Annotated in this window: 62 protein-coding genes, 1 pseudogene and 2 riboswitches (2 of these 65 only partly in view); of the genes and pseudogenes, 21 read left to right on the top strand and 42 right to left on the bottom strand. The window is 43.7% G+C overall.

From position 1 onward, the window contains the following. From LF822_RS09900 to LF822_RS09890, 3 genes are all read right to left on the bottom strand, one after another. A protein-coding gene (locus tag LF822_RS09900; protein ID WP_253923867.1) for a hypothetical protein crosses the window boundary here: on the bottom strand, positions 1-644 show its 5' portion. Its footprint begins 391 nt before the window's first position; 644 of the gene's 1035 nt are visible here — the first part of the coding sequence; the start codon lies at positions 642-644; its stop codon lies beyond the left edge, outside the window. A 110-nt stretch (positions 645-754) separates the two neighbouring features. Further along, complete coding sequence (locus LF822_RS09895; protein ID WP_253923866.1) at positions 755-1864, bottom strand: 5-methyltetrahydropteroyltriglutamate--homocysteine S-methyltransferase; 1110 nt, start codon at positions 1862-1864, stop codon at positions 755-757. Positions 1865-2154: 290 nt separating this feature from the next. Continuing rightward, the gene (locus LF822_RS09890) at positions 2155-3321 is read right to left on the bottom strand and encodes an alpha-hydroxy-acid oxidizing protein (RefSeq protein WP_253923865.1); all 1167 of its coding nucleotides are present in this window, start codon (positions 3319-3321) and stop codon (positions 2155-2157) included. Positions 3322-3510: 189 nt separating this feature from the next. Between LF822_RS09890 and desA the strand changes: the two genes are divergently transcribed. From desA to LF822_RS09875, 3 genes are all read left to right on the top strand, one after another. Beyond that, positions 3511-4518, top strand: coding sequence for a Delta(5) desaturase DesA (desA, locus tag LF822_RS09885; RefSeq protein ID WP_253923864.1), 1008 nt, complete (start codon positions 3511-3513; stop codon positions 4516-4518). Positions 4519-4648: 130 nt separating this feature from the next. Then, positions 4649-5785, top strand: a complete 1137-nt coding sequence (locus LF822_RS09880) for a sensor histidine kinase (RefSeq protein WP_253923863.1) — start codon at positions 4649-4651, stop codon at positions 5783-5785. Then, complete coding sequence (locus LF822_RS09875) at positions 5782-6381, top strand: response regulator transcription factor (RefSeq protein WP_253923862.1); 600 nt, start codon at positions 5782-5784, stop codon at positions 6379-6381. The genes LF822_RS09880 and LF822_RS09875 overlap by 4 nt, the downstream gene beginning before the upstream one ends. 48 nt (positions 6382-6429) lie before the next feature. Here LF822_RS09875 and LF822_RS09870 read toward each other — a convergent pair whose 3' ends face one another. The 7 genes from LF822_RS09870 to LF822_RS09840 form a co-directional block, all read right to left on the bottom strand. Beyond that, positions 6430-7692 carry a M48 family metallopeptidase gene (locus tag LF822_RS09870; RefSeq protein ID WP_253923861.1) on the bottom strand — a complete coding sequence of 421 codons (1263 nt, stop codon included), beginning with the start codon at positions 7690-7692 and terminating at the stop codon, positions 6430-6432. A 210-nt stretch (positions 7693-7902) separates the two neighbouring features. Then, positions 7903-8451, bottom strand: a complete 549-nt coding sequence (locus tag LF822_RS09865) for a P-loop nucleotide/nucleoside kinase family protein (RefSeq protein WP_253923860.1) — start codon at positions 8449-8451, stop codon at positions 7903-7905. A 262-nt stretch (positions 8452-8713) separates the two neighbouring features. Continuing rightward, the gene (locus LF822_RS09860) at positions 8714-9550 is read right to left on the bottom strand and encodes a YihY/virulence factor BrkB family protein (protein ID WP_253923859.1); all 837 of its coding nucleotides are present in this window, start codon (positions 9548-9550) and stop codon (positions 8714-8716) included. A 106-nt stretch (positions 9551-9656) separates the two neighbouring features. Beyond that, a complete protein-coding gene (locus LF822_RS09855) occupies positions 9657-9920 on the bottom strand; it encodes a DUF3006 family protein (RefSeq protein WP_253923858.1) in 264 nt (87 codons plus the stop codon). Between the two features lie 4 nt (positions 9921-9924). Continuing rightward, positions 9925-11304, bottom strand: coding sequence for an MBL fold metallo-hydrolase (locus tag LF822_RS09850; protein ID WP_253923857.1), 1380 nt, complete (start codon positions 11302-11304; stop codon positions 9925-9927). A gap of 206 nt (positions 11305-11510) precedes the next feature. Next, positions 11511-11690, bottom strand: coding sequence for a hypothetical protein (locus LF822_RS09845; protein ID WP_253923856.1), 180 nt, complete (start codon positions 11688-11690; stop codon positions 11511-11513). 140 nt (positions 11691-11830) lie between these two features. After that, positions 11831-12880 carry a homocysteine S-methyltransferase family protein gene (locus tag LF822_RS09840; RefSeq protein ID WP_253923855.1) on the bottom strand — a complete coding sequence of 350 codons (1050 nt, stop codon included), beginning with the start codon at positions 12878-12880 and terminating at the stop codon, positions 11831-11833. Positions 12881-12965: 85 nt separating this feature from the next. After that, positions 12966-13077, bottom strand: a riboswitch (SAM riboswitch). A 115-nt stretch (positions 13078-13192) separates the two neighbouring features. Between LF822_RS09840 and LF822_RS09835 the strand changes: the two genes are divergently transcribed. Then, complete coding sequence (locus LF822_RS09835; RefSeq protein ID WP_253923854.1) at positions 13193-13564, top strand: DoxX family protein; 372 nt, start codon at positions 13193-13195, stop codon at positions 13562-13564. A gap of 31 nt (positions 13565-13595) precedes the next feature. Here the strand turns inward: LF822_RS09835 and LF822_RS09830 are convergent, their stop codons facing one another. Beyond that, positions 13596-14768 carry a TraB/GumN family protein gene (locus LF822_RS09830; protein WP_253923853.1) on the bottom strand — a complete coding sequence of 391 codons (1173 nt, stop codon included), beginning with the start codon at positions 14766-14768 and terminating at the stop codon, positions 13596-13598. Between the two features lie 251 nt (positions 14769-15019). On the opposite strand from LF822_RS09830, the gene LF822_RS09825 reads away from it, so the two are divergent. Further along, positions 15020-15295, top strand: a complete 276-nt coding sequence (locus LF822_RS09825) for a hypothetical protein (RefSeq protein WP_253923852.1) — start codon at positions 15020-15022, stop codon at positions 15293-15295. A gap of 48 nt (positions 15296-15343) precedes the next feature. Here LF822_RS09825 and LF822_RS09820 read toward each other — a convergent pair whose 3' ends face one another. Genes LF822_RS09820 through qoxA form a run of 5 tightly spaced genes read right to left on the bottom strand, consistent with a single transcriptional unit; the run spans position 15344 to position 19558 of the window. Continuing rightward, positions 15344-15568 (bottom strand): hypothetical protein, encoded by a 225-nt coding sequence (locus LF822_RS09820; protein ID WP_253923851.1) that lies wholly within the window; start codon positions 15566-15568, stop codon positions 15344-15346. Positions 15569-15621: 53 nt separating this feature from the next. Further along, on the bottom strand, positions 15622-16014 hold the full coding sequence (gene qoxD, locus LF822_RS09815) for a cytochrome aa3 quinol oxidase subunit IV (RefSeq protein WP_253923850.1): 393 nt from the start codon (positions 16012-16014) through the stop codon (positions 15622-15624). Between the two features lies 1 nt (position 16015). Beyond that, positions 16016-16621 (bottom strand): cytochrome aa3 quinol oxidase subunit III, encoded by a 606-nt coding sequence (gene qoxC / locus LF822_RS09810; RefSeq protein ID WP_253923849.1) that lies wholly within the window; start codon positions 16619-16621, stop codon positions 16016-16018. A 1-nt stretch (position 16622) separates the two neighbouring features. Next, the gene (gene qoxB / locus LF822_RS09805; RefSeq protein ID WP_253923848.1) at positions 16623-18560 is read right to left on the bottom strand and encodes a cytochrome aa3 quinol oxidase subunit I; all 1938 of its coding nucleotides are present in this window, start codon (positions 18558-18560) and stop codon (positions 16623-16625) included. A gap of 20 nt (positions 18561-18580) precedes the next feature. Then, entirely contained in the window at positions 18581-19558 is a 978-nt protein-coding gene (gene qoxA / locus LF822_RS09800) for a cytochrome aa3 quinol oxidase subunit II (protein ID WP_253924255.1), read from the bottom strand. A 414-nt stretch (positions 19559-19972) separates the two neighbouring features. Then, positions 19973-20150: riboswitch (Lysine riboswitch) on the top strand. A gap of 129 nt (positions 20151-20279) precedes the next feature. On the opposite strand from qoxA, the gene dapA reads away from it, so the two are divergent. The 6 genes from dapA to LF822_RS09770 all read left to right on the top strand — a co-directional run bounded on the left by dapA (position 20280) and on the right by LF822_RS09770 (position 28369). Then, complete coding sequence (gene dapA, locus LF822_RS09795) at positions 20280-21167, top strand: 4-hydroxy-tetrahydrodipicolinate synthase (protein ID WP_253923847.1); 888 nt, start codon at positions 20280-20282, stop codon at positions 21165-21167. Positions 21168-21702: 535 nt separating this feature from the next. Beyond that, entirely contained in the window at positions 21703-22890 is a 1188-nt protein-coding gene (locus LF822_RS09790; RefSeq protein ID WP_253923846.1) for a M20 metallopeptidase family protein, read from the top strand. A 13-nt stretch (positions 22891-22903) separates the two neighbouring features. Continuing rightward, positions 22904-24211: an amidohydrolase gene (locus tag LF822_RS09785; RefSeq protein ID WP_253923845.1), complete on the top strand. Its 1308-nt coding sequence runs from the start codon at positions 22904-22906 to the stop codon at positions 24209-24211. After that, positions 24204-25457 (top strand): M20 family metallo-hydrolase, encoded by a 1254-nt coding sequence (locus LF822_RS09780; RefSeq protein ID WP_253923844.1) that lies wholly within the window; start codon positions 24204-24206, stop codon positions 25455-25457. The genes LF822_RS09785 and LF822_RS09780 overlap by 8 nt, the downstream gene beginning before the upstream one ends. Continuing rightward, a complete protein-coding gene (locus LF822_RS09775; protein WP_253923843.1) occupies positions 25454-26758 on the top strand; it encodes a helix-turn-helix domain-containing protein in 1305 nt (434 codons plus the stop codon). Before LF822_RS09780 ends, LF822_RS09775 begins: the two co-directional genes overlap by 4 nt. An 87-nt stretch (positions 26759-26845) precedes the next feature. After that, on the top strand, positions 26846-28369 hold the full coding sequence (locus LF822_RS09770) for an AbgT family transporter (RefSeq protein ID WP_253923842.1): 1524 nt from the start codon (positions 26846-26848) through the stop codon (positions 28367-28369). A gap of 115 nt (positions 28370-28484) precedes the next feature. On the opposite strand, the gene LF822_RS09765 is transcribed toward LF822_RS09770, so the two are convergent. Beyond that, entirely contained in the window at positions 28485-28769 is a 285-nt protein-coding gene (locus LF822_RS09765; protein ID WP_253923841.1) for a hypothetical protein, read from the bottom strand. Positions 28770-28902: 133 nt separating this feature from the next. Between LF822_RS09765 and LF822_RS09760 the strand changes: the two genes are divergently transcribed. Further along, the gene (locus LF822_RS09760) at positions 28903-29373 is read left to right on the top strand and encodes a divergent PAP2 family protein (RefSeq protein ID WP_253923840.1); all 471 of its coding nucleotides are present in this window, start codon (positions 28903-28905) and stop codon (positions 29371-29373) included. A 190-nt stretch (positions 29374-29563) separates the two neighbouring features. Here the strand turns inward: LF822_RS09760 and LF822_RS09755 are convergent, their stop codons facing one another. From LF822_RS09755 to LF822_RS09685, 15 genes and pseudogenes are all read right to left on the bottom strand, one after another. After that, entirely contained in the window at positions 29564-29869 is a 306-nt protein-coding gene (locus tag LF822_RS09755) for a hypothetical protein (RefSeq protein ID WP_253923839.1), read from the bottom strand. Positions 29870-29942: 73 nt separating this feature from the next. Continuing rightward, positions 29943-30076: pseudogene (locus LF822_RS23065) on the bottom strand (IS1595 family transposase); the annotation flags it as partial. 237 nt (positions 30077-30313) lie between these two features. Next, positions 30314-31387, bottom strand: coding sequence for a branched-chain amino acid aminotransferase (locus tag LF822_RS09745; protein ID WP_253923838.1), 1074 nt, complete (start codon positions 31385-31387; stop codon positions 30314-30316). 308 nt (positions 31388-31695) lie between these two features. Next, positions 31696-32979 carry a GntP family permease gene (locus LF822_RS09740; RefSeq protein WP_253924254.1) on the bottom strand — a complete coding sequence of 428 codons (1284 nt, stop codon included), beginning with the start codon at positions 32977-32979 and terminating at the stop codon, positions 31696-31698. A gap of 27 nt (positions 32980-33006) precedes the next feature. Beyond that, positions 33007-34179, bottom strand: coding sequence for an acetyl-CoA C-acetyltransferase (locus tag LF822_RS09735; RefSeq protein WP_253923837.1), 1173 nt, complete (start codon positions 34177-34179; stop codon positions 33007-33009). A 12-nt stretch (positions 34180-34191) separates the two neighbouring features. Then, the gene (locus tag LF822_RS09730; RefSeq protein WP_253923836.1) at positions 34192-34962 is read right to left on the bottom strand and encodes a 3-hydroxybutyrate dehydrogenase; all 771 of its coding nucleotides are present in this window, start codon (positions 34960-34962) and stop codon (positions 34192-34194) included. Between the two features lie 21 nt (positions 34963-34983). Then, a complete protein-coding gene (locus LF822_RS09725) occupies positions 34984-35658 on the bottom strand; it encodes a 3-oxoacid CoA-transferase subunit B (protein ID WP_253923835.1) in 675 nt (224 codons plus the stop codon). 24 nt (positions 35659-35682) lie between these two features. Further along, on the bottom strand, positions 35683-36372 hold the full coding sequence (locus LF822_RS09720; protein WP_253924253.1) for a CoA transferase subunit A: 690 nt from the start codon (positions 36370-36372) through the stop codon (positions 35683-35685). A gap of 227 nt (positions 36373-36599) precedes the next feature. Continuing rightward, positions 36600-37964, bottom strand: coding sequence for a sigma-54 interaction domain-containing protein (locus LF822_RS09715; RefSeq protein WP_253923834.1), 1365 nt, complete (start codon positions 37962-37964; stop codon positions 36600-36602). A gap of 268 nt (positions 37965-38232) precedes the next feature. Continuing rightward, positions 38233-39165, bottom strand: a complete 933-nt coding sequence (rbsB, locus tag LF822_RS09710) for a ribose ABC transporter substrate-binding protein RbsB (protein WP_253923833.1) — start codon at positions 39163-39165, stop codon at positions 38233-38235. Between the two features lie 29 nt (positions 39166-39194). After that, a complete protein-coding gene (locus tag LF822_RS09705; protein WP_253923832.1) occupies positions 39195-40130 on the bottom strand; it encodes an ABC transporter permease subunit in 936 nt (311 codons plus the stop codon). Positions 40131-40133: 3 nt separating this feature from the next. Next, positions 40134-41633, bottom strand: coding sequence for a sugar ABC transporter ATP-binding protein (locus LF822_RS09700; RefSeq protein WP_253923831.1), 1500 nt, complete (start codon positions 41631-41633; stop codon positions 40134-40136). Between the two features lie 18 nt (positions 41634-41651). Continuing rightward, positions 41652-42047 carry a D-ribose pyranase gene (rbsD, locus tag LF822_RS09695; RefSeq protein ID WP_253923830.1) on the bottom strand — a complete coding sequence of 132 codons (396 nt, stop codon included), beginning with the start codon at positions 42045-42047 and terminating at the stop codon, positions 41652-41654. Then, the gene (gene rbsK / locus LF822_RS09690; protein WP_253924252.1) at positions 42044-42940 is read right to left on the bottom strand and encodes a ribokinase; all 897 of its coding nucleotides are present in this window, start codon (positions 42938-42940) and stop codon (positions 42044-42046) included. The genes rbsD and rbsK overlap by 4 nt, the downstream gene beginning before the upstream one ends. Continuing rightward, entirely contained in the window at positions 42940-43935 is a 996-nt protein-coding gene (locus tag LF822_RS09685; RefSeq protein ID WP_253923829.1) for a LacI family DNA-binding transcriptional regulator, read from the bottom strand. Before LF822_RS09685 ends, rbsK begins: the two co-directional genes overlap by 1 nt. Before the next feature lie 217 nt (positions 43936-44152). On the opposite strand from LF822_RS09685, the gene LF822_RS09680 reads away from it, so the two are divergent. Continuing rightward, the gene (locus LF822_RS09680; protein ID WP_253923828.1) at positions 44153-44359 is read left to right on the top strand and encodes a hypothetical protein; all 207 of its coding nucleotides are present in this window, start codon (positions 44153-44155) and stop codon (positions 44357-44359) included. A 115-nt stretch (positions 44360-44474) separates the two neighbouring features. Here LF822_RS09680 and LF822_RS09675 read toward each other — a convergent pair whose 3' ends face one another. Continuing rightward, the gene (locus tag LF822_RS09675; RefSeq protein WP_253923827.1) at positions 44475-44729 is read right to left on the bottom strand and encodes a biotin/lipoyl attachment domain-containing protein; all 255 of its coding nucleotides are present in this window, start codon (positions 44727-44729) and stop codon (positions 44475-44477) included. 339 nt (positions 44730-45068) lie between these two features. Between LF822_RS09675 and LF822_RS09670 the strand changes: the two genes are divergently transcribed. Further along, positions 45069-46628, top strand: coding sequence for a tetratricopeptide repeat protein (locus LF822_RS09670; protein ID WP_253923826.1), 1560 nt, complete (start codon positions 45069-45071; stop codon positions 46626-46628). A gap of 10 nt (positions 46629-46638) precedes the next feature. Beyond that, positions 46639-47445 (top strand): hypothetical protein, encoded by an 807-nt coding sequence (locus tag LF822_RS09665; RefSeq protein WP_253923825.1) that lies wholly within the window; start codon positions 46639-46641, stop codon positions 47443-47445. Between the two features lie 11 nt (positions 47446-47456). On the opposite strand, the gene LF822_RS09660 is transcribed toward LF822_RS09665, so the two are convergent. Further along, positions 47457-47951 (bottom strand): cupin domain-containing protein, encoded by a 495-nt coding sequence (locus LF822_RS09660; RefSeq protein WP_253923824.1) that lies wholly within the window; start codon positions 47949-47951, stop codon positions 47457-47459. A 221-nt stretch (positions 47952-48172) separates the two neighbouring features. On the opposite strand from LF822_RS09660, the gene LF822_RS09655 reads away from it, so the two are divergent. Continuing rightward, the gene (locus LF822_RS09655; protein WP_253923823.1) at positions 48173-48484 is read left to right on the top strand and encodes a hypothetical protein; all 312 of its coding nucleotides are present in this window, start codon (positions 48173-48175) and stop codon (positions 48482-48484) included. A gap of 46 nt (positions 48485-48530) precedes the next feature. Here LF822_RS09655 and LF822_RS09650 read toward each other — a convergent pair whose 3' ends face one another. The 3 genes from LF822_RS09650 to LF822_RS09640 all read right to left on the bottom strand — a co-directional run bounded on the left by LF822_RS09650 (position 48531) and on the right by LF822_RS09640 (position 50285). Beyond that, the gene (locus tag LF822_RS09650; protein ID WP_253923822.1) at positions 48531-48947 is read right to left on the bottom strand and encodes a VOC family protein; all 417 of its coding nucleotides are present in this window, start codon (positions 48945-48947) and stop codon (positions 48531-48533) included. A gap of 51 nt (positions 48948-48998) precedes the next feature. Beyond that, positions 48999-49622, bottom strand: coding sequence for a class I SAM-dependent methyltransferase (locus tag LF822_RS09645; protein WP_253923821.1), 624 nt, complete (start codon positions 49620-49622; stop codon positions 48999-49001). Positions 49623-50156: 534 nt separating this feature from the next. Then, positions 50157-50285 carry a Spo0E family sporulation regulatory protein-aspartic acid phosphatase gene (locus LF822_RS09640; RefSeq protein ID WP_371925871.1) on the bottom strand — a complete coding sequence of 43 codons (129 nt, stop codon included), beginning with the start codon at positions 50283-50285 and terminating at the stop codon, positions 50157-50159. Between the two features lie 548 nt (positions 50286-50833). Between LF822_RS09640 and LF822_RS09635 the strand changes: the two genes are divergently transcribed. Continuing rightward, the gene (locus tag LF822_RS09635; protein WP_305881979.1) at positions 50834-51112 is read left to right on the top strand and encodes a methyl-accepting chemotaxis protein; all 279 of its coding nucleotides are present in this window, start codon (positions 50834-50836) and stop codon (positions 51110-51112) included. A 29-nt stretch (positions 51113-51141) separates the two neighbouring features. Here LF822_RS09635 and crcB read toward each other — a convergent pair whose 3' ends face one another. From crcB to LF822_RS09615, 4 genes are read right to left on the bottom strand one after another with little or no spacing between them, the layout of a single operon-like run. Beyond that, positions 51142-51507: a fluoride efflux transporter CrcB gene (gene crcB, locus LF822_RS09630; protein WP_253923820.1), complete on the bottom strand. Its 366-nt coding sequence runs from the start codon at positions 51505-51507 to the stop codon at positions 51142-51144. Further along, positions 51504-51881 carry a fluoride efflux transporter FluC gene (locus tag LF822_RS09625; protein WP_253923819.1) on the bottom strand — a complete coding sequence of 126 codons (378 nt, stop codon included), beginning with the start codon at positions 51879-51881 and terminating at the stop codon, positions 51504-51506. The genes crcB and LF822_RS09625 overlap by 4 nt, the downstream gene beginning before the upstream one ends. A 27-nt stretch (positions 51882-51908) precedes the next feature. Further along, on the bottom strand, positions 51909-52589 hold the full coding sequence (locus LF822_RS09620) for an LrgB family protein (RefSeq protein WP_253923818.1): 681 nt from the start codon (positions 52587-52589) through the stop codon (positions 51909-51911). Between the two features lies 1 nt (position 52590). Further along, entirely contained in the window at positions 52591-52956 is a 366-nt protein-coding gene (locus tag LF822_RS09615; protein WP_253923817.1) for a CidA/LrgA family protein, read from the bottom strand. Between the two features lie 345 nt (positions 52957-53301). On the opposite strand from LF822_RS09615, the gene LF822_RS09610 reads away from it, so the two are divergent. The 4 genes from LF822_RS09610 (at position 53302) to LF822_RS09595 (ending at position 55876) form a co-directional block, all read left to right on the top strand. After that, positions 53302-53493, top strand: a complete 192-nt coding sequence (locus tag LF822_RS09610) for a hypothetical protein (RefSeq protein ID WP_253923816.1) — start codon at positions 53302-53304, stop codon at positions 53491-53493. Positions 53494-53562: 69 nt separating this feature from the next. After that, on the top strand, positions 53563-54315 hold the full coding sequence (locus LF822_RS09605) for a DUF4397 domain-containing protein (RefSeq protein WP_253923815.1): 753 nt from the start codon (positions 53563-53565) through the stop codon (positions 54313-54315). A 117-nt stretch (positions 54316-54432) separates the two neighbouring features. Then, positions 54433-55233 carry a LysM peptidoglycan-binding domain-containing protein gene (locus LF822_RS09600; protein ID WP_253923814.1) on the top strand — a complete coding sequence of 267 codons (801 nt, stop codon included), beginning with the start codon at positions 54433-54435 and terminating at the stop codon, positions 55231-55233. Positions 55234-55273: 40 nt separating this feature from the next. Beyond that, complete coding sequence (locus LF822_RS09595; protein ID WP_253923813.1) at positions 55274-55876, top strand: cupin domain-containing protein; 603 nt, start codon at positions 55274-55276, stop codon at positions 55874-55876. Positions 55877-55921: 45 nt separating this feature from the next. Here the strand turns inward: LF822_RS09595 and LF822_RS09590 are convergent, their stop codons facing one another. Then, a protein-coding gene (locus tag LF822_RS09590) for an aldo/keto reductase (RefSeq protein ID WP_253923812.1) crosses the window boundary here: on the bottom strand, positions 55922-56277 show its 3' end. The gene runs 487 nt beyond the window's last position; only the last 356 of its 843 coding nucleotides appear in the window; the start codon falls outside the window, past its right edge — the gene reads right to left on this strand; the stop codon is at positions 55922-55924.

Here is a 56277-nt window from a genome sequence, read left to right as displayed (position 1 = left end):
TCGAGTAATAAATCATTATTACTCGTAAGCAGCTCCGCAAGCATAGGAACATACCGATCTTCTCTAAAATAACGAAAAGCATATACATGGAATAACCCATTTACATTCATGTCAGGGGCATTTACACTTTCTTTCACTTTCTCAAATGACTCTTCAGCCGTCAGCCATTCTTTCTCAACGAGACGGTCCACTACCCGTTTTCCTTTGGCAAGCAAACTTGGCGAAGGGTTGTCCGCCATTTCATTAAGAAGGTCAGTATAGACCGTATTAAGTTCATCTCTATGATCCGCATTCCTTATCCGCTCAAGGAACGCCCAATCTTCTTCATGAATATAAGGCTCAAGCTGCTGCCGGTATTCAAACAGCTTCTCTAATTTAATTTGTTCAATGAAGCGATTATAATGATTGGAAACCTGAAGGCATTTCAAAAGCTCTCGAATAGATTCATCACCAAGTGTCACTTTCTCTGTATTAGCTAAAACTGACGTCTGCCGTGCGTCTGATTTCCTGCTCTGCCTCAGCAGCTCAGCCATCATTTTGTCCGGAACATGAGGATAATCACTGATCGAATATAAAATGACTCGAAACACCGTCTCATCTTCAGTATTTATCTGCTCTTTTATTCGATGCAAAAATGAATTCATAATTTTCCCTCCGTTTTATACACGCTTTTCTTGATCATAACATTTTTACTTATAATTTTTCCCAAGAAAAAATCCAGAGAAAGGCATTTCCTTTCTCTGGATCAATATTTTTATTGCGTTTCCCATACTTCTTCTTCAATTTCTACAACGTGGCGTATTTTTGCCCACTGCTCGTCCTCGGTTAAGATATTGCCTTCTTCCGTAGAAGCAAATCCGCACTGAGGGCTTAAACAGAGCTGATCTTTAGAAACATATGACGCTGCCTCTTCTATCCGTTCTTTTACCCGTTCTTTATCCTCAAGCTCCGGATATTTAGAAGTAATTAAACCGAGCACAACCTTCAAGTCTTTGCGTTTTACGTGCTTTAGAGGCTCTAGTCCGCCGGAACGATCGTCATCATATTCCAGGAAAAGACCGTCTACTTCTAATTCATCAAACAACGTTCTGGAGATAGCATCGTAGCCACCCTCCGCCGAATACGTAGAGCGGAAGTTCCCTCGGCAGATGTGCATCGTAATGACCATATCTTCTGGACGATCGGCAATCGATTCATTAATTGCCTGTACAAATAAAGACCGAAGCTTCTCCGGCTCCTGTCCACGTTCTTCAATTTGCTTTAATCCTTTCTCCGAGAAGAAAACAGCCCACGAGGTGTCATCCAGCTGCAAATAGCGGCAGCCTTTATCATAAAACGCTTGAATGGCCTTCTTATATGCTTTAGTTAAATCCTCCAGCAGGACTTCTTCATTGGAATACACTTCACGATCAATGTTTCCTCTAAAGAAAAGCATGTTTGGACTGGGAATCGTAAATTTAGGCACGTGTTCCTCTCCTACAATGGAATGAAGAAACTCATAGTCTTCCAGCATCGGATGGCTGTCAAAATCAACACGGTCAAAAACTCGTACAGAATGAGCTTTCGTTTTCACCCCGCTGAATTGGATTCCCTCTTCCGGCTCATACCCTTCAACACCGACTAACCCTTCTAAAAAGTCAAAGTGCCACCATGAGCGGCGCAAGTCTCCATCTGTGATCGATGTTAAACCCGCCTGCTTTTGTTTTTCGACTAGTTTAATAATCTCTTCATCCTCAATATTTCGAAGCTCTACGCCTGAAATTTTCCCTTTCTCCTTTTGAATACGTGCTTCTTTAATACGTTCAGGGCGGAGAAAACTGCCTACATGATCTGCTGTGAATGGGGCTTTTTTCGTTAGTGCCAATTATATCTCTCCTTTAATAAGTAAAAAGCCTCTTCTGTAAATAAGAAGAGACTAGTGTATTTCATACCTCGTCTTCTTATCTTTCAAGCTTTCCGGCCTGCAGGGTGGAGCAGCTTGTCCTTCACAGGCTGCTCAGGGACCAAACTCTCCACCTCACTTGATAAGAAATTTTATTTTTTATCGTAACAATTTTCCAACAAAAAGAAAAGAGTTACCTATGGCTTGCAGTTGAAAACACCTTCCTATGCTTCTAATTTCAACTAAAGAAAAGACTGACTTGCTCACCTGTTTTAATTAGCCCCTTTCAAAATAGAACGATTCAGAGCACGAACCGATGTCTCACCCGCTAACGCCATCGTTAAATCAACATCAGCCAGCAGGTTTTGCAAAACTTCCCGCACACCTGTTTCACCGGCTGCTGCGAGTCCATACATACATGGCCGACCTATTAATACAGCATCTGCTCCTAAAGAGAGAGCTTTAATTACGTCAGCTCCCCGCCTGATCCCCCCATCGAATAGAACAGGAATTTGATGGTGAAGCACTTCGCATATATCAACTAATGCATCAAGTGCCCCAATGGCTCCGTCCACCTGCCGGCCGCCATGGTTGGACACGATAATTCCATCCATTCCCTGCTCCACAGCCATTTGTGCGTCATCTGGATGGAGAACGCCTTTCAATACTATAGGAAGGCTCGTCTGCTCTTTAATGAAGCTTAGATCCGACCATGTTAAACTAGGGTTACCGAATGTTTTAGTCCAATGCATAATCGTAGCGGCAGGATCCTCTTTCGGTGAATGAGTCAATTTAGAGCAAAAGGCAGGATCGGATAAATAATTGCCTACCCCCTCCCCCGCAAGAAAAGGCAGGTATACATTTTTCAAATCAAATTCACGCCAGGCCATCATCGGAGTATCAAGCGTGACTACGACAGCTGAGTAGCCTGCCTTTTCAGCACGCTTAAGAAAGCTGGCCGTTACTTCCGGGTCACGATTCCAATATAACTGAAACCATTTGGGGGCATCTCCCATTACCTTTGCGATCTCTTCCATAGGCGCCGTAGAAGCAGAGCTCGCAATATAAGGAACACCCATAGCAGCCGCTGCTTTTGCTGAAGCAATCTCTCCGTCAGGATGGATAATAGACTGTACACCTATAGGAGCATGCATCAACGGAGACTCATATGTTTCACCGAAAAGCATAACGGTTAAATCCCTATTCTCCACATTACGCAGCATACGTGGTACTATTTTCCATTGATTGAAGGCTTCACGATTGGCCTCCATTGTTTGTTCTCCGCCAGCCCCGCCGGCTACATAATAATAAGGCCCGTCCTCCAGCACTTGACGAGCACGTTCCTTCCATTCCTCATAGATGACCGGAAGCCTGTCAGGATCTGGGTCTGACATGTTTTGATAGACTTTAAACTGGACCTCGTTACCGATATTAGCCATACTATCTCTCCTTATTTCATTGCTGTTTATTTCCATCTTATCACAAATAAAGAAACCGCTTACATATAAAGCAGCCCTTTATACATGACAAATGTCATGCTCTCCACGTGACGTTTATGTCTTACACCTTTCGCTCCAATCTTCTATGCTTAGAAAAGTGATCAAATGAACGTATAAGGAGTCCTTATTATGAGTCAGCATAAACAACGAGAGTTAAAAAAGAATGTTGCATCTTTCGCGAAACCTAATAATTCAGTTGGAATACGCCAATTAATTAATACGCTGGTTCCCTTTTTCCTGCTTTGGTTTGCCGCATACCAAAGTCTGGCAGTATCTGTGTGGCTTGCTGTTCCATTAGCAATGCTCGCCGGCGGGTTTGTGATCCGCATTTTTATCATTTTCCATGACTGCACGCACATGTCCTTTTTTAAAAATCAAAAAGCCAACCGAATCGTCGGAACGATTACCGGTATTATTACGCTGTTCCCTTTTGAAAAGTGGAAACGTGATCACTCGATTCACCATGCCACGAGCAGCAATCTGGATAAACGAGGGACAGGAGACGTCTGGGTTATGACGGTTGAAGAGTATATTGAAGCTTCTGTGTGGAAGCGGTTAGCTTACCGTCTTTACCGTAACCCTCTGGTAATGTTTGGGTTGGGTCCTCTGTATTTATTTTGTATATCCAACCGTTTTAACCGAAAAGGCGTAAAGCGTAAAGAACGCTGGAACACTCATGTAACGAATGTGTCCATTGCCGCAATTTATGCCCTGTTGATTTGGGCGATCGGCTGGCAGGCCTTCCTCATCATCCAGCTGCCGATTCTATATGTATCCGGTGTGCTCGGTATTTGGTTGTTTTACGTCCAACACCAGTTTGAAGATTCCTATTTTGAAGATGAATCCGAGTGGGACTTTGTGAAAGCCGCTGTTGATGGAAGTTCTTATTATAAGCTGCCGAAAATTCTTCAATGGGTTTCAGGCAGTATCGGTTACCACCACGTCCATCATTTAAGCCCGAGAGTACCGAACTATAAATTGGAGGAAGCTCATGAGTCAACGCCTCCTCTGCAGAAAGCAACAACGATTACACTGCTATCAAGCTTAAAATCAATCCGGTTCCGACTGTATGACACGGCAAACAAGACGTTTGTCAGTTTTAAAGAAGTTAAGCCGCGCCTTCAGAAATCAATCTAAGGTTGAATGAGTAAGGACGAGCTGTAAGGATAAATAGTTAAACCTTAAGAAACCCTATTTATACGGAATAGGGTTTCTTTTGGTAGAATATAACCAATGAAGTTAAAAAGACGGCGTAAAGGAGAAACTTATGCAGAACTGGTATCAAATCATTCCTAAAAATACGGGGTTAAGCTCTTACATATGGATCATTTTTTGTTTACTGCCCTTCTTCTTTATATTTCGTTCTTCCTCGGTAACTGAAATTATTTTCGGATTCTTTATGATCATTCTTTTTTTCCTTTCTTACCGTCTTTCATTTATTTCAAACAGCAGGATGGTCTATGTGTGGGTCAGTATTGAAATGGCTATCAGTATTACAATGACGCTGTTGTTCGGCTATATTTATTTTGCTTTGTTTCTGGCTTTTTTCATAGGTAATATCCAGCGGCTGAGCGGGTTCCTTACTTTATATATCGTCCATCTCGTAACGACTGCCGGAACCATTGCTCTCGTCTTCTTCATGCAGAATGAAGCCCTGTTTCCCCAGCTTCCTTTTGTCATTATCTGTCTGATAGGAGTCATTCTGCTGCCGTTTACCATGTACTACAGAATTAAACGCGAAAAGCTTGAAGGTGAACTGGAAGATGCCAATGAGAAAATTTCACAGCTCAAAGTAATTGAGGAAAGAGAAAGAATCGCCCGCGACTTACATGATACACTTGGCCAGAAACTTTCCTTGATCGGATTGAAGAGTGATCTGGCCGGGAAATTAATTCATAAGAATCCCACTGCCGCACAGAATGAAATTCACGACATTCGACAAACGGCTAGAACTGCTTTAAAAGAAGTGCGGGAAATGGTCTCTAACATGAGAGGTGCCAGACTCGAGGATGAATTGCTGCGAGTGCAGCAGATCCTGCAGGCTGCGGAAATAAAACTGCATACGGAAGGCAGTCCCGAATTCGGCCAGACGCCTCTTCTTGTTGAGAATGTGCTCAGCATGTGCTTAAAAGAAGCTGTTACAAATGTTGTGAAGCACAGTCAAGCTTCCAACTGCCGCATCATCATCGATCAGCCGCCGGATGAAGTCGTGCTGCGAATCAGTGATGACGGTACCGGCCTATCCGAGCGGAATATTTCACTGAGTGGTCACGGGCTTCAAGGCATGCGTGAGCGGCTGGAGTTCGTGAACGGCAGCCTGGAATTGACATCCAATCACGGGACGACTCTGACGATCCGTGTACCCAAGGTCATTCAACAGTCAAAACAGGAGGAATTGAAATGATACGTGTAGTCATTGCAGAAGACCAGCGTATGCTCTTAGGGGCTCTTGGTTCCCTGCTTGATTTAGAAGAAGATATGGAAGTAGCAGGAACAGCAAAGAACGGCGAAGAAGCATGTGACCTCGTGCTGCAGCTGAATCCTGATATTTGTATTATGGACATTGAAATGCCTGTAAAGAGCGGCCTCGATGCTGCTGAAGAATTAAAGGACCACCCATGCAAAATCATTATTTTAACGACGTTTGCCCGTGCAGGATATTTTGAACGCGCGCAGAAAGCAGGGGTAAGCGGCTACTTATTAAAAGACAGTCCGAGTGAAGACCTTGCCAATTCCATTCGTACGATTATGAATGGAAAGAGAATTTTTGCACCGGAATTAGTGGATATGGCGTTCGGTAATGAAAATCCGTTAACAGAGCGGGAGAAACAGGTAGTAGAGCTGATCGCAGATGGAAAAAACACGAAGGAAATTGCCAGACAGCTCTACATTACAACCGGAACGGTCCGCAACTATATCTCGGTTATTTTAGATAAGCTTGAAGTAAGCAACCGAATTGAAGCTGTCTCACGTGTGAAGGAAAAAGGATGGTTTAAATAACGCGGCAGAAAAAGCAGCCTTAGGGATCTCTCCCCCGGCTGCTTTTTCTTATTCTTCACTTTCATGTTCTTCAAGCATAACGATCCGCTCCATCATTGTCGGATGCCCGTATCGGAAGAACTTCACAAGGGCCGGCGGGTTTACTTCACTGCGCCCATTAATCGTCAGTTCTTGAAAGGAGCCGATCGCTGCTTCCCGGTCCGGCATCATCTCGATTGCATATTTATCTGCTGCCCGCTCTGCCTGACGGGAAACAGCTGACTCTGCCGGCGCCGAAACTATTGACAGCAAGGATAACAATAAGAAAAGAACAGGAAGGGAGGTAATCTCAGAAACACTCTTAATCCCAAACTCCCGACCCCACTTATTAATAACTACATGTAGTAGACGGTAGGTTATATACAGGCCAACTAGACTCGATAAAATCACTCCGGCCAGATTCATATACAAATGGTTCATCACATAATGGCCGATTTCATGAGCCATAATAAACAATGTTTCATTTTCATCAAGCTCATTAAGAGTCGTGTCCCACAATACAATGCGCAAATTAGAACCAATGCCGTTGACATAGGCATTCATAGCATTGGTTTTCTCCGACATGTCCACTTCAAAGACACGATCGGCAGGAATGTCTGCTTCATGGGCCAGGGCCAGAATTTTTTCTTCCAGTTCCGGGTTCTTTAATTCGGTAAACTCGTTGTATAACGGATCAATCAGTACGGGCTGGATATACATCATAAATGTAAAAAAAGGAATGAGCAGCAGCCAGGCATACAGCCACCACCGTTTCTGTGCTTTTTTGATCAAAAGGTAAAGAACGGTAATTAATAGTGCCATAATAAAAAAACCGATCCAGAAGCTCATTAACTCATCTCTCATCCAGCTGGAAAAACTCTGCGTTGATATTCCATATTGAGAGGACAAACGATAACCAATGAAATCAAGCGGAAAGCTGATAACCCATACAACGGTGGAGAGCAGTAATACAAAGATCGGAATGTTAATGAAAGAAAATCGGGAAACTCGTTCACCAAAGCTTTTAAAAATAGGAGACCAGCCAAATACGAGGACAGCTATGTAAATAAGAATTTCAAATGGCAGCCCAATAAAGTAGAGAAGATTACGATACCTGGAATATTCCTGGCTGAGGGCGATTTCCTGGGCCGACATAAAAGTAACTGGATCAGCTGCCGTGCCTCTGTACGCTTCAGGAACCCCCGCACTCGTCCAGTGGAACAAGTACAAATAAACTAAAAGCACGTAAATCGGAAACAATATTATCGTCGTGAGGACTAAGCGCTTCTTCATTTTATTTCCCCCGCCTGTTTTTATACTTTCTATTACTTGTACGAGCTCTTTCCTTATTTATACCACTTTTTATAAAGAAAAATGAGTCCTTCTTGTAAAAAAGGAAGAACTGGCGATGTAAGTAGTTCATTTATATAATACCCCAAAATGCTCAGAGCATTTTTTGAGCTTTTTCATTAAAGGTCCCGTTTATTTAACTTTTGGCTCACATCATATAGTGAGTAAAAATGATTTCTCTTCAATTACAGATTTTATTGTTGAAACACATCGTTCGATTGATTGATGTGTTGTATCAATAATATTGGATTCATAGCTGCCTAATTTGTTAAATTGATTCCACATTTTTTCTACCAATTCGATATTGCCATCTTCGTCCAATTGGGCACGATTCACTGCGCGTTTCATAGTTTCTTCTTTTGTCGCTCTTAAAATAATGTAATGGACTTCATAATTATCTTGTACGACTTTTAACAACTGCTTTAAGTACCAAGGACCCACTATTCCATCTATAATCACATCGTACCCACCACGTGCAAAACGTTTTGCAGCTTCCAAAAAAGCTTCGATAACAATTAAGTTTTGTTCTTGTGATTCCGGTAAAATTGGAAGGATTGCCCCTTTTTGAATATAGTTATAAAAATCATCCGTGTGCATATGTACTGATTTTGGTAAATTAGACTCTTTAGCAAGAATAGAGGCCGTTGCACTTTTACCAGTCCCTGGCGAACCAGTAATGATAATAATCCTGCCTTGTTTCATTTCTGTTATTCCTCCTTTCTCCTTCATTTCGGAATGATGCCTCAATAGGTCATGTTTAAATGGCTGTTTTGTGGATTAATTTTCAAAACAATCTTATTTCAGAATACTGCTTTTTCATGGAATCCTCTCAACCCCTCAGTGGTTCATCCCTGTATAAAAAAACGGGTTGAATCTTTAAGATTCAATACCCGATTTTTTATGTTGATTCGGTTATTTCTCACGATACTGAGCTGGTTTACTCCAGACACGCACCTGCTATTAACTACGCTACTTCCTGCGCCCGCCGCTTCTTCCTCCGGTGACGGACCACATTAATCTCTGCTCCAATCATTAAGATCATGCCCGTAGCGAAGAACCAAAGCATTAGGATAATGATCCCCCCAAGGCTTCCATACGTCGCCGAATAATTCGCAAAGTTACTTACGTAAAAGGAGAAAAGCAGGGAAAATAACTGCCATAGCACTGCTGTAATCAGAGCTCCCGGAAGAATTTCTTTAAAAGGTAATGTCTTATCGGGTGCGAAACGATACAGGGCCATTAACGTCCCTGCCATAACTACAATACTTACTACCCAGCGCAGGATTTGAAAGAGGATCACTGTCTGTTCTGGCAGATTTAATAAATCTCTTAACATTGTTATAATGACATCCCCAAAAATAGGGAGAGCCAGGGCTACTGCGATCGCAACAATCATTCCAACAGTAAGTAGAATGGACAAGAGACGTACTTTAATAAAGGAACGAGTCTCTTCCACATTATAGGCAATGTTGGAGGCTTGAATGAATGCGTTCACCCCGCTTGAAGCAGACCATAACGTACCAAGAATACCGATCGTTAACAAGCCGCCGTTCGGCTGTTCGACCAGCTCGACGATATTTTCCTGAAAAATATCCGTGGCTTCCCCCGGTACAACGTTCTGAACGAAGCTCATGGCTTCTTCAGCACTTATGTTTAAATACGGTAATAATGATAATAGCAAAATGACTAATGGAAAGATCGCTAATAAATAATAGTAAGCCTGTGCAGCGCCAAGCAGCGGCACATTATCTTTCTGAAATTCTGAGAAGACTTCCTTCCCATAGTTGATAATCTTCTTCATAACAAGGGACCTCCTAAACCTGTGGTATAGGACTATCCCCTCTCAGCTGCTTTTTCTAACCTATGTTCGAAAAATAAACGAGATCAATCAGCCGCGTTAAAGATATTCATTTACGCTTAAACCGGCTCCCCCTGCTGTTTCTCTTCAAGTTCCTTCTTTTACTTTTCACCTTTTCCAGCTGGGCAGCAGCTGCTTCAGGATCACGAGTAATGGAGATAATTTTATCCCCCTGTAGAGTGACCTCGAACCAGTCATGCACCTTACTTCCTTCAGGCAGCCTCTCTTTGTCAACGATATACTCTCTGTTCGTCTCTTCCACCAGCAGGACTGCATGACGGTCTTCTTCCAAACGATCATATACAGCTTTCATCGTTTTATCCTCCTGTACAAGCTATTCCCTGCGCTTTTATTTCATCAATACGGGCAGGGCCAATGCCGTCGATTTTGGTTAAGTCGTCAACAGAATCATAAGGTCGTAACTCAACTAAATCCTCAGCACGTGCCGGCCCGATTTGAGTGATTTCCTGTACCTCTTCCACAGAAGCACTGTTAATATCTACACAATCACCTGCTGGTTCGGTATCTTCCCGCTCCTCTTCTTCCTCTTCGGAAGCATCCGGTTCACCTTCTGAAGGACCGCTTTGAGGTGATGCGGTTCCATCTTCGTTCGTGGCCACATCATAGCTTTCTCCATCTGTTGTTACTTCAATCGTGCCGTGTACATCTGTTCCGTAGAGGTCAATGCCAGCCTCCTGAACCCGCTCGACGACTTCCGTGCTGGGGTGGCCATACTGATTGTCTTCCCCGGCACTGTATATCGCCGTTTCCGGCCCTACTTCATCTAAAAAAGTTTGACTGGTGGAAGTAGAGGATCCATGATGACCTAATTGCAGTATTTCGGCATCTACACTTGAAGCTCCCTGCATCATCTGCGCTTCGTCCTCAGCCTCAGCATCCCCGGTGAAAACGAAGTCAACCTCACCGTAGCTCATTTTAAATGAGATGGACTCTCTATTTGTATCTCCTGTAAGTGTCTCCGGGTAAAGCAGATCAATCGTTAACGGACCAATATTATAAGTTTCTCCTGCTCTTGGTTCAACATAATCCGTGCCATTACTCTCAATCGATTCGAGAACTCTATCATAAGTTTCTGAGGTGCTTTCATTACCAGACATCCAAACTTCACCCACATTAAACTGGTCCACCACGCGATCCAGCTGGCCGATATGATCGGCGTCCGGGTGTGTTCCGATAGCAATGTCGATTTGATCAATATTTTCACTATGTAAGTAATTAATTACCCGATCATCATTCCAGTTCCCTGCATCTATTAAGATATTAATAGGCTGACCTTGATCTTCAAACTCAACCAGCGCAGCGTCCGCCTGACCCACATCAATATAGTGCGCCGTCAAATCAGAAGACAACGACTCTTTCTCAATATCTTTTTCCTTTTCTTTCTTAACCTCTGATTCCTCTACTGTTTCCCCATCAGATTCTACATTATTGTCTTTGGAACCTGAAGACTCGTCTGCCTCTTCCCTCTGCTCTTCAGACTCATTCTCTTTTTCGTCTGCACTATCTCCCTCATCTTCTTCAGCATCACCTTTCTTCTCTGACTTCTGTTCTTCTTGAGATTCCTCGGTCTCCTTATTGTCTTGATCATCAGCTGTGTCCATCGAGCTTTCTCCACAGCCGGCCATGAATACAATCAAGAGTGCGCTGAAAAAAACTAAAATTGAATTTTTGAACATACCGAACCTCCTATTCCTATCATTTTATCATAGAAAAAACCTTATTTTGCCCAGTAAAAAGAGTCAATTTTTGCAAATCGTATAGTGATATATACAAACCAGTCTCTTCTTTGGTGAATAGAATACTAGAGAAAGGGGGGCTTACTATGTTCTGGGAGCATGACTTCAAACGTCGTCACCACCACGATGACAGATTAGATTTTTTTTCAAGAAAATGTTGTGAAAAAAAAGAAAAACCAAAATGCAAATGTCAATGTAAATGCTATTGCTGTTTTAAATTCGAACAAAAATTCGAAAAACATCACGATTCCTGTGGATGCGGCAGACACTTCGACAAATTTTAGTAAACCCAAAGCACCTGGTTCAATACCTGGTGCTTCTTTCATGCAATCGGGGCACCTCGACGCCTCCTGCACCTGGTGATGCTTTTTATGGGCGAATAAAAATTTTTATGGGTTTTTACATGAATTTACGGGCGATTCCATTAAAAAACCGCCTCCCTGTCGTAAGGAGACGGCTGCAATAATTATGCTTTCGTACGGTAAGAAGTCATGTGATCCTGCAGCGTATTATCAGATCCAAACAAGAAGTGCTTTTTCATGTCTGGTGAATACGTGGAGTTTACAGCCTTGCGTCCGACCGTTTCTGCTACCTCACGCAGCATGCTCGGCGAGGCTCCACAGCATAGTCCGAAGTAGTTAACACCGCTGCTTTGAGCATCCTTCGCCCATTGGGCCAGCTCATAGCGGTTGCAATACAGCGGATCCAGGGAAGTCGGGAATGTTGTTTCCGTTGGTAAACTGCACGAACATCCACCGTCCGGAAGGTTAAAGAATGTAGGATGTTCCTCAGATGTACGATACGGAATCGGCAGTGCACCTACGTAGCCGTTTACGTTCTGGGTAATTTTTTCAATATAAGGCTGCATAGTTGCCGGTCCTCTAAAGCAGTTCATGCCTACTACCAGTGCGCCTGCCTCTTCAAGCAGACGACATCCTTCCTCCACGCTATACCCATCGCGGAGGACGTTTTCGCCCATCAATCCAAACGTAATAACTGCAGGCAGACCCTGCTTTTGAATTTCCTCAAGAGCGATTTGTGCTTCCTCGTAATAATAGAATGTTTCCCCATTTACGAAATCAACATCTTCTTCTTTACACCACTTCACCATTTCAGCAAACATTTCACGTACTGTTTGCTTTGAATCTGCATCATCGGGATTAAATAAGTTCGTATTTGAAATGTTCCCAGCGACAAGTGCTTCCTCTTCCGGGTGCTCCTGCGCTACTTCTCTAGCTAAACGAATAGCCTGACGGTTTAACGGTTCAAGCAAATCCTCTTTGCCGATAATACGCATCTTCTCACGATGGGCATTATACGTAAATGCCAGCACTACATCTGACCCTGACAGCATATAATCACGGTACGTCTGCTTTAAGGCCTCTGGATTATCAAGGGCTACTTCAGGAACAAACGATCCCGCCTGCAAATAACCTCTTCTTTCAAGCTCAAATAAATATCCTTCCCCACAAATCACTGGTCCGTCCTTCAACCGCTGCTCTAAACTACGCTTCATTCTGCTCATCCTTCCATGATTTATTAAAATTACATAAAAAAATCCCTCTTAATAAGAAGAGGGATTTTGTGTGTGCGTCCGACTCCTCTTATCTTTCAGACCATTTCAATCTGTAGGAATTGGCACCTTTTTCAAGTGTTGCTTGAAAGGTTGCCGGGCATCATAGGGCCTAGTCCCTCTGCCACTCTAAATAAGAGATTTATATGTAATTATTCCCGTATTATAAACACTCGACCCACTTCTCGTCAACCGTTTTTTGAATATTTCCTGCACTTGTCCTCATACATTAAATAAAAAAGGAGGACAAACCCAATGGATCGTTCGTTTCAAATCCTAAAATTTTTGAAATTCACGGTAGCTTTTGTATTTATTACTTCTGGTTTAATGAAGGTTGTCAACAGTGAACTGGCTGATTATTTCACAAGCCTGCCTCTTCCCTATCCTGTGGAAACAATGTATACCGTAGCCTGGGTCGAAATTGGAGGAGGTCTTTTACTACTTTTTAATAAATACTTAAAACCGGCATTGCTGGCCCTTATAGTGGTTATGGCCGGCGCACTTCTATTAACCAAAGTACCCGCGCTTCACGGAGGCTTTGTTCATGCATTGTTTAGTGCAAGACTCGACATTGTTATGCTCGTACTGCTGATTGTCCTTTACCGCAATCGAGTGTTGACGACATAAGAAAACCGCCCCTGAAAGAAGGCGGCATAGCTTATAAATTTTCCAAAAATACCCGAAGCACATCCGCCCCCCCAATCAACGTACCAAGGGAGCTTCCGACATTTGAGAGGACAATAATCAAAAGTATACGGGTGACCCGGTTATCCCAGAAACCTTTTAAAGACGAGGCATCATCAGATAAATTCTCAAAATCCTTCACATTAGGACGTCTGAAATAAGCTTGAACAATTCCAGCAAACCAGCCAGCTGCAATGAGCGGGTTTAATGAAGTAATTGGAGCTGCAACAAAAGCCGTCAATACAGCCAGCGGGTGGCCGAGTGCGGCTGCCGCCCCAATAGCAGAGAACGATCCATTCCACAGGATCCAGCTGATCGTCTGCTGAGTTCCTGCGGCCGGGTTGGTCATAAAGGTATAGACAATAATCCCAATAATAATAAGAGGGATGGTCCAGCCAATTATTTTTGGTGCTTTGGATTTAGGCGGCCGCTTTGTTAATTTATCTAAGTTATGCTCATTATGAATTTCCTTTTTCACCCCGGGAATGTGGGCAGCGCCGAGAACGGCAACTATTTTTTCACCGGGTGCTTCTTTAATTTTCTGGGCTAAATATTGATCCCGCTCATCAATTAACGGCTTCTTCAAACGAGGGAAATGTCTCGTTAAATCTTGAAGCATGGAATCCAGCATATCCTTTGATTTTAATTTTTCGAGTTCATCTTCAGAAATAGTTTCACTGCTGAATATGCTCATTACAATCTGCATGAGGAGCTTAGCCTTACCCCACGCCCCTAAATTACCCCAGATTCGGGCAAATGTGATTTGAATATTACGGTCTGCAAGCACAAGTGTGGCGCCAGCTTCGTCAGCCGACTCGATGCCCTGAATCATCTCCTGACCCGGCTTGATGCCCATTTGTTTAGCCATGCGCTTCTGAAACGAAGAAATAACCATGTTCATGAGAAGCAAGGTCGCTTTCTTTTGCTTAATCACACTAAAAATATCGGTATCCTGCCACCTGCTCCCTTCTTTAATGGATTGATACCGCTGTTGGTCGAGCTCTACACATACAGAATCAGGCTTTTCATGTTCAATCACTTCTTTTACCTGATCTGCACTCTTCCTGGACACGTGAGCTGTACCGATTAGAATCAATTCTTTATTATCTAAGAAAATTCTCGTTATATTTTCATCATTTATAGACATGTGGACCTTCCTTTTGTGTAATCTATCCATTTCTTTAATGTTAACTGCTACTTACCATCTTAAACCACATCGAGTCAAAAGAGAATATTTCTGCCAATTAAAAGGTTATTCCCCCTCTATTATGGGTAAATTAAAAATAATCCAGTAAAACTTGTGAACATTATGTGTCATTTACGAGAACTTTTTGTTACAATAATAGTAAGTTAAAAGAATGCGCTTACATCTAAATCCTTAAAAGGAGTTGTGTTTACATGGATGTTGTAATGATTTTCCTTATGCTTTCCACGCTCACACCTTTCTTGTTTATTAAATTGAAGAAAATGCCTCTGGCCATTGTTCAGTCTGTTCTGTTAGTAGGAATGTGGATGTACTACTTCCAGGCTGTCTTTAATACAGCACCGGCGACTTTTTCACCGCTGTGGATCATTTTCTACGCAGGCTTGTTTGTCTCACAAATCGCATGGATTATGTTTATCATTTACGTAGTAAGCACGCAGGAAGCCAAACTGAAGAAGAGCTATCAATAAAAGAAAAAATCCCGCTGCCTACTGGAGGAAGCGGGATTTTTTATGCATTTATTGCTCTGCTGAACGTTTCTGTTCATGCACTAATTGAATCATCGCCTGCGAAAAGGCTGCAGCCGCCAGAACGTATAATAAAAGCTTAGGCGTATAGGCTGAATATAAAGCTCCCCATAGGGACAAAGCCGTCAACAATATGCAAAACATATATCCAATCACATGCTTTTGAGAAAACGCTGATGCCGTATGACTTTCCTGGTTGTAGAGTTTCTCATTCATTTGCAATTTCATCACCACCATAACTTGTTATATACGCTCAGACCACCGGCAGATTAATGTCCTTCGTGCTCTCCCTCATCATGCTGTTCCTGACCATCATCTTCCTGCTGCTCGTGCTGTTGATGATCGTCTCCATCATGATCATGAGTAAATCCAAAGGACATAACAAATAGTGAACCGGCAACAATAATAGCTGCTAAGACGGCGCCGTGGAACATCATATTCCATGGTACATGGCCGTTCTGACTTTTAAATTCTACGACGTGCATAAACATAAACAGCTGGATGCCCGCCTGGATTACAGCAAGAATCATTATTCCTGAAATAATCCACGTTGTAGACAGGTTAGATCCCAGCGCTGCCCACGTAGCTAAAAGGGTCAAGGCAATTGACAAAACAAAACCGACGACGTGCTGCATAGGAATTCGTTTATTATGCTCTGCCATATTAAACCACCATCCCTATTAAATAAACACTAGTGAAAATAAAGATCCACACGACGTCCAGGAAGTGCCAGTATAACCCGATTACAAAGAATTTCCGGCTGGTTCTCGGGGTTAACCCGCGCTTCGCTACTTGAATAAGCAGCAGGATCGCCCAGCCGATCCCCAGCGTGACGTGCAACCCATGAGTTCCTGCCAGAGTAAAGAAGGCTGACCAGAAAGCACTTGACTGCATGGTCGCTCCTTCATGGGTGTAGTGAATAAATTCATATATTTCAAATCCAAGGAAGCCGAGACCTAGAAGTAACGTAATCATCATCCAAATAAGAAGTCCTTTTACCGATCCTCTTCTCATTTCATGGATCGCAAGTCCACATGTGAAACTACTCGTTAATAAAAGGAACGTCATGATCAGTACGATACCCGGCTCGAACAACTCGCCTGGAGGTGTAGAATCAGCGGTTCTTCCAAACAATACAGCATACGTGGCAAAGAGAGTCGAGAACAACACGATTTCTGCCGCTAAGAAGATCCAGAATCCCATAATTGTCATTTGACCTTCCTGGGTTCTATATTCCAAAGGGCCTGTTTTCAGTTCATGAGAACTCATATTATAACCCCCTTGTCGAGCGTTCAGTACGCTTGATTTCATCAATTTCTACATGGAAGCCTTCATCATAATCGAAGGAACGGATCACCATCATGACAACTCCGGCAATTAATCCGGCAATAGCCATCCACATCCATTCGAAAACAACTCCGAAGCTTGCTACAAACAGGAAGGCCATCATGATAAACGGCTGACCTGTGTTACTAGGCATGTGAATCGGTTCCAGTTTATCTTCATCAAATGTTGTTTTTCCTTCTTCTTTCAACTTTACATAAGCATCCATGCTGTTGATATGCGGAACTGTTGCAAAGTTGTAGAAAGGAACCGGTGTAGGCGTAGCCCATTCAAGCGTACGTCCGTCGTCCCAGCTGTCTCCTGTTTTCTCGCGCTCGCTGTATCGGTAGCTGTAAACAACCGTGAATACGAAGATCGCAAAACCGATCCCCATGCCAAAGGCGCCGACACTGGAGATAATGTTAAGCGGCATCCATTCTGGAATAATCGTAAACACACGACGCGGCATCCCGTCCAGCCCTGCAAAGTACTGCGGGAAGAAACAAACGTGGAAACCAATAACAAAGAACCAGAAGCTCCATTTCCCAAGTCGTTCATTAAGCTTGTGGCCAAACATTTTCGGATACCAGAATACAAGTCCTGAGAAACAGGCAAATACAGTACCAGCAATCAGCACGTAGTGGAAGTGAGCCACTAAGAAGTATGAGTTGTGGAACTGGTAGTCAGCAGAGGCCATTCCGAGCATCACACCCGTGACCCCGCCGATAACGAAACTAGGGATAAAGGCGAGAGACCACATCATCGCGACGGTATTATTAATCCGCGATTTATACAGCGTCCCGAGCCAGTTAAATATTTTCACACCTGTCGGCACAGCAATCAACATCGTTGAAATGGAGAAAACTGAGTTAACAAATGCGCCGGCACCCATTGTGAAGAAATGGTGCACCCATACTAAGAAGCTGAGTCCGGCGATTAGAATAATCGCCCATACCATAGCTTTATAACCAAATAACTGTTTACGGGCAAAAGTTGCGATAACTTCCGAGAATATACCGAATGCAGGTAAAATTACGATGTATACCTCTGGGTGACCCCACATCCAGAACAGGTTTGCCCACATCATCGGCATACCTTCACCTGTTAAAGTAAAGAACTGAGCACCGAAGACTCGGTCAAGCGTCATGAGAGCTAAAGCCACAGTCAGAATAGGAAACGCAAAAACGATAATAAATGAAGTAATCAGAGTAGACCATGTAAAGATCGGCATCTGGAACATCTTCATTCCCGGCGCTCTCATTTTCAAAATCGTTACCATAAAGTTAATACCTGTTGCAAGGGTACCTATACCGGACAGCTGCAGACCCATAAGGTAGAAGTTCTGCCCTGGTCCGGGACTCATAGCTGCACCGGCAAGCGGCGTATAGCTCGTCCAGCCAGCATCAGGCGATCCGCCGATAACAAATGAAATGTTAAACAGCATCGCACCAAATAAAAACGACCAGAAGCTCAGAGCATTTAAATATGGAAATGCTACGTCACGCGCACCAATCTGCAGCGGTACGACAACGTTCATTAAACCAATGAGAAACGGCATCGCCATGAAAATAATCATAACCGTTCCGTGAGTTGTAAATATTTCATCATAGTGCTGAGCATTCAGGAAATTCATGTTCGGGAAGGCAAGCTGAGTACGCATCATAAGCGCATCGGCCCCGCCACGGAACAACATAGCTAAAGCACTGAGAATATACATAACACCTATCTTTTTATGATCAACGGTTGTTAACCACTCACGCCACAACCAACCCCATTTTTTAAAATACGTTAATATAAATAGGATCGCGGCAGACACGAGGGCGATGGAGACCATCCCCGCGTATATGAGCGGTTCACCCGTAACGAAAAATTCATCAAGTTGCATAGTTGCTCACCTGCTTTCTTTTAATGACTTTCATGATCCTCTTCATTCTCTTCGTCCATGAAATCTTCGGCCTCATGATCACTGTACAAGTGCATCAGCTCGCCGTATAAGTCATAGTGACGGTTCACCGCATAATCACGTCCGTCATTAGTGCCGTGATCGACCCATTCTAAGTGAGTGGAGGAATATTCAGCTTCTGTTGTTAAACCAGGCTCGAGTAGTTCATCATACTCTTCCTGAGACAGCTCAGGAGCTTCATTCTGAGTTTCCTCAACCCAGGCATCATAATCTTCTTCACTCTCGGCGTAGACTTCAAAAGTATGTTTTGTAAAGCCTTCACCATTAAAGTTAGAGTTTCTTCCATCGTAAACTCCTTCTTCATCTGCCTGCAGATAAAGGGTGTTCTCCATTCCGGCCATGTTATACTTCTGTCCGCCTAATTGAGGGATCCACATTGCTGCCATCGAGTCGGCAGATGATAATTTAAATTCAATCGGCCGGTCAGTCGGAATGTGTAAGTAGTTTACGGTTTCTATGTCTTCTTCCGGATAACTGAAGAACCATTTCCAGTCTGCCGCTGTGGCATGAACGACAAGCGGTTCTTCCTCTGTATCCTCTGTTGCAGAATCAGTAGACTCAGGAGGCTTCTCTAACTCAAATAACGTGTTCACCGTAGGAATACTTAATGCAACGACAATGACGAATGGGATGATCGTCCAAACGATCTCGATCATCGTATTTCCATGCATATGTGGCTCATAGTCGCTTTCCTTACGGTTCGGGTTTGTGTCACGATATTTGTAGACAAAGTATCCGAACGGCACAAACACGACGACAACTATAAATAACATGAGGATAATAGAATAGATAATCAAATCGCTCTGAGTTTGAGCTACAGGACCCTTCGGATCAAACACAGCCATCTGACTGCACCCGCTCAAAAACAATACAAGGCTGAGCGGAAGTAAGATCAGTCCTCTTTTGAAGAATTGCTTCATGCTTTTCACTCGGTTCACTCCTTTTTCAATTTATTTAAAGGCTCTGCCGCATAATAAATTAATGGATTGCACTTTAACTGAAAGTAGTATAGCAAAAATATGACGAATTGAAATAATGTTAATGAAATTGTCATTGATCGCTCACATATTTTTATACTTTTGACGAAAATTTGTCACTTTTTTGGAAAAAATTAAGAAGAATAGCGGGGATCAGCAATCTTAAGAAAGAATTATGCGCCAATTAGTCATTATATCTGTAAGTAACCTTATCTATTCATTACAAAACCTAGAAGAAAAAATCCTAAATATATTTTCTTCTCTAACAGGAAAAAGAAACTAATATCCCCCTTGCTATAATGAGGAAATTCTGTTATAGTTCAGGCAACTAAATACTTTCTTCCTTCAATTCATTGAAGAGAGGATAGAGGTGCAAAGACCATTAGTACACAATGTGAGAACTATGAGATTCATCGACCATTGTGAAAAGGGGGATTTGCCGAAGCGGAAAGAACTCATATTCTGGATGCTGGTTCTGCTGTTGAATAAACACGGGACTGTCATATAGGAGACTATATGGAGGGCTATCTTTGCAGGAAACGATGCGACAATTAATCGATTTCTTCAGCAACAGCGATTCCCTTCGTTGTTGCTTTTTTGTGCTTATACTTAAAAGCCCATTCCATCTCTGTATGTATAATTTTTAAGAAAAGGGTGTGAAGAGATGAACTTTGGCCAGGTATTAACGGCAATGGTCACCCCATTTGACCAAAAGGGCGAGATTGACTTTAATGCAACAAGGACATTGGTTAATCATTTACTTGCGAACGGCACGGATGGATTAGTCATTGGAGGAACAACTGGTGAATCACCAACGTTAACTTCTGAGGAGAAAATGGAGTTCTATCAGTATGTAGTGAAGATTGTAAATGGACGGGTCCCTGTCATAGCAGGAACAGGCTCCAACAATACTCAAGCTTCTATTCAATTAACACGAAAAGTTGAGGAGACGGGCGTAGACGCCGTGATGCTTGTTGCTCCATATTACAACAAGCCCTCCCAGGAAGGATTATTTCAGCACTTCAAATCAATCGCTGAATCAACCAGCCTCCCCGTTATGTTGTATAACATTCCAGGAAGAAGCGCTGTCAACATGGAGCCGGACACGATCGTTCGCTTGTCCGAACTAAATAATATTGTTTCCGTTAAAGAATCAAGTGGAGACTTGGATGCTGTTACGGATATCATCAGTCGTACATCCAATAAATTTTCGGTTTACAGCGGTGACGATGGTATGACTCTGCCCATCCTTGCTATTGGCGGAACTGGAGTTGTATCAGTCGCCTCTCACATTATCGGAAATGAAATGCAGCAAATGGTTCACAGCTATAACGACGGTGACGTTCAATATGCGAGTGCAATGCACCGCAAATTACTCCCTGTAATGAAGGCGTTATTTACCGCTCCAAGCCCGTCGCCGGTTAAAGCAGCACTGAACATGAAAGGAATATATACAGGCGGCGTCCGCCTGCCAATGGTTCCATTAACAGCTGAAGAGAAAAACGAACTGCAAAAGATGCTTCCTGATCATAATATTGAAGCTGTCGGCTAAGGAAACAGCCCCCAGAGATAACAACCTGGGGGCTGTTTTTATTTTGTTGAGAAACCATCGTTTTCTCTTTCATCTAGAAAGTGTTTACACATTACTTGCAGAATACGTAGGAAAGGGTTCTAGGAAACGACTCCCTTTCCATGACCCTACATGATTATCAGCGGTTTTCTATTTATATCCGCGATTCAACGCACCGACCATGCTTTCTCAACCTCCTGCAAACAGCCCCATAAATAAACCAGGGGGCTGTTTTACTTTTAAACTTCCTATTGATTATACTCCCGGCTCTCTTCTAAATTACACTTAATCATACATAAATCTTCTATATTACGCAGGGAGCTCATCTTTTATAGGTCGTCACCACTTTCCAACTCCAAACAGTCGACTCCAGCCGGATATAACCTGCAAAACAATGCATAATTTTAATTTTTCTGAAAAATTCGTCGAATAGGGGTGCAATTTAATTTCTATCTGTTATAATACATTAATAACGGAACATTAAAGGACAATGTCCTTAAATAAAGGAGGTTCTTTTTTGGACACCATCAAAGAATTAATCACACCTATAGAAACGGAAATTAAAGAAATTCGCAGAGCCTTGCACAAAAATCCAGAACTAAGCAATGAAGAACATAAGACTTCTTCATTAGTGAAAGACAAATTAACGGAATACGGGATTCAATGGCAGTCCGGGTTCGCAAAAACCGGGGTCCTCGGAATTATTAAAGGGGCAAAGCCAGGCGGTACAGTCGCTTTGCGTGCTGATATGGATGCTCTCCCTATACAGGAAGCAAATGACCATGAGTTTGCATCTGCAAATAAAGGAAAAATGCATGCCTGCGGCCACGATGCGCATATCGCCATGCTGTTAGGTGCAGGAGCCGCTTTACAGAAAATACAACAAGACATCCACGGTACTGTCCTGCTCGTCTTCCAGCCGGCAGAGGAAACATCACCTTACGGAGGTTCGCAGCCTATGATGGAGGATGGAGTCTTTGATGAATATATTCCTGACGTTATTTTCGGCCAGCATGTGTGGCCGGGCCTTCCTGTTGGTCAGGTAGGGATTCGTGACAATGAAATGATGGGCGCTTCGGATCGTTTCAAAGTGACGGTTAAAGGAAAAGGCGGACATGCGAGCATGCCTCATGATGGAAATGATGCATTGATTATTACGAACCAAATTATTTCAAGTCTGCAGACGATCGTCAGCCGTAATGTCAACCCGCTTGACTCAGCAGTCGTAACCATTGGAAGAATTGAAGGCGGATACAGCTACAATGTGATTCCTGACGAAATCACTTTTGAAGGAACAATCCGCACGTTCAAAACGGAAGTAAAAGAAAAAGTGAAGCAAAGATTTCACACGATTATAGAACAAACGTGTGAAGCGTTCGAGGGATCCTCTGACATTCAATACTTTGACGGTTATCCCGCTACGATAAATACACCTGAATGGGCAGAACAGGCCCGGATCTCTGCTAAAAGCATCCTGGGAGAGGCGTCCGTTCCTGAAGTAGACCCGGCTCTGGCTGGAGAGGATTTTTCAAGATTTTTATTAAAGTATCCCGGCGCTTTTATATGGCTTGGCACTCAAATTGAGGATGCGGAGAACCAGAAGCCTCTTCACGACCCAGGATTTCTGCTAAACGAAAAAGCATTACCGATCGGTAGTGAATTTCTAGCAAAGGTAGCTCTCGATACACTTAACACTCTTAAATAAGGAGCGAGGTACAATGGCTGTTCAGCCTAGTGGATTTGTAAAACAAATAGAGCCTTACCTGAATAAATGGCGGCGGCATCTGCACCAATATCCTGAATTAGGGTTTACGGAATATTACACCACTTCCCTGCTCGGAGAAGAGCTTAAAAAGCTTGGATTCACAGTTTATTCAGGCAGGGAGGCTCTGGAGACCGAAGCCCGTTACGGTGTGCCAAAGGCCAGCGAGATCAAAGCAAATGAAAAAAGGGCTATTGAGAACGGCGTCAGTGAAGAATGGATGGATAAGATGCGTGACGGTCATACAGGCATAGTGGCTGTTTATGACACGGAAAAAAGCGGCTCCCACCTTGCCTTTCGCTTTGACATTGATGCCCTGCCGATTGAAGAAGCCGAGCAGGCAGAGCATATCCCTCATAAAGAAGGGTTCGGTTCCAGGTACAAAGGGATTATGCACGCTTGCGGGCATGACGGCCATACGACAATCGGACTTGGACTTGCCCGTTTTATCGCAGAAAATCACGAGCATTTAAAAGGAAGGTTCACCCTCCTCTTCCAGCCGGCTGAGGAAGGTGGCCGCGGAGCCAGAGCGATGACGGAAAAAGGCTGGCTTCAGGGAGTGGATGAATTTTACTCCGGGCACATCGGTATAAATTCGCTCCCTGTCGGTACAATTGCTGCTACAACGAGAGGGTTCTTAGCTTCATCAAAGCTGAATGTTTACTTTAAAGGTCAATCCTCCCATTCAGGCATGAAGCCCGAAGCCGGACGAAACGCATTACTTGCAGCAGCAACTGCAGCTACTCAGCTGCACGGTATTTCCCGCCACAGTGACGGCATCAGCAGAGTGAATGTAGGGAAGCTCATTGCAGGGAATGGACGGAACATCATATCCGACCGCGGTTACCTCGAATTAGAAACCAGAGGAGAAAACCAGGATATTAATCAATACATGCAAACCGAAGCACGACGAATAATTGAAGCCTCCGCCTTGATGTATCAAGTCGAAGCTGAAGTCGAATTTGTTGGAGAAACTGAAGAAGTAAAGTGTGATGAATCGCTGATCCCGTCAATTACGAAGGCATGTGAATCCAGTGAATTCATTACAAGGGTGGATCCTTATGCAATGGTTTCGGGTTCCGAGGATGCGAGCTTTATGATGAATGCAGTACAGGCGAATGGCGGTAAAGCAACGTACATGCTGTTTGGTACTTATCTGCCGGATAACCATCACTCACCGAACTTTGATTTTGAAGAAGAGGTCCTGCCTGTTGCAGTGGATGCCTACATTCAGATTGTGAAAGGAGTGAGCGAAATTGGCTGACTTGCACGCCTGGCTTGAGACCCATTTATTAAAGCTTAATTTAGTCAATGAAATGGACTATGAGCAAGGGTTCTCCCGACTCAGCTATACAAAAGAAGAGAAACAATCCCATCAAGCTTTTCAAATGATCGCACAATCACTTGGTTTGACGACAACAACAGATCAAGCCGGCAATCAATGGGCCACATGGACAGTTAAGGAAGATGCCCCCACTGCTGCCGTCGGTTCACACGTAGATACCGTTAAAAATGGCGGAGGCTACGACGGTGTGGCTGGCGTTCTCACAGCACTGGCAGCCATAAAAATACTAAAGGACCATGAATTTCAACCAAAGAAAAATATCAGCATTATCTGTTTTGCCTCTGAAGAATCGGCCCGTTTCGGGGTCTCCACAATTGGAAGTAAATCCATATCCGGATTACTGGATAAAGACGACATCGCACCTGTTAAAGATGCAGAAGGAATAACGATTAAAGAAGCAGTAGAAGACTTTGGACTCCCGTGGGAGAAGGTGGGTGAAGCTGAACTTTCAGAACAAGATTTGGAAAGCTTTCTTGAACTCCACATTGAACAAGGTACTCAAATCGAAGACAACCAAGCCGATTTAGGAATAGTACGGGGAGTGGCCTGCCCGATCCGTCTGCAAGTCAAAGCTGTAGGCATGGCGAACCATACAGGTACAACCCCGATGAACCGCCGATTCGATGCATTTGCTGCCATTGCTCCCCTGGTTGCTTTTGTCGAGGAACAGGCCAGCCTGCTCAATCGCGAACAGGACATTCCGCTTGTAGCGACTGTAAGCACAGTACAGCTTGAGCCTAATGTGATGAACGTCATTCCTGGTGAAGTGACACTGGGAATCGACATACGAAGTGTCAACGACTCCTTGAAGAGAGAGTTGGCGGATCGAATAGCGGCCTACTGTAAAAAAATCGAAGAAAAGCGCAGCGTCCAAATCAAAATCAACACTCTGGTCGACAACCCATCCGTCTTTTTAAACCCTCAAGTACATGAGAGGCTTACTCATGTCACTGAGAAAATGGGCTTAAAGCCTTTTACAATGGATAGTGGAGCTGGTCATGACGTGATGAACATGGCTCATAAATGGCCTTCCGGGCTGCTGTTCATCCCTTGCGAACAAGGAATCAGCCATCACCCTAAAGAATTTGCTTCAATTAAAGACTTAGCTAAAGGTTCTCAAGTGATAGCTGAGTATTTAAAAGAAGAAACGGGTGAGGGTCATTGAAGACTAAAATCGGTGTCATTGCCCCTCACGATTCTTTACAGAGAATCATGTATGTGGCCAAAGAATTCGAGGACATTTCCTTTGTCCCTTACCCTTATGAACAACTGGAAGAAGTATCTGCAATCTTAAAGCAGTACCGAAATGATGTGGATCAGTGGTTTTTCTCAGGGGTGTTGAATTATACGTACGCTATGGACCACAATTTGATTACCACTGAGGAAGGAGCCTTCCCCCCTCTTCACGGGGCCAGCTTTTTCGGAATACTTCTGGAAGCCCAGCTTAACTCAAACCAAGTTTTCAGACATGTAAGCATCGATACTATTACCAGCAAAGAGTTCGATAAAATTCTTTCCTATTACCAACTGGAGGAATTAACCTATTACACCCACCCCTTTGAAAGCAACAAAAGCACTAACGAACTCGTAGAATTTCACACTGAATTATATGACCAGGGTAGGGCGGAAGTTGTTATTACTTCCATTCAGGATGTTTATCTCCAGCTTAGGGAAAAGAACATCCCGGTCTACCGTGTAACGCCCTCCTATTTATCTATTAAAATGATCATACAGTTTTTAGAAGAACGTGCACAGTCTAATCTCTACCGTAACTCGCAGGTAGCAGTTATCGGCTGCCGAATCGAAATGGAACCGGATAATCTCGAAGAACTTTATTATTCGTTTAAAACTAAATACCAGGAATTAGATGTCAGACGGCAGCTTTTCGAAATTGCAGAAAAAACAAACGGCTCCGTGATGCAGATGGGAGACGGTTTGTTTTTCATTTTCACTACCAGAGGAGAGCTGAGTATAGAGACAGAGGGGGACTTATTTTCCTTAATTGATGAGATTCATTTACAAACCAATCTGCAGGTGAAAGTGTCCATTGGATTTGGCGAAACCGTCCTTCAGGCCGAACAGCACGTACGGTTAGGCTTCCGTCACATTAAAGACTATGAGAAGCCTACCCTGCTGGTGGTAGATGATGATCAATCGATTACTGCCAAGCAGCAGGAAGATGAGATTAACTACCGCACCACAGAAATCGGCCAATCCTGGAAGGAAAAAATGAAGGATGTCAATCTTAGTCCGGGGGTGGTATCAAAGATAACAGCTTATGCGAACCATTATCGGCGGGAGCAGTTTACCTCTCAGGATTTAGCCCGCTGGATGAAAAGTACAGAGAGAAACGGCAGGCGGATCCTTGCAGAGATGGAACGGGTCGGAATCGTTGAACAGTCCGGTGAAGCACAATCCGGCGAAAGAGGAAGACCTAGAAAAGTTTATCAGTTTACAGGGAATTAATAGAGAATAAACAATACGACGACATCAGTTTTAATAAACAGATAAAATTAAAGAAAAACTTCCTAAATCGAAGAAAGGGTGAAAGACATGAGTAAGACGACTGAAGAGAAACAAAACAAAGGAATGACCAGATTCCTTAATGGAATAGAAAGAATGGGTAACAAACTGCCCGAACCGTTCATGTTGTTTGTTTATTTAGCCGGTTTCATCATCTTATTTTCCTGGGTTATATCTCTATTCGGCGTTTCTGTAGAAGAACCAGGGACAGGAGAAGAGATTGCAATTAAAAGTCTTGTCTCCGGGGAAGGCTTAGAATATATTTTAACTTCCATGCTCGATAATTTTACCGGGTTTGCACCGCTCGGCCTGGTCCTCGCTATGATGCTCGGGATTGGACTTGCGGATAAAGTAGGATTGCTGGAAACGGCTATTAAAAGCACCATTCTAAAAGCACCGAAATCTTTAATCACGTATGCAGTAATCTTTGTCGGAATTATGGGTAACATTGCATCCGATGCAGCTTTTGTTATTATTCCACCTCTGGCTGCGATGGTTTTCTACACGATTGGGCGTCACCCTCTAGCTGGTTTAGCAGCAGGCTTCGCTGGTGTAGGTTCTGGTTTTACAGCGAACTTTATGATTACTGGTACAGATGCATTACTTGCCGGGATTTCAACCGAAGTTATGGAAAGCTTAGATTCTAATATTACCGTCACACCTGTTGATAACTGGTACTTTATGATTGCCTCAGTCATTGTGCTGTCGATTACAGGTGCACTAATCACCGAAAAAATCGTAGAGCCGCGCCTCGGTAAATATGAAGGTGAAGGCGGCAACGAACTGGAAGAGAGCTCCGCACTTGAGATGAGAGGGTTCCGAAATGCTGTTATTACAGGTATCGGCTTTATTATCGTACTTGTCATTGCCATTGCCTGGCCCGGTTCAGCGTTACGCAGTGAAGAAGGCGGACTGGTCCCATCTCCATTCTTAGACGGGATTGTTCCGATCATCCTCTTCTTCTTTATTGCGATTGGGTTAGCTTACGGGATTACAGTTAAAAAGATTAAATCGTCACGTGATATTTCCGGGTTTATGGGAGAAGCGATGAAGGATATGTCCGGCTTTATCGTCCTCATCTTTGCAGCTGCGCAGTTCATCGCTTACTTTGATTGGTCTAATATCGGTACGTGGGTAGCTGTAAGTGGTGCCAATGCCCTCCAGGCGCTGGATATGACAGGGCTTCCTATTGTGGTTGGTTTCTCAATCCTCACTGCATTTATGAACCTGTTAATCTTCAGTGGGTCTGCCCAGTGGGCTCTGGAAGCACCGATCTTTCTGCAAATGTTCTACTATTTAGACTATCACCCAGCCTTTATTCAAGCGGCCTACCGTATTGCCGACTCTTCCACAAACATCATTACACCGATGAACCCTTACATCATCGTTGTGCTGGCGTTTATGAGAGAGTACAATAAAAAAGCCGGCCTGGGAACGTTAATTTCATTAATGCTTCCTTACAGTATTATTTTCTTTACTGTATGGGTCATCCTATTACTCGTATTTGCAATTTTCGGTATTCCATTTGGACCGGGGATTGGAGTAAATCTATAATTTTTTTAAGAAGCCGCGGAGCTGCTCCGCGGCTTTTTTCAGCTTGTTTAGAAACCCCTGTCATAGATGATGGCAGGCTGTCAGGAAACGACTTCCGTGTAATACAGTCTTTTTATTAAACCGCTTTAACAACTCTCTTTTTTTGACCACATCGTTCACATTGATAGACAGCAGCCGAGGGTGTTGATGCATCCCAGCCCGTCTGTTTATTTTTATGAAGACCGATCCTGCACAAAAAGCTTCGCCCCCTCCTTGTTATTCCTCTTGCTAAACTAACTAAAATAATGCCGGCTCCTGATATCAGCAAAGGGAGCAGCACGCCGGATGAATCCACAGAAACCCAGAGCAGGAACCCTATTACTATAAACAAAACCCCTGCTGCCTGTAACCTGTGCAGCATTATATCGTCCTCCTCTCCTTATATCACTTCCCTTATACCTCTAACTCTAAAAATTTGTAAAAACCTGAATAAAACATGTCATGAGGGGTATGAATCATAGATAGGCAATTTCGCAATTAATGGAGGGGTCGGAATGAACAGAGGCATAATTACTTCACTTTCTGCGATTATCATCGCACAAGGGTTAAAAATAGCAACCCATAAAAAAATCAGCGGGAATTGGGACTGGAAGCCAATTCTTCAAACGGGCGGCATGCCGAGCTCCCACTCTGCAGGCGTCGCTTCACTAGCTACCTACGTAGCAGCTAACCGTGGAACGAGGCATATCGAAACAGCACTCGCTGTTGTATTCGGTACTATTGTTATGTATGACGCTCAAGGTATACGGCGGCATACAGGCGAAATAGCGCGTTTAGTTAATGATCTTGAGGATAACATTGAGGCAATATCAACGGATTATCCAAGTTTAGAATTTGTGAAGCAGGAAAAAGAATTGAAGGAGCTTCTCGGACACCAGCCGGCTGAAGTGGCGGTAGGTGCTCTGTTTGGATTCTTATATGGGTTAGCTTCTGCTAAGCTCGAAGACCGTAAGCATGGTGAATAATTATGATGAAAGAAGCCTGAACCAGTCGATGGATAGGCTTCTTTGTCTGTTGGCTGTGTTAACGGCAAAACTTCTACAAATCAGGTAGTTTTTTTATTGTTATTGGCTTGTTAAACCAAAGCCCCTTTAATTTAAGTACTTCATTTCACATTTTATTCCACAATTGCACCCGATTACGGAAGACAGGAGTTTATGAATGACTTTCTCCTCTTTTACTATAAATTTCATATGCAACATACCCAAATAGTAAGCCTGTTCCAGCTCCTAAGGCAATCGTAGACAGTAAAGAGATTGGGAAAAATATGCTGAGGAGTACACTAAAAACACAACCAGTCATCATTCCCAGTGGTATTAAACTATCTAATAAATTTTGAGCTCCCTTTGATTTTTTCTTGCCCAAGGTATTCTTCTTATATTTATGTTTCATTCTCATAACTACAAATACTGCAATTCCACCGACTAATACAACAGGAAGTAAAATACGAACAATTTCCATATTACCCCTCCTTTCTTCCGCTTTTATAATAATTCATTTATACATAATCCGTTAATTGAATAAGAAACTGTGTTTATATCGTGAATTTAGATAACCTAAGCGTATCATACGTTCCTATGTTTTGTATTAATTTCCATTTAATAATCAAGTCTACAGGGTTCATTGATGCCGAATGGATTCTAATACTTGGAACCAACCACAATAGTTGAGTATTTCTCCTGCCTAACAATACACTCAGGACAATGATAACCACCCTTATTTCTGCGTTCAGCTATCAGTTCCAGTCGAGGAAGATGCAGTAAGAGCCTCAATTTAATAAACACGTAAACGATGTTTTTCTGTCGGGTTTAGTTTTTGATTTATCACCAACCTCCCCCCTGCTTAGAATAATTCATTAGGCATAAAAAAAGTGCCTGACTCAACCTAATGGCCAGGCACCTTAAATTATTTAACTTCGATCACCCATTTGTAATGGTCTTCAATGTTACCTCTCTGAATACCGGTAATCGTGTCATAAAGCTTTTGAGATAATTCTCCAATTTCGTGATTGTTGATCGTCATTTTCTTTCCGTCCCAGTTCAGCTCTCCTACCGGCGAAATAACTGCTGCCGTCCCTGTTCCGAACGCTTCTTCTACTTCACCACGCTCGTATGCTTCATGCAGTTCATCAATCGAGATTCTTCGTTCAACTACAGGCACGTCCCACTCTCGTAACAGCTCAAGAATCGACATACGGGTAATCCCTTTAAGGATGCTTCCACTTAGAGCCGGAGTGACGACTTCTCCGTTTATTTTGAAAAAGATGTTCATGCTGCCGACTTCCTCTATGTAGCGCTTTTCTACGCCATCCAGCCACAGCACATCAGCACTTCCTTCTTTATAAGCACTCGCCTGGGCCTGATACCCGGAAGAGTAGTTTCCTGCTGTCTTCGCCATACCGGTACCGCCTTTTACAGCACGGGTAAATTCGTTTTCTACTTTAATTTTCACCGGATGAATCCCGCCTGAGAAATAAGAACCGACCGGAGAAAGAATGATCATGAACTTGTACGTTTTGGATGGAGCTACCGCCAAATTAGGATCCGTCGCAATAATAAATGGACGAATGTAAAGCGATGTCCCATCCGTAGACGGAACCCAGTCCTTTTCGATGCGGACTAATTCCTCTAGATAGCTCATTACCTCATCCTCATCAATGGGTGGAATGCTGAGGCGGTCACTTGAGCGGTTAAGACGCTCGAGATTTTTTTCGGGTCTGAATAATAGAATACGGTCTCCGTCTGCGCGGTAAGCTTTCAACCCTTCAAATACCGTCTGCCCGTAGTGAAAAATCATTGCAGCTGGATCAAGCGTCACTGGCTCATAAGGAACGATGCGGGGCTCGTGCCACCCTTTCCCTTCTGCATAATCCATAACAAACATATGGTCTGTAAAGGTCTGGCCAAAGGAAATTTGGTCTTTTTCAGGTTTTGGTTTTAAGTTTGTACTTTTGGCAATAGTCAGTTCATTAGCGCTCATCAGCATAGCTCCTTTTGTCATTATTATAGGAAGTCCGCTTATTTAAGAAAACGGACGTTAATATTAGTATCCATTGTACGCTGTACCGCTCCGTTTTTAAAGTCTGCGGCCCTGTAATTCTTTAATGTAATGGAGAACAAGGGATTATGGGCGAAAGGGGTGTATTTGTGGGCGCTCAGCTGCCGTTTGCGGGCGAAAATCATATTTTATGGGCGGGTATTAGTCACTTTTGGGTCAATCCATCCCACTTATGGGCAAAAATACTCCTGCTAAAAATCACCTCTATCCACAGACAGAGGTGATAATTTTTACAAAATTCCTATAGATGATAATAAGATAACAACGGCCACCGAAATAACCGGAATGAGTACGGCGACGACGAAGATATCTTTATAGCTGTCTTTATGCGTCATCCCTGTGATCGTCAGCAGCGTAAGGACGGCACCGTTGTGCGGCAGGGCATCAAGACCACCCGAAGACAGGGAAGCAATTCGGTGAAAGGCTTCCGGACTTATCCCTGTATCCATCGCAATTTCATAGTATCTCGATCCAAGCGCTTCCAATGCAATTCCCATACCGCCCGAAGCAGAACCGGTCGCCCCGGCAAGGACGTTAACGGCGACAGCCTCTGAGATAAGCGGGTTGCCGCGGACGCCCATTAATACTTGTGTTAATTGCTCGAATCCGGGAACGGCACGGACAACTGAACCAAATCCGACGGCTGCACTCGTATTAATAATGGCAATAACAGAGCCGCCAGCTCCCGCGTTAATAGATTTAACGAACTTCTTGAATTTAGCAAAATTTAAAACCATAATAAGCAAAATACCTAAAATCAAAGCAACAACGATATCCCAGTTAAATAGGTTTAACGTGACGAGGACAGTAATCAGCGGCAGGACTGATAGAACAAAATGAGGAATTTTTTCATCATCTGCTACTAGATTGTTATCCTTCGGCTCTGTAAAGAATTCTCCCTTATCCGTCAGCTTCTTCTCCCGCCAGCGCAGGTAAAAGTAACCGCCGACGGCCATAATCAACGCTGCAATAATCCCCATAATCGGAGCAGCCGAAGCATTCGTCTGAAAATACTCCATCGGGATTAAGTTCTGAATCTGCGGTGTTCCCGGGATCGCTGTCATCGTAAAGGTAAAAGCGCCTAAAGCGACAGTTGCCGGAATTAAACGCCGGCTGATATTGGCTTCCCGGAATAAAGAGATGGCCAGTGGATATACGGCAAATACAACGACAAACAGACTTACTCCTCCATAGGTTAATACAGCCGCTGACGCCAGCACCCCGAGAATGGCACGTTTAGTTCCAATTAATTTTGTTAAAGCAACAGCAACTGACCGTGCCATCCCTGTATCTTCCATCAATTTCCCAAATACAGCTCCCAGCATAAAGACAGGGAACCAGTCCTTCGCAAATCCAACAAAACCTTCCATATATGTGTCCTTGTATGCGTCAAGCAGATCGAGTCCTCCTGTAAGCGCGACGACCCCCGCTGCAATCGGGGCGACCCAGATGATCGACCAGCCTATATATGCTAAGGCCATGAGGACAGCTAGTCCTAATAAAATTCCAAGCATCATGATTCCTCCTTCAACCTTGATTTATTAAAGCGCTTCTACTATCATTGCGATTCCTTGTCCGCCGCCGATACACAGCGAAGCGACCCCATATTTCTCATTTCTTCTTTGCAGTTCCTTCACTAAAGAATAGAGCACTCTTGTGCCGCTCGCCCCAATGGGATGTCCGAGAGCAATGGCACCTCCGTTCACATTTACTTTCTCCCGATCCAGGCCTAATTCTTTTTCTACAGCCAGGTATTGAGCAGCGAAGGCTTCATTCACTTCCACCAATGCCATATCGTCCAACGTTAAGCTTGTTTTGGCTAAAGCATTCTGAATAGCTGTGACGGGACCGATCCCCATATAAGCTGGATCAACCCCAGCTAATCCATAAGAAACCACCTTCGCTATCGGAGCAAGACTCTTCTCTTCTACAAAATCTTCACCAGCTACAACCACCGCTCCAGCACCATCATTAATGCCGCTGGCGTTGCCTCCTGTCACTGTCCCATCCTTTTTAAAGGCAGGCTTCAATTTAGCAAGCCCCTCGGCCGTGGTGTCAGCGCGTACATGCTCATCTTCGTCCACAATGAAAGTACCTTTACGGGATTTCACTTCTACCCCTGCGATTTCTTCTGCCAGCCGTTCTTTTGCACGTGCCGCCCGCTGATGACTTAAAGCGGCATATTCGTCCTGGGCTTCACGCGAGATTTCATATTTTTCCGCCAGGTTCTCAGCTGTTACGCCCATGCCGTCTCCAATATATTCATCAGTTAAAGCAGCCCAGAGCATATCATCTACTTTAGGTGCAGCTAATTTTGTCCCAAATCGGCTTCCCCTTAAAGCATGCGGGGCAAGACTCATGCTTTCTGTGCCGCCGGCTAAAGCAGCTCTTCCGTCGCCAAGCTGAATAGACTGCACCGCAGAGACCACGGACTGAAGCCCGGATCCGCACAAGCGGTTCACAGCTAACGCAGGACTATAAATCGGCACCCCTGTCTTGAGGGCCACGTGCCTCGCTAAATAGGGAGCGTTTTTTGCCGAGTGAATGACATTTCCAATGATGGAAAAATCAATATCTTCTGCCTTAATGCCGCTGCGGCGGATCGCTTCTTTACTTACAGTGACGCCTAATTCGGTTGGATCCACATCCTTTAATTTCCCGCCAAATGTACCAAAAGGAGTACGCGCTCCTTCTAAAATATATACACCCTTCATAAACATCCTCCTTTATTGAGCGGTATAGCCGCCATCGATAACAACAGCCTGGCCGGTAATCCCTTTTGCTTTCTCATCCGTTAAATACAGCACGTAATCGGCAATCTCCTTTACCGCCAGCAAACGTCTCTGCGGGACAAGCGGATAAATGACTTCTTCGAGAACCTTCTCAAGTGATACACCGCGGTTCGCTGCTAAATCCTCCAGCTGATTACGGACGAGAGGCGTGTCCACATAACCCGGGCAGATCGCGTTCACCGTAATTCCGTGCTCTGCTCCTTCAAGCGCTGTAACTTTCGTCAGACCGATCACGCCGTGTTTTGAACTGTTGTACGCCGCTTTCCCGGCAAAGCCGATTAATCCGTTGATCGATGCCATATTGATAATCCGGCCGAAGCCCTGCTTTTTCATAATCGGAAATACGTGTTTTGTAGCCATAAACGGAGCGACCAGCATGACGTTGGTAATAAACTGAAACTTCTCGGTCGGGAAATCCTCAACCGAAGCCACATGCTGTAAACCGGCATTGTTAATTAACACATCCAGCCTTCCATATTGGTCAACCGTTTGATTAATGGCCGCCTTCAGCTCCTCCTCATTCGTAACATCGCATTTCACCCCGATACAGTCATGCCCCCGGCTTCTAAGGTCAGCTGTCACTTCATTCAGCTTCTCTTCGTTAATGTCACTAAACGCCACCTTCGCCCCTTCTTCGGCAAAAGCCAGACCAATTTGATAGCCAATCCCACTTGCTGCTCCAGTAATAAATACAACTTTCTCCATCTACAACTCCCCCTTTGATGATTAAAAAGATGCTTCAAGTAAGTTCGGGTGAACCTTTAAGTCTGCTTCCGTCGAATCTTTAATCTCCTGGACCGTCCACCCTTCATCAACTTCCACTAATTCGAGCCCTTCTTCCGTTACGTCGATCACTGCTCGTTCGGTAATGATACGATCGACTACGCCTTTGCCCGTTAACGGAAGCTGACATTGCTTTAATATTTTCGACTCCCCATGTTTGTTGACGTGGTCCATGATGATGACAATTTTGCGGGCACCGTGTACAATATCCATGGCACCGCCCATTCCTTTAATCATTTTGCCTGGGATCATCCAGTTGGCTAAGTCACCCTTTTCATTTACTTCCATGCCCCCGAGAATAGCCAGATCAATATGCTGTCCGCGGATCATCGCGAACGACTCTGCACTACTGCAGTATGAAGCCCCAACCGAAGCAGTGACCGTCTCTTTCCCGGCATTGATTAAGTCTGGATCGACTTCATCTTCGTAAGGGGAGCGGCCGATTCCAAGTAAGCCGTTCTCCGATTGAAGCACAACCTCCTTATCCTCCTGAATATAATTCGCCACCATCGTCGGCATTCCAATGCCTAAATTTACATAGAAACCGCTTTCAATTTCCTGTTCAGCTCTTCTTGCAATCTTCTCCCGAACGATTGCTTTGTCCAGTTGTACAGCCATGTCTAACTCCTCCTCTATTTATGCCTACTGCCTTAGTGTAAGACGTTCGATGCGTTTTTCCTGGGATCCTTCAATCAGCCCTTGCACGTAAATACCCGGTGTATGAATGTGATCAGGATCAAGCTCACCTGGTTCGACGAGCTCTTCCACTTCTGCAATCGTCACCTTTCCTGCCGCTGCGATCATCGGATTAAAATTACGGGCCGTCTTGTTGTAAACCAGATTCCCATATCGGTCTCCTTTAGCTGCCCGGACGAGACTGAAGTCTGCCTGCAGTCCCTTCTGCAGTAAGTATTCTTGCCCGTCAAAGGTCCTTACTTCCTCTCCTTCTGCAAGCGGCGTCCCAACCCCTGCAGGTGTGTAAAAGGCCGGAATCCCTGCACCTCCTGCGCGGATCCGTTCAGCTAACGTTCCCTGCGGCGTAAGCTCGACTTCAAGCTCGCCTGCTAAGACCTGACGTTCAAATTCTTTATTTTCCCCGACGTAAGAACCGATCATTTTATCAATTTGTTTATTCTTTAACAGCAGGCCGAGACCCCAGTCATCGACCCCGCAATTATTGGATATGACCGTTAAATGCTTCACCTTGGATTTCACCAGGGCCAGAATTAAATTCTCTGGGATCCCTACCAGTCCGAAGCCTCCCACCATAATTGTTGAATAATCTTTAATTTCATTTACTGCCTGCTCAAATGACGGATGTATGGTTTTCATCATCTATGCACTCCCTTCATTCTTATACATGCAAAATTCGTGCCAACTTTTTATATCAAGCTGAACACTGATAGACAGGGAGTTGTATGCTTCAACAAGTTAAATCACTTTTCGAAATTCTGGAATCCATTCTACAGCCTGCCTCTAATATTTTGAAAACCCTTACAAAACAAACGAAAAGAAACCATTCCAATTTTGTGGAATGGTTTCCGTATTTATGGAATGATTCATATGTGATACTTTTTCACTTTCTCATAAAGACTTGATTTACCTATATTAAGCGTCTTCGCTGCTTCAGCCCGATCTCCGCTGACTTTTTTTAAGGTCTGTTCAATGGCCTGTTTCTCTGCCTTCTCCAACACATCCTTTAAAGTATCTCCTTCTTCAAAAGCATAAGTTTTATGCTGGATATGGTCAGGCAGATCCTCCACTTGAATGGTTTCCGTATTCGTTAAATGTACCGCCGCTTCAATGACATTCTCAAGCTCCCTGACATTGCCGGGCCACTCATACTGCTGAAGACACTGGTACACCTCCCGATCGAAATCAACCACCCGCTTCCCTACGCGTTCCGTGACCTTCTGCAGTAAATATTTTGACAGCACGCGCAGATCTTCCGGCCGCTCTCGCAGCGGAGGAATTTTTACCTGGACGACGTTAACTCGGTAAAATAAATCCTCCCGGAACTGCTGCGATTGAATCAGTTCCTCCAGAGACTGGTTGGTGGCGGCTATGATCCGTACATCAATCTGCTCTGGCTTCACACCACCGACAGCCTCCACTTCCCCTTCCTGCAGCACGCGGAGAATTTTTACCTGAGCATGAAGCGGCATATCCCCTATCTCATCTAAGAAAAGCGTGCCGCCATTGGCCAGTTGAAACTTACCTGGTTTCCCGCCTTTTTTCGCGCCGGTAAACGCCCCTTCCTGATAGCCAAACAGTTCAGACTCCAATAAGTGCTCCGGGATCGCTGCACAGTTCACTTTAATAAAAGGCTTCGTATGGCGCTCACTCAGCTGGTGGATGCTGTGGGCAAACAGCTCCTTCCCTGTCCCGCTTTCCCCTCGGAGTAAAATCGATACATCTCCAGGGGCGAGTTTCATAATCTTGTTTTTGAGCTGATCCATTTCAGGCGAGCTGCTGACAATATCATGAAGCGAATACGTGGCCCCGTTTTTCTCATTCATTTGTTTGCGGTAGGCTTCAAGCTCCAGCAGCAGGGCTTTAATATGGCTGTTCATCTTCAGCCACTCCTCTGTATCACGGAATAGAACCATCCCCAGAGCGCCCACAATTTTTCCATCCGAACGAAGCGGTATACGGTTCGCCACCATGTATTTACCCCGGATTTCCTGAAGGTCGGCCATTTCTTCGATCCCTGTCTCTGCCACAATGTGCATCCTCGTGTTATCGATGACCTCTGTAACATGCTGTTCTTTCACTTCAGATTTATTGAGCTCAAGGAACCGGCAGTATCCGTCATTCATATATGAGATAAAACCATTGTGGTCTACAATCACAATACAATGATTGGCGTTACCGAAAAAAGTCTCAAAAATGTCATTCTTATAATCCTCAAGTATCGATAACATATATCCCAACTCCTGTGATAACGTTTTCAAATCTTCTTACCTAGAAGTTTATCACTTTTAGGGACGCGCTTCTATACCATCAGTCGTTCTGTGTGGGGTTTATGGGCGGATGTAGACGATTTATGGGCGAATTTGAAAAATTAAGGGCATTAATCGGAAGTTATGGGCGCGGACGGGATTTTATGGGCGATTCAGAGTAATTTATGGGTATTTACAAAGTTTTACGTACAAAGGAAAAGAGTGCCCTGAAGAGCACTCTTTTCTATTCTTATTCAGTAATAAGCTCCAATTCTACAGGGATAAATTCATCTACTTCTTCCCCATCTACTACCTGACCAGCCGTCGCGATCGCTTCTTCTCCAATTAGTTCAGGCTGCTGCGCAACTGTGGCATCCATACGCCCTTCGGAAACAGCGTCGCGGGCGTCAGCGGTTGCATCAAATCCTACAACGACTACTTCATCAGCTAAATCATTAGATTCAAGTGCTTCAACTGCACCCAAAGCCATTTCATCATTATGGGCAAAAACAGCATCAATTTCATTGTTGCTTTGAAGAATATTCTCCATTACGTTTAAGCCGTTGGAGCGGTCAAAGTCAGCCGACTGCTGGGCTGCCACTTCCATTCCATCCAGTTCATCAACGATATTATGAAATCCTTCTCCTCTTTCCCTTGTCGCTGATGCCCCGGAAATTCCTTCAAGCTCTACTAAATCTCCCTCTTCTTCCAGCTGTTCAGCGATATACTCGCCAGCCATTTCTCCGCCTTCCACATTATCTGAGGCGATGTGTGTAACTACTTCTCCCTCATCTGCTGTACGGTCTACTGTAATCACCGGAATGTCTGCACTGTTGGCAGATTCAATGGCCGAAGAAATAGCTGATGAATCAGTAGGATTTACAAGTAAAACGTCAATGTCCTGCTGAATAAGGTCTTCAATATCACTAACCTGTGATGCTGAATCGTCCTGGGCATCTGCAGTCGTAATCTCGTATCCTGCTTCTTCCGCCGCGGCTTCTGCTCCGTCGCGTAAGGAAACGAAGAAAGGATTATTCAGTGTAGAGATGGACATCCCGATTTTGATAGATTCATCGCTATCTCCGGATTCATCATCAGAAGAGCTGCCCGGACTTTCTGTTGAACAAGCTGCCATAACAACCAATAAGCTTACAACACCAATTGTTTTTAACCATTTTCTCATGTTTCTTTTCCTCCCTTTTATATAATTAATTATTTGGATCTGCGGTCTAGTAAGACTGCCAGCAGAATAACGCTGCCTTTTACAATTTGTTGATAGAACGAGGAAACGTTTAATAGATTTAACCCGTTATCGAGGACACCTATAATCAAAGCACCTATTAACGTGCCGGTGAGCCACCCCCGTCCACCTGTAAGGCTTGTACCTCCGAGAACTACAGCGGCGATCGCGTCTAATTCATACATCGTTCCCGCTGTAGGCTGTGCGGAATTCAGCCGGCTCGTTAAGATAATGCCGGCTAATACAGAGAGCATACCAGTAATAGAATAGACCCAGATCTTTACTCGGTCTGCTCTGATTCCAGATAAAATAGAAGCTTCTTCGTTCCCGCCTACCGAATAAACCTGACGGCCAAAGATGGTATTTCTCAGAATAAAAAACAATACAGCAAAAGCAATCAGCATTAAAATTACCGGGAATGGAACACCAAACACATAGCCTTTTCCAATCATTTCAAACGAGAAGCTGTCAGAAAGTCCTGTAATCGGACGCCCGTCGGTATAAACTAGCGTAGCTCCACGGAAAATAGTCATCGTTGCCAGCGTGGCTATAAATGGAGCGACTTTTCCCTTAGTAATAATCAACCCGTTCACAGCACCCATGAGGAGCCCTGCTAACAGACCAATAAAAACAGCTAACATTGGATCCATTCCACTGGCGAGCATTCCAGCCGTTAAGGCACTGCCAAATGCAAGAATGGAGCCGACAGATAAGTCAATCCCTCCAGTCAAAATAACAAACGTCATTCCGAAAGCGATCAGAGCATTAATTGAGATTTGCCTTAGTAAATTTAAGATATTATTCATAGTGAAAAAGCTGTCACTCGTAAAACCGAGGATAATGACAATGATAATCAAACCTATTAAAGGTCCTAACTGTGAAAGATTGTTAACGATTTTTTTCTTCATTCCTTACTCACCTCCTGTAGCCGCATGCATGATCTTCTCTTGATCGGCTTCGCCCCGTTTGAAGACTTTTGCCATCTTTCCTTCGTGGATCACCATAATTCGATCGCTGACACCTAGTATTTCCGGCAGCTCAGAGGAAACCATAATAATGGCGACGCCCTGCTCTGTTAATTGATTCATAATATGGTAGATTTCCTTTTTAGCTCCTACATCGACACCTCTAGTCGGTTCGTCTAATATAAGTAAACGCGGCTCGATACCGAGCCACTTGGCAATAACCACCTTTTGCTGGTTGCCTCCGCTTAAAGATTTAACCTCCTGATCCCGCCCCGTCGTTCTAACGTGGAGCTTCTTAATTAAATCATCAACTAAATCTCTCTCACGGGCATTCGAAACCCACCCGCCACAGGAAACCGCTTTCAAATTTGTTAAAGCAACATTTTCCCTGATTGATAAATTAAGTACAAGTCCTTCATCTTTACGGTCTTCAGTTATAAAGCCTATTCCAGCTCTAATCGAGTCACGGGGATGAGTGACGTCTAGTGGCCTGCCTTGTAAAAGCACCTGTCCTTTTGACTTCTTAGCTGCACCAAAGATCGTCTCCATAATCTCTGTACGTCCGGCGCCCATCAATCCTGCCACCCCGAGGATTTCTCCTTCTTTCACTTGAAAGTTAATCCCTTCAAACCATTCATCTCTTGCTAAGTCCTTCACCTCTAGTAATGTATCTCCTATTACACTCGACCTCTCTGGAAATCGTTCGCCTAAATCTCTGCCTACCATCATTTTCACGATGGCTTCAAAGGAAGTTTCCTTAATTGGTTTGGTTCCGATATACTGACCATCCCGGAGAACCGTGATACGGTCACATATTTGAAAAATCTCCTCCATCCGATGAGAAATATAAACAATACTTACACCTTGTTTGCGGAGCGACTCAATAACTTTAAACAGGCTGGTAATTTCCCGGTCAGTTAAAGCGGCAGTGGGTTCATCCATAATAATCATTTCTGCGTTCGTTGATATCGCTCTGGCAATCTCAATCATCTGCTGTTTTCCAACGGAAAGGTTACCGGCTGTTTCATTAGGTGGAATATTTTCCACTCCCAGGCGTTTTAAACTTTCCAACGTTTGTGTTTGCATCTCCCGTTTCCGCAGAATTCCTGTTTTTCCTATCGACAGCTCTTTTCCTAGAAACATGTTCTCCGTTACGGTCAGGTGGGGGATAATATTTAATTCCTGGTGAATAACTACAATGCCCTGTTTTTCGGCTTCTTTCGGGTGAGAGAAGATAACATCCTTCCCTTTTACAGTGATCGTGCCGCCGTCTCGAGAATGAATGCCTGTTAATACTTTGATCAGCGTCGATTTTCCCGCTCCATTCTCCCCCATCAAAGCATGAACTTCTCCAGCCTGGACGGAGAAATTCACATTTTGTAAAACACGGTTTCCCGCAAAGGATTTATCGATTTCACTCATTTTCACTAGATTCTGATCGTTCATACCACTCACCCCTTTCTCTTAAAAAATAACGCCCGAATGTAAAATAATGTTGGAATATGGTGTCGCTTCTCCTGTTCTAATAATAACCTTTGCCTCGTTTGCTGCTTTTTTAAATTCTTCATGAGGAAGGCTGGAGAATTTTTCTTTAGTAAAATGATTATGCAGTTCAGTAAGTATCTCCTTGTTATCACTTTCCATTTCAACAGCCACTGTTACGGATTCAATCTCCATATCTTCTTTTATCGTTTCTAAGACCTGAATGACTCCAGGCGTCCCTAAAGAAAGTGAAACATCAATACATTTCATATGGTCAGGGATAGGTAAACCGCAATCTGCAAGTACGATCGTATCGGTGTGTCCTAAACGCGCTAAAGCACTGGCGATCTCTCTATTTAATACACCCTGCTTCTTCATAAGCCACTTGACCTCTCTTTTAAGAAGCTTTGAACCTCTTCCAGCGCGGGCATTCCTCCCTGCGCCCCTTTACCCGTAACAGATAAAGCGGCTGCTGCATTAGCAAACGATACAGCACTCTTTACGAATTCACCCCGTCCAAGCTGAGCAGCCAAAGCACCATTAAAAGTATCACCGGCGCCTGTGGTATCTTCAACAGGAACCGTATAGCCGGGAACCAGAACTTCTTTTCCTTGAAAATAATAAGAGGCCCCTCGTTCTCCTTTAGTAGTAATCCACTTCTCTAACAACTCATTACTGATCAAATCATTCTTAAGCAGATCCGCCTCTATCTCGTTTGGTGTCATAAAGTCGATTTTACTTACAACAGCTGCTGGTAACGGCTGATAGGGTGCCGGATTTAATATAACGGGAACCCCTGACTCTTCAGCCACAGCAGATACATAGGCAATCGTTTCAATAGGTATTTCCATTTGCATTAATATGATGTCGCTCCCTGCAAGAGCCGACCTGTATTTTTCAACGTAAGAAGGTGTAACGAATTGATTAGCTCCTGGAGCAACGATGATTCGGTTATCGTTGTTGGATAATATAATGGTGGCTGTACCCGTCGCTGTTTCATCCAGTAGAGCAGTTGCCGAAGTATCAATTCCTTCAGCTTGAAGATGATCCATAAGACTTCGGCCAAACACATCATTGCCGACAGCGCCCACCATTTTAACTTCGCTTCCTAATCTTGCTGCAGCTACAGCCTGATTTGCTCCTTTACCCCCCGGGTAGGTGGCAAAGCTTTCGCCCAATACTGTTTCCCCTTGGTTTGGAATTACTGAGGTAGAAACGGTTAAATCCATATTGATACTGCCTACTACGCAAATTGTTGGTTTTTTATGCATCATTGATTCTCCCCCTTCTTTCGAGTCGAATCTCGTTCAATAAGCTTGACGGAGAATTCTTCGACTAACGTTTGAGCTTCATTTTGTTCCACCTGCTTTATAAGCATCTCAGCTGCCCTTGCTCCAATTTGATAAATGGGCTGCGCCATCGTCGTTAAAGCTGGAGAAGTGGTCTCTCCGAGTTTAATCCCGTCAAATGAAATAATAGATAACTGATCAGGAACAGAGAGACCAAGAGATTCTGCCGCCTTAATGGCTCCTACTGCCATTAAGTCATTGGCCACAAACAATCCATCAATTTCAGGATGTTTTGTTAAAAGTATTTGTGTGGCTTTTTTTGCCCCTTCGAAGTTATACTCACCCTGTTCAATATACTCATAGTTAAACCATTCACTTTTTTGAGCGATATCTAAATACCCTTTTAAACGCTGTCTGGCATTACTTACGTGTTCAGGTCCTGACACATGAGCAATTCTCCTGCAGCCAATATCCTTTAAATATTGCGTGGCTTCTTTTGCCCCTTCACGATTATTTACAGTTACTGAGGAAATATTAGTGTGGATAATACGGTCCAAAGCTACAGCAGGTATATCAAAGTTTTCCATGTACTCAGCCGTCATGGTACTGGAAACAATAATAATACCGTCTACAGACTTTTGTTTTAATGCTTCTAAGTAAGCCATTTCTTTATTAAGGTTGTCGTCAGTATTACACAAAACAAATGTAAAACCTTGTTGTGTCGTCATATCTTCTACAGCACGTGCCAATTCCGGAAAGAAGGGGTTCATGATATCGGGAACAAATAAAGCAATCATTTTTGACCGTCCCTTAAACAAGCTCCGGGCGACATCATTCGGCCGGTAATTCAACTGCTTAATAGCTGCTGCTACTTTTTCCCTTGTATTATGGCTTACATAACCATTTCCGTTAAGAACACGAGATACGGTTGCTACTGAAACTTGAGCCAGCTTTGCAACATCTCTTATCGTTGACATTTCGGTCATTCACTTCCCTGTTTACTTGCGTGTGTAACCCGTTACATATTCGGCAAAAAATATAGAAATAAAACATGTAACCCGTTACACATCATCTTAAAGCGCATACATAAGATTGTCAACCTCTTATAAACATTTCAAAATTTAAGCTCAACAACTAATTGGAGCCTCCATAAACTACTCATGGAATGGAATGAAATCAAAAGGAGTGCACAATATGAATAACTATTACCGAGGCAGCGGATACCCTTACCATCACCAGGCACAAGCTCCCCTTCAGTACAGCCAGTACCAGGCAGGACCTCAGTTTTTTCACCCAAATCCCCAGGAATTGCAAGCCTGTCGGGACAGGTGTTTTCAGTTAGGCTACCGACCTGGGACTCCAAACTGGAGAAATTGTGTTCACGGATGTATGGGATATTAAAATGAGCTCTCAATTATAACTCACGAGAAGAATTTTAGACTACCAGAACCCCGTTCAATTAAAAAAAGCCTTTATGCCGGATCATCGCGTCCAACATAAAGGCTTAATCTATAAATCAATCACTTCCTGTGATGAGTAAATCATCTCTAAGAACAGTCAGCACAGATTCAGGTGTGACTTCTTGTCCAGGTGCCAGGTCGATTTGTGTGATCGTCCCGCTGACGCCTACACATACTTCCACGACTTGCTTATCTTCTGTTTCGATTAAAAATAACGGTTCCCACTCATATACATAGGCTTCGTCATCTACACAGACTTCCTTAATCGATCCATAACAAGGACTGTACACCTTTTCGAGTACTTCTTTCATAGTTTCGCTCCTTTTCTAGTTTCCACCTTTCCAGAGTTCCTTTAAAGAAAGGTTTCTGCTTTTGGAATCCCAATATGTTCCTGGTGAGGATGCAACATTTGTTTCATGTACACTACTATATTCACCTCATGGTCAAGGCATTACTTGAGCGGAGGTTTTTTTACATAACTGTAAACCACCGACTATTTTAAACCCGGGTATCTTTAAAAATCAAGACCCAATCCTTCACATTTTTAGAAATAATCATAGAAGATTATATTAAATTCTTGCAACAAAATTATGACATGCAATAATAGGAAAAGAATCAATAAATTAGAAGAGTTAAATAGGAGAATGAGAATGGCAGAGCAACTTTTAAAAGACATTAATAAACATCAAAAAGACCGGAACTGGCATAAGGCTGTTCAACTCTATCACCAGTACTTCAGTAAGAACGACAATATTGAAGCCGCTGTTTATGCAGATTATGCGAGGAGCTTACGAATCAATAGTGAGACGGACAAGGCTGAACAGATCCTGAACCAGGGGTCAAGCCGCTATCCCAATCATGAACGATTGTTATCAGAATTTCATAACCTTTATGATTATTTAGGAGATTGGGAAGCTGCAGAGAAGACAGCTCAATGGTTAATAAAAATAAAACCTCAAACCGCCAGCTATCATTTTCGTCTTGGGCGCTCCTATGCCTTCCTAAAGAAATACGATAAGGCTAAGATTTCTTATCAGAAAGCCCTGTCTCTTAAACATGGCATGACTTTTGATGAACTCATGAAAAGAATTCAAGAAGGCTTCGTAAAGGAGGGGGACGAGGTCAGAACGGAATACATTTTTATCAATGGAAAAAATAATTTCGGGGCTTTTCTTCATGAAGCCGGTGAGCGAAGGTTCTTTACTAAGGTTTCGAATTACACGAACCAAATGACCGGAGCCGGACGCGAAGAGAATTTCTATAGGACCGTACGAAAGGATTGCTCCCAGCTGCAGGACATCTCTCCAGCTTACATAGATTCCTTCGTGATGGATAAAGTCTCATACATAACGATTGAACAAGTGAAGGCAGCACCTGCTGCGTTAGCTCATTCTGTAGTCATCGAAGCTGCTAAAAAAGTGGCCTCTATCCCCTACAGTGAAGCAGTCAGCCGTTATCCGATCCCAAACTATGTCTTTCAATTTAAAAAGGGACGCGCCATCTCTGTTGTTCACTATTTCACTCAAATCCATAAAAAAGAGTTCAACGAGAAGCTTTTTAAATCAATTAACCTTATTACAAAGCAGCACCGTTATCCGAAATCAATCCGCTTCTTAATGGACAGACTTCAGTCAGCCATTATGGACAACGAATGTTATCAATGGATGATTCCAAAACAGCATTATTCTCTGCTTCACGGGGACTTTGCTTATCAGAACCTGATGTTTGATGAACAGAAAGATTCCGTTCAAGTGATCGATTGGTCCTCTTATACCGCAGGACCCCACTTTATTGATACAGCCAGATATTTTACCAGCTTACTGACTCCTTATACGGAAGTGAAAGCCTCCTATTTATTAAAAGAGAAGCTTTCTCCCGTTGAGCACATTTTCTTTTTGTATGCCCTGATTGTCTTTTATTTTCAAAAGCTCGGCCCAAAGGGGATGGCTTCCCGGCTGTCCGAATTCATCCTGCCGGCGTTGGAAGAATTAGAACAGCTTGTCCTTCAGTTAAAACTAAATGCAGAAGGTGATGAAATGAAAAAAGATTCAGCAAAGATAGAACTGCAGCTTGAACAGCTTGAACAAAAAAATTCGGTCCTTACGGAAGAAAAGGAATTCCTGCGCAAGGAATTAAAAAATCTTAAGAGCAGTAAATCCTGGAAAATTACCCGCCCTTTACGATTGTTCACAGAAAGACGAACTAAATAGGAGTGAGTCGATGATTGCTGAACTATACAAGCGACGGATGAAAGGTTCACTCGTTCTATCGATTATCATCGGCGTCACCGCCATAGCTGTCGGCATACTTGCTCCTCCATTATCGGGAGAAGACTGGTTCAGTCTCTCCTCTATTTCCGCCCTATCTTTATTCATGCTTGGAGCTTCAGCCGCCAGCCGGAGAAAATATCATCAACTCCTGAAGCTGGACATACCAGAATCCGAAGAATCACTTATTCATCTTGATCATCTGGTTATTAAACAAGACTCCGGGCTGCTGCCTAAGCTGATGCTTTTTCTAAAATCAGGCGCCTCCGTTGGTTATGTGAAGGCAGTATCCGTCCCCTTCTGGGCTTATCCGCTTTCTATTTTCATTCGGAATGGGGTTACTTTCCTGCCGCTGACCTTCGCCATGTACTCAAGCCGCGGAGAACAAAAGTTTCGTTTAAAACGAAAAGGAATCCGCCAGTCTATAGTTACTGTCGAAGATCACAATGGAGAAGTTCTCGGCACTTATGTACAGAATGATTTCAAAAGCTTGATGACGATGAAAGGGAAGATTTATGACCGGGACAATAAGCTGCTTTTACCCGTTCTCATCAAGGGGGCTTCCGGAGATTTCACCCTTCGTGATGAAGAAGGCCGGCAGTGGGCGCATTTTTACAACGGGTATTTTCCACATGAGTACACAAAGATCTTTAGTGATATTGATAATGATATCGTGGATATAAACAACCAGCTCGAGAATGAAGAAAAGCATTTACTTATAGCAGTAATCTGCTTTCTGTTTCTTCAAAGAAGAAAATAAAGTCAGTCTTCTTACTGCCCTTTATTTTCATAGGCAAGCTTAAGGATAATGTCCTCATGCTCAGGATAACCTTCCAGCAGTTCTTCCTGTGAAAACAATTCAAAATCAGCAAAGTCAAACCCAGGGGACACCATGCAGCCTGCAAGCGCGAAGGTGTTCTCTTGTTTTACAGATGATCCAAAAATCGTGTTCTTCGGGACAACGAACTGAGGCACTTCTCCACGATCCACCCTCAAGCCTAATGTCACCTCCTCGTAATCACCACACGCAGTAATCATATGAATGGTCAGCGGACTCCCCGCATGAAAATACCATAGTTCATCCGATTGCAGCCGGTGAAGATGGGATACATCTGCAGATCGTAAAAGAAAATAAATACTCGTGTACAATGGCCGGCTCCCCTGCTGAAAGGATTCGCTGATTTCTGATCTATAAGAAGGTCTATAAAACCCTCCCTCTGGATGCGGTTCAAGCTCCAGCTTTTTAATATAATCCTCTGCCTTCATTTATTCTCCTCGCTTCCTAACTGTGTTATTAAATTGGAGCAAGCTACATTACAAAAAACCTAACTTTTTAGTCATGATTACTCTGAAATCAGAATATTATTTGTATATTGAGATCACTCAATGAAAGGAGGTCATTCCTTGAACCAGCTGCTGCTCTCCATTTTGAGTTCTGTCAGCTGAATTACAAAGAACACTTATCTTTCATCTTAAGGAGGAACTAAATGTCGGCATCCAGAATCCTAAGGTGGGTCACCGGCGGGCTTGAAGCCATACTGGGCATCCCGATTATCGGAGGCACTATTATCATTTCATTATTATGGATCCCTCTAGCCGTTATGCTCGCCTTACACATCGTAACGTTAATTTTAACTAAACAGGATAACGGTCGTACTAGAGGCAGTATACTTGGAATCATCGCTTCCTCTATTGGATGGATTCCGGGGGTTGGCATGGTCATGCATATTCTAGCCGCTGTTTTCCTCATGATTGATGCGGCACAGCCTGACCCTGAACCTGAAACTGAAACAGTATAAAAGAAAAAAAGATTAATTCCAGGAGGAGTTAATCTTTTTTTCTTACTTACAGAATGCGTTCACCTTGTTTGTATTTATTAATATCAATACAAAATACAACACGCCAGCCTTCAGGATCTTCAAAGGTATAAGCTTTATCCTTCCAGTACGGATTAACAGGCTCAACAGGCTCCACTCCATGACCTTTAAGCTTTGTACGTACGGCTTCTACCTGTTCTATTGTATGTAAATAGAACACGAGTAAATGATCGTCGTTCGGGGCCACCGTATTAAAATCGTGGTCGCTTTGAAGCAGTTCTAAGTGAACCTTCTGGTCAGGAAGGCCAATCAATAAACCATGGTAACCGTTATGATTGAATTCCCCAATTTTTTCTAGACCAAGTACTTTTTCGTAAAAGGTACGCATTTCCTCGAGTTTATTAGTGGGACGTGCCAATCGCATGTAATTCCAGGATTCCAACATTGTTCACTCCTCGTTAAAAGTACTCCTGCCGTTAAACAGAGGCACGCCTTCTCACTTTAACTCAATAACCCCGCCACAGTGGGAGATGGGGGTGAATTCACAGGAACAGTGTTCTGCTAAAGAAGCCGCCAGCTCTTCATAAACAAAATAGTACTCATTCTCATCCCACACCTCAATATAATTCCGCCTGCATTGGTCAAGCTCTTGATGCGTCTGAAAAGCAACGTCTCCAATTAGAATTTGACCCCCAGGCTTTACCAAAGGAAGCAGTTGTTTAATCAGGCTTACTTTGCCGGCATCCGTTAGATGATGTAAGGCGTACGTACTGATGATCGTATCAAACGATTGGTTCATAACGGCCGGCGGAAGACCGTTTGTAATATCCCACTCGTACAGTTGAGCTTTCGGCATTTTGGATTTGGCAATCGAGATCATCTCATTTGAGAAATCGACCCCGGTCAAATCGTGACCCTCCTCATAAAGCCTGCCTGCTAACAAGCCGGTGCCGAAGCCGATGTCTAATATACGAGACTGTGGTGGATGTACGGCTCTCTTATAAATGGCAGTCACTATCTTTTGGTAGCCTGCAAAAGGGTATTGGTTCTTTTTATCAATTTCCCGGACGGTTTTATCGTACTCGCCCGCCCATGAATCAAATCCTTGTTGATTTAACATGAATGCTCCTCCAATGATTCGGCTGAAACCGGGCATTCATTAATACTCCGCTCCTCAGCCGTTGATTCCTTTATTTGTATTAGTCGTTTCTTTAGTTAGATTGCGCATATAATCTACCACCTTTTTCTTATTTGTTTAAATTTTAACACAATTTTATGAACGGCCGGGTTTCTGTACACCCCCTTTTGGAAATCGGTCGTTATATAAAAGTCTGCAACGCTAACTACGTACCTGATCAGATAAAAGCAGATGTCACCCCAAACAGAGCTGCCACAGCTCTAATAAAGAGGAAAGCTGGAATGTTTCACGTGAAACATTCCATATATTGTTTGTCACACCCCTTTTAAATCTTTTATAATTTAAGGACACTGACCGATCAGTCAGAATATTGAACAAGGGGACAGTTATTATGGAGAGCAGCGAAACTATCAATTATATGTACATACGAAAAGCTAGAGCCTATGCTCCAGCTTTTCGTTTTTTTCTATCAGCTCTGTTTCCCCTAATCCCTCAAGACACTATAAACTAATGTGCTCATCCTGTTTTCCTTTGACGGTCTAATTCATTTAATAGTTCATCTAAAGATTGAGAGATTTTTACTAACCGGGGGTCTTGAGGATTGTCTAAATAAAGCTCCTGCATTGCTTTTCTCAGAAGCTCCACTTGTTCTTCTAAATCATAAATATTTATACTAACACCCCCGTTTTTTGTATTTACCCGATATGACGATAATATAACTTCCGAAATCCTAATGTTATGTTGTCTACATTTTTGTAAAAAATTGTATCCAAATTATTATATTAGATACATGAAATGTTTCAAACTCGTAGTGATAACCGCTAATGATCAGAATAAATAATTGGAGTGAAGTCGGGGCTAAAAATTAACACTAGACAACCTCTGGCAGAATGCGATCAGAATAACTGATCCTCACCTAAGTAGATCCGGAGTTTTTTGGACTTCCTTTCACCGGGCTGGCTAACCTGATTTGTGCAGCAGGTCGAGTGGCAGGAACCTTTGCGATTCAGCTGGAGGAACAAAAAGAATGAGAATTAATGCGGATTTCAGACCAAATTGTGAGCTCACTCACAACAGGCTGGGGGTAGTGCTGAAGGATGATCTGAGGCAAGGTGACAATTTGCACCCGTAATCAAAGGAAGCGGATGAAGTATTAATTGGAGACCAGACCAATTTATCAGGCTTAAACCCAGCTGATTGAAGCAGCACGTGACGGAGATACAGGAAGAGGCTTTGAAGCAGCAGCTGACGAAATTAGGAAGCTTTCTAACGAGACGGCGGCTTCTACTGAAAAGATCAGTACCACCCTCACGAACATTCAAATCTCAATGGACGAGACTTCAGCTTCTATTGAAGAAGTTGCCGCTGTGGGGAAGCAGCAAGCTGAATCAACAGAAGGAACATCCGATTTAATTGATAACACTGAGAAGAAAAGAAAGGAATTAAATAAGGACGCAGCTAGTTACTTTTAGGAGTTTTTTGTAAAACCTAACAGCACTTTTTACAGCAACCGTCCAAGTATGATTCCTATAAACGCAAGAAATATACCACCGCCATAGCTTATCACATTATAAAGAAGGAACTGCTTCCTCTCCTTATCTACCCGAAGCTGAATACCCTCTAATTTAAAGGTGGAAAACGTAGTAAATGCCCCGAGCATTCCGACTCCGAAAAGAAGACTTATCGGTTCAGCTGTCTCCAGAGCAGTAAGTAAACCTAACAGGAAGGACCCTGATAGATTCACAAATAATGTGGCGGCAGGAAGCTTAAAGGAGTAGTTTTGTTTGACGTGTTCGCTGACTGCAAACCTAAGGACAGCCCCTATGAACCCTCCTACACCTACTAACACGATCGATATCAGACTCATCCTGCCCGCCTCCTTGCTCCTAAAGAATAACCCAGGTGGGATAAAATGAGCCCCCCTATAATACTGACCAGTACATAAACAGAAGCAAGAAGCACACTTCCCTGGTTCATTAAGGTGACTGTCTCCACACTCAAAGTGGAAAATGTGGTGAACGATCCAATGAACCCTGTGCCAATAGCGGATTTGGTTGCTTTGGAAAGGGAAAATCGATGAATCAATTCAAAAGTAAACCATGCCAGCAGGAAGCTTCCTGTTAAATTAGCCGTCAAAGTAGAAAAAGGAAAAAAGGCATCTGCATCATAGAACAGAACACCTAGTGCATATCTCAGTACAGCTCCCATGAAGCCTGCAGCTCCTACCCAAATATAAATCATGCAGCAGCCCTCCACCTTTCCAACATTCTATATATGAAACAGCCATACAAATAATGGACCGATCACAGAACCAAACACCGCGCTTAAGCTCATCGCCACCGAGCTCATCGAAGCTGATTCCTCTCCATATTCAAAAGCCTTAGATGTGCCCAGCGCATGGGAAGCACTCCCAAAGGCCATTCCTCTGCCGAGCGGCTGATCGACTTTTATTAATCTCAACAGCAGAGGACCTAGAACGATTCCTGTAAAGCCCGCTATCATTGTAAAAACAATCGTCATTGAAGGAATACCTCCTATTTGATCAGAGACAGGGATCGCTACCGGGGTCGTTAATGATTTAGGCACCATGGTTAAACTAACCGTGCGGTCGATTCCGAATAGTTTAGCAAACCAAACCCCTGTCAGCAGTGCCGTACATAAGCCGGCCAGCACCCCCAGTAAAATGGGCACCATATGAGCCTTAATGACGTCCTTCTGGCGGAAAATCGGATAGGCAAGCGCTACGACCGCAGGTCCCAGCATGGAATCAATCCACCCGCCTCCAGTCATGTACGTCTCATAAGGAATTTGAAACAGGATAAGAACCGAAGAAATGACGACGGTTGACGTAAGTACAGGAACAAATAATGGATGGTATAACCGTGCATAAAGGCGGGTCATCAGCAGGAACACACCAATGGTTAATAGAAACATAGTAATGGCCAGCATGCTAATGAACTTCCTTTCTTTTATTTTGAAAATATTGACTAACCATACCTGCAGCCGTCATCGTTGCAAGCGTGCTTAAGCTGACAATACCGGCAAGTAAGACCCCCGTCCAGGATAGAAAATCCGGATAGTTAATAACGCCCACTGTGGCTGGTATAAAGAACAAAGGCAGATATACGAGAATAAACCGGGCGCCATTTTCAATCCATTCCACCGGAATTATTCGGAGCGACAAAGCGGTAAACAACAGAAGGAGTCCGATAATACTTCCCGGGATTGGTATATTCAGTAATGACCTTATTCCTTCTCCTAAAAAATAAATGCCGTACAGCACGGCAATCTGAATAATGATCTTTAGTAATTTCATTCTAGTAAACCTTTCTTTCCTAGAGACCCGTACTCTCTTTATTAACAGATGAAAAATGTTTCACGTGAAACACTAGTTAAAAATACCATTTATTTAAATCAAGTCAATGAGAAAATATATAACCTTTTCAAACGATCTTATTAAATAGTAACACAAAAGGACTTCACCGGACCTGTGTGTCTATTGGGCACATTGGTTGAAGGGGGTGTGAATAAGAGGAGGCCGGGGGACCCGCTCCAGTTTAAAAAAACGATCAGTTCCTCAATTATGAGAGTGGTCAAGCATGTATGTTCACCTTTCATCATGGCAAAGCTTGTACAAACAAGATGAGAAGGAGCTTTGACTATGAAGGAAAAGAAGATTCAAAAAATGTTGGTCGGCTTTATAATGGGGGTCATGATCGCTGTTGGTTATCAAGTGGGAATGGCGTTTACGGAGAACCTCATGCTCAGCGTCATTGTTGCCCTCTGCTTCGGTATCATCACCCGCTCCATTGGGCAGATGTTCACTCTCCCTTCTTCACGCAGCAGTGAATAATCAACAGTTCTACTTTTTCTCAACATCGAATAGGCTATTGATGGTACTTCGATGGAGAGGAGAAAAAGGATGAATGAGCGAAACACGAACCAATTAGCTCAACAAGCGGCCCAGTATGATTTATTGGCTGATTACTACAAGTATATCGATCCAAATAGACATATCTATTATTATCAAAAACATTTAGAGACCATGCAACAGCTTATCAATGACAGTCAGCGGCATAACATGATGGGGATGAACGATAACGCAATGGTGCGGGTGCTGCACGCTTCCCCTGATGCCCCGTCTGTGGATGCATACGTTAACGGTCAAAAGGTGTTAGAAGGGTTTTCTTATGAAGAGCAAAGCGATTATTTAAGTGTTCCAGGCGGGCAATATCAAATTGATATTTTCCCTGAAGGAGAGTCTAATAGACCAGTCCTGTCCCAGATGATAGAGATCGATCCTGGCAGAATGTATACTGTGGCGGCCGCGGGAAGACTTGATGAACTGGAGCTTATAGCAGCGATCGACAGTGAAGGAGTTTCACCCGGACGGGCTAAAGTAAGGTTCTGGCACTTATCCCCTGATGCTCCTGAGGTGGACGTTGCTGTAAAAGGTGGAGATGTCCTCTTCCGCAACGTTCCTTTTGGTAAATCTACACGCTATGTGGCTCTTCCACCAACAACAGCTGATTTGGAAGTACGTGCGGCCGGAACGAATAACGTCGTTCTTCACCTTCTGAATATCTCACTTAATCCAAATCAGGTCTACACCTTCGCGGCCGTCGGGTTTGCTGAAGATGATCCTGCACTGGAGGCCTTGATTTTAAAACCGTAAACAGCCGATTCTAACCAGAGCGGCTGTTTTTTTATGGAATTAGACTCCTTACTCACCCTCCACGGCAACTCGAATACGATGAAGCATAGGCTCTGTAATTTGTGAGGAGTGAAGCATATGAGCGTTGTTGATCGTTCTTTTATCCTTTATCCAGTTCAGGCTAGAGATACGCTATATTCCATTGCCACAGGACTTGGAAGTCAGATCCCTCTGATTGAGAGGGCCAATGCGCTCTATCCGCCTTTTACTGAACCCGACCTCATTTATCCTGGCCAGATGCTTGTCGTTCCCGTTTTTCATGATAATCAAGTAAACCAAATCATCAGCCGGGGAGACACCCTTTATCAAATCGCCCGCGATTACTACACGAACATAGATATACTCCAGGGGTTGAACCCTGAGATTCAGCATCCGAATTTCATTTACATCGGTCAGGTTCTCCGTGTCCCCGGTTTTATATATGAAGTGGAGCAGGGCGATACGTTAAACTCCATCTCGCAGCAGTTCGGATACACATTGACCACTCTTCTGCAAGCAAACCGCCGCAGACCGGGTCTTTCCGCTGATGTGATTGTTCCCGGCTATCAGCTTGTTATTCCGTATCCCTCCTCCACCAACATCCTGGTAATGAGGCCATTTCCAGGAGCAAAAGTGCGCAGCGGCCAGACGTTAAGCGGTTATGCGCGTGCTTTTGAGGGCAGTATTCTCTATCAGGTGCTGGACAGCAGCGGGCGCACGATCATCCCTGAAACGGCGGTTCAGACTTCAGCCGGGGGTCCTTCTTACGGTACTTTCTCTGTTGCGATGAGCTTTGAACAAGAACCCCCGGCTTCTTCAGGAGAGATTTGGGTGTATACAAGAAGCGCGAAGGATGGAAGCGTGCAGGATCTAGTAAAAATACAAGTAAGGTTTCACTAAAGCAGCTTTTTAAAAATTTTTGTAAGGCGAGGAAACGAATATGAGCTCTTCCGTTGATTACACATCTCCTTCGGCCCAGTTTACGTTTGATGTAAATCAAAGTCCGCTTTTTATAAAGGATAAGCAGAACTACATTAACATTCTCGGTATTCAGCAGTTGAACACCCTGCAAAACTCATCCCTGCTGGATATTTTCATGAGTCCCGGCAATGTCGTTGAGCCACACTATCATCAGAATGCCGCTGAATTGGTTTATTGTATTTCCGGAGCTGCCGTAGTTTCGATATTAAATCCATTTACGAAGGAGATACTTAATTTCTCAATTACGCCCGGGCAGGTAGCGAACGTGCCACAAGGCTGGTGGCATTACGAGACAGCGACTAAGGAAAACACCCACTTACTGGCTATATTCGATGCAGATACACCTGAAGTGATTCTCGGTTCAGATATATTAAAATTTACGCCGGCGAACGTAATGGCACATACGTATTGTATGGACGAAAAGCAGTGGAAGGAAACGACCAGCCCTGTGAAACCGAGCACTTACATCGGTCCTTATGCTGATTGTGACAGGCCGCAGATGATGCCTTATCAGCAGCAGGTGCACTATCAGCCGTATCGTCCCTATCCTTATTTTTACTAACAAAAAGCGATCGACGCTGATGAAGCCGTCGATCGCTTTTTTCAATTAGAAGTCAAAGTTATCCGGGTCTGGGCCGACGCGATGGTTCTGGTTCAGCTCATCGATTCTTCTCATATCAGCATCCGAAAGAGTGAAATCATACACGTCAGCATTCGAAATGATCCGGTGTTCTTTGGTGGATTTAGGAATGACCACCACCTCATTCTGCAGGTTCCAGCGTACAATGATTTGTGCAGCTGTTTTATCATATTTAACAGCCAGCTCTAGCAGCGTTTCATTTTGTAAAATTTCTCCCTGCATGAGCGGTGACCAGGCTTCAAGCTGAATATTATGAGACTGACAGTAGGCTTGAAGCTCTTTTTGAGTCAGCCTTGGATGCAGCTCGACTTGATTTACCATAG

Source organism: Halobacillus sp. A5 (assembly GCF_024189315.1).
In the GTDB taxonomy this organism is placed as follows: domain Bacteria; phylum Bacillota; class Bacilli; order Bacillales; family Halobacillaceae; genus Halobacillus_A.
This window is presented reverse-complemented; position numbering and strand designations above follow the sequence as displayed.

What these genes read in the sequence shown, in the direction of transcription:
- LF822_RS09890 (WP_253923865.1), bottom strand. Translation starts at nt 3,321, where the DNA reads ATGGCTAATATCGGTAACGAGGTCCAGTTTAAAGTCTATCAAAACATG.
- desA (WP_253923864.1), top strand. Translation starts at nt 3,511, where the DNA reads ATGAGTCAGCATAAACAACGAGAGTTAAAAAAGAATGTTGCATCTTTC.
- LF822_RS09880 (WP_253923863.1), top strand. Translation starts at nt 4,649, where the DNA reads ATGCAGAACTGGTATCAAATCATTCCTAAAAATACGGGGTTAAGCTCT.
- LF822_RS09875 (WP_253923862.1), top strand. Translation starts at nt 5,782, where the DNA reads ATGATACGTGTAGTCATTGCAGAAGACCAGCGTATGCTCTTAGGGGCT.
- LF822_RS09870 (WP_253923861.1), bottom strand. Translation starts at nt 7,692, where the DNA reads ATGAAGAAGCGCTTAGTCCTCACGACGATAATATTGTTTCCGATTTAC.
- LF822_RS09865 (WP_253923860.1), bottom strand. Translation starts at nt 8,451, where the DNA reads ATGAAACAAGGCAGGATTATTATCATTACTGGTTCGCCAGGGACTGGT.
- LF822_RS09860 (WP_253923859.1), bottom strand. Translation starts at nt 9,550, where the DNA reads ATGAAGAAGATTATCAACTATGGGAAGGAAGTCTTCTCAGAATTTCAG.
- LF822_RS09855 (WP_253923858.1), bottom strand. Translation starts at nt 9,920, where the DNA reads ATGAAAGCTGTATATGATCGTTTGGAAGAAGACCGTCATGCAGTCCTG.
- LF822_RS09850 (WP_253923857.1), bottom strand. Translation starts at nt 11,304, where the DNA reads ATGTTCAAAAATTCAATTTTAGTTTTTTTCAGCGCACTCTTGATTGTA.
- LF822_RS09845 (WP_253923856.1), bottom strand. Translation starts at nt 11,690, where the DNA reads ATGAAAGAAGCACCAGGTATTGAACCAGGTGCTTTGGGTTTACTAAAA.
- LF822_RS09840 (WP_253923855.1), bottom strand. Translation starts at nt 12,880, where the DNA reads ATGAAGCGTAGTTTAGAGCAGCGGTTGAAGGACGGACCAGTGATTTGT.
- LF822_RS09835 (WP_253923854.1), top strand. Translation starts at nt 13,193, where the DNA reads ATGGATCGTTCGTTTCAAATCCTAAAATTTTTGAAATTCACGGTAGCT.
- LF822_RS09830 (WP_253923853.1), bottom strand. Translation starts at nt 14,768, where the DNA reads ATGTCTATAAATGATGAAAATATAACGAGAATTTTCTTAGATAATAAA.
- LF822_RS09825 (WP_253923852.1), top strand. Translation starts at nt 15,020, where the DNA reads ATGGATGTTGTAATGATTTTCCTTATGCTTTCCACGCTCACACCTTTC.
- LF822_RS09820 (WP_253923851.1), bottom strand. Translation starts at nt 15,568, where the DNA reads ATGAATGAGAAACTCTACAACCAGGAAAGTCATACGGCATCAGCGTTT.
- qoxD (WP_253923850.1), bottom strand. Translation starts at nt 16,014, where the DNA reads ATGGCAGAGCATAATAAACGAATTCCTATGCAGCACGTCGTCGGTTTT.
- qoxC (WP_253923849.1), bottom strand. Translation starts at nt 16,621, where the DNA reads ATGAGTTCTCATGAACTGAAAACAGGCCCTTTGGAATATAGAACCCAG.
- qoxB (WP_253923848.1), bottom strand. Translation starts at nt 18,560, where the DNA reads ATGCAACTTGATGAATTTTTCGTTACGGGTGAACCGCTCATATACGCG.
- qoxA (WP_253924255.1), bottom strand. Translation starts at nt 19,558, where the DNA reads ATGAAGCAATTCTTCAAAAGAGGACTGATCTTACTTCCGCTCAGCCTT.
- dapA (WP_253923847.1), top strand. Translation starts at nt 20,280, where the DNA reads ATGAACTTTGGCCAGGTATTAACGGCAATGGTCACCCCATTTGACCAA.
- LF822_RS09785 (WP_253923845.1), top strand. Translation starts at nt 22,904, where the DNA reads ATGGCTGTTCAGCCTAGTGGATTTGTAAAACAAATAGAGCCTTACCTG.
- LF822_RS09770 (WP_253923842.1), top strand. Translation starts at nt 26,846, where the DNA reads ATGAGTAAGACGACTGAAGAGAAACAAAACAAAGGAATGACCAGATTC.
- LF822_RS09765 (WP_253923841.1), bottom strand. Translation starts at nt 28,769, where the DNA reads ATGCTGCACAGGTTACAGGCAGCAGGGGTTTTGTTTATAGTAATAGGG.
- LF822_RS09760 (WP_253923840.1), top strand. Translation starts at nt 28,903, where the DNA reads ATGAACAGAGGCATAATTACTTCACTTTCTGCGATTATCATCGCACAA.
- LF822_RS09755 (WP_253923839.1), bottom strand. Translation starts at nt 29,869, where the DNA reads ATGGAAATTGTTCGTATTTTACTTCCTGTTGTATTAGTCGGTGGAATT.
- LF822_RS09745 (WP_253923838.1), bottom strand. Translation starts at nt 31,387, where the DNA reads ATGAGCGCTAATGAACTGACTATTGCCAAAAGTACAAACTTAAAACCA.
- LF822_RS09740 (WP_253924254.1), bottom strand. Translation starts at nt 32,979, where the DNA reads ATGCTTGGAATTTTATTAGGACTAGCTGTCCTCATGGCCTTAGCATAT.
- LF822_RS09735 (WP_253923837.1), bottom strand. Translation starts at nt 34,179, where the DNA reads ATGAAGGGTGTATATATTTTAGAAGGAGCGCGTACTCCTTTTGGTACA.
- LF822_RS09730 (WP_253923836.1), bottom strand. Translation starts at nt 34,962, where the DNA reads ATGGAGAAAGTTGTATTTATTACTGGAGCAGCAAGTGGGATTGGCTAT.
- LF822_RS09725 (WP_253923835.1), bottom strand. Translation starts at nt 35,658, where the DNA reads ATGGCTGTACAACTGGACAAAGCAATCGTTCGGGAGAAGATTGCAAGA.
- LF822_RS09720 (WP_253924253.1), bottom strand. Translation starts at nt 36,372, where the DNA reads ATGAAAACCATACATCCGTCATTTGAGCAGGCAGTAAATGAAATTAAA.
- LF822_RS09715 (WP_253923834.1), bottom strand. Translation starts at nt 37,964, where the DNA reads ATGTTATCGATACTTGAGGATTATAAGAATGACATTTTTGAGACTTTT.
- rbsB (WP_253923833.1), bottom strand. Translation starts at nt 39,165, where the DNA reads ATGAGAAAATGGTTAAAAACAATTGGTGTTGTAAGCTTATTGGTTGTT.
- LF822_RS09705 (WP_253923832.1), bottom strand. Translation starts at nt 40,130, where the DNA reads ATGAAGAAAAAAATCGTTAACAATCTTTCACAGTTAGGACCTTTAATA.
- LF822_RS09700 (WP_253923831.1), bottom strand. Translation starts at nt 41,633, where the DNA reads ATGAACGATCAGAATCTAGTGAAAATGAGTGAAATCGATAAATCCTTT.
- rbsD (WP_253923830.1), bottom strand. Translation starts at nt 42,047, where the DNA reads ATGAAGAAGCAGGGTGTATTAAATAGAGAGATCGCCAGTGCTTTAGCG.
- rbsK (WP_253924252.1), bottom strand. Translation starts at nt 42,940, where the DNA reads ATGCATAAAAAACCAACAATTTGCGTAGTAGGCAGTATCAATATGGAT.
- LF822_RS09685 (WP_253923829.1), bottom strand. Translation starts at nt 43,935, where the DNA reads ATGTCAACGATAAGAGATGTTGCAAAGCTGGCTCAAGTTTCAGTAGCA.
- LF822_RS09680 (WP_253923828.1), top strand. Translation starts at nt 44,153, where the DNA reads ATGAATAACTATTACCGAGGCAGCGGATACCCTTACCATCACCAGGCA.
- LF822_RS09675 (WP_253923827.1), bottom strand. Translation starts at nt 44,729, where the DNA reads ATGAAAGAAGTACTCGAAAAGGTGTACAGTCCTTGTTATGGATCGATT.
- LF822_RS09670 (WP_253923826.1), top strand. Translation starts at nt 45,069, where the DNA reads ATGGCAGAGCAACTTTTAAAAGACATTAATAAACATCAAAAAGACCGG.
- LF822_RS09665 (WP_253923825.1), top strand. Translation starts at nt 46,639, where the DNA reads ATGATTGCTGAACTATACAAGCGACGGATGAAAGGTTCACTCGTTCTA.
- LF822_RS09660 (WP_253923824.1), bottom strand. Translation starts at nt 47,951, where the DNA reads ATGAAGGCAGAGGATTATATTAAAAAGCTGGAGCTTGAACCGCATCCA.
- LF822_RS09655 (WP_253923823.1), top strand. Translation starts at nt 48,173, where the DNA reads ATGTCGGCATCCAGAATCCTAAGGTGGGTCACCGGCGGGCTTGAAGCC.
- LF822_RS09650 (WP_253923822.1), bottom strand. Translation starts at nt 48,947, where the DNA reads ATGTTGGAATCCTGGAATTACATGCGATTGGCACGTCCCACTAATAAA.
- LF822_RS09645 (WP_253923821.1), bottom strand. Translation starts at nt 49,622, where the DNA reads ATGTTAAATCAACAAGGATTTGATTCATGGGCGGGCGAGTACGATAAA.
- crcB (WP_253923820.1), bottom strand. Translation starts at nt 51,507, where the DNA reads ATGAGTCTGATATCGATCGTGTTAGTAGGTGTAGGAGGGTTCATAGGG.
- LF822_RS09625 (WP_253923819.1), bottom strand. Translation starts at nt 51,881, where the DNA reads ATGATTTATATTTGGGTAGGAGCTGCAGGCTTCATGGGAGCTGTACTG.
- LF822_RS09620 (WP_253923818.1), bottom strand. Translation starts at nt 52,589, where the DNA reads ATGCTGGCCATTACTATGTTTCTATTAACCATTGGTGTGTTCCTGCTG.
- LF822_RS09615 (WP_253923817.1), bottom strand. Translation starts at nt 52,956, where the DNA reads ATGAAATTACTAAAGATCATTATTCAGATTGCCGTGCTGTACGGCATT.
- LF822_RS09610 (WP_253923816.1), top strand. Translation starts at nt 53,302, where the DNA reads ATGAAGGAAAAGAAGATTCAAAAAATGTTGGTCGGCTTTATAATGGGG.
- LF822_RS09605 (WP_253923815.1), top strand. Translation starts at nt 53,563, where the DNA reads ATGAATGAGCGAAACACGAACCAATTAGCTCAACAAGCGGCCCAGTAT.
- LF822_RS09600 (WP_253923814.1), top strand. Translation starts at nt 54,433, where the DNA reads ATGAGCGTTGTTGATCGTTCTTTTATCCTTTATCCAGTTCAGGCTAGA.
- LF822_RS09595 (WP_253923813.1), top strand. Translation starts at nt 55,274, where the DNA reads ATGAGCTCTTCCGTTGATTACACATCTCCTTCGGCCCAGTTTACGTTT.